Source organism: Streptomyces sp. NPDC096132 (genome assembly GCF_044763345.1).
Taxonomy (GTDB): domain Bacteria; phylum Actinomycetota; class Actinomycetes; order Streptomycetales; family Streptomycetaceae; genus Streptomyces.
Genome location: NZ_JBIWGA010000002.1, coordinates 336,364 through 393,539, shown reverse-complemented (window position 1 = coordinate 393,539; position 57,176 = coordinate 336,364). Strand labels below are relative to the sequence as shown.

Genomic DNA, 57,176 nt, shown 5'->3' with positions numbered 1-57,176 from the left:
TTCACGGCGTCCTGGAACTTGGTGTTGCCCTTCAGCGCCGAGACGGTGTCCGCCACCTTGATCAGGTAGGAGTCGTCCTTGAACTTGTCGTCGCTCTCCTCGGGGTGGTACTTCGCCGAGTACAGCGCCGTCTTGTACTCGAGGAACGCCTCGGGGCTGACGTTGAGCGCGGCGCCCAGGGCGCTGAGCGCGTTCTTGGAGCCCTCGCCGGTCAGGCTGCGGTCGAGGAAGGTGGCGCCGACGTACTGGAGCTTGAACTTGCCGTCGTCGTAGTCCTTCTTCACCGTCTCGCCGACGGTCTGCTCGAACTGGGCGCAGATCGGGCAGCGCGGGTCCTCGTACATCACGAGGGTCTTCTTGGCGCTCGCCTTGCCGATGACGACCGTCGTGCCGTTCTTGCCGCTGGTGTTGGCCGGCTTGACCAGCGTCGCGGTCTTGGCCTCCTCCCAGTAGGTCGGCTTGTTGGCCTGCACGACGGCGTAACCTATGCCGCCGGCCGCGGCCAGCACGCCGACCGCGGAGGCGGCGACGATGATCTGCCGCTTGGCCTTGGCCCGCTTGGCCTGCTTCTCGCGCTCGATGCGCAGCCGCTCCCGGGCCGCCGTCTTCGCCGCCTGGGTGTTCCGCTTGCTCATGTCGGTGTTCTCCATCGGGGACGCGCACGGTCGTGCGCGGATACGTGTGAGGGACTGCTCGTGCTCGGCGGGGGCGCCGGGCCGTGCCGCTCAGGCGGCGAGGGCGAGGGCGGCCGGGCGCGGTGGTCCGCGCCGGCCCAGGGAGTGCACGAGGATCCGGTCCCGGGCGGTGGCCGTACGGTGCGCGGGCCGCGGCAGGCGGCGGGCCGCCGGGGCGCGTCGTACGGTCACGGAGGCGACCGCCAGCAGCAGCGGCCGGAAGGTGGTCGCGCCGGCCGCCCGCAGCAGCTGGGCCAGCGCCCGCTCGCCCCGGCGCAGCCAGGCGGCCGCGATCAGACCGACGGTGAGGTGCGCGGCGAGCAGCAGCCAGGCGGTGACCGGGTCGGAGTGGGCCATCAGGCCGCCGAGCCGGTCGGGGTCGGCGCCCGTGACCTGGGCCAGCGGGCTGCCGACCCGGCTGCCATTGCCGCACAGCACGTCCCAGCCGACCGAGGCCAGCGGGCCGGCGACGGGGCCGCCGGCCCGGCCGTAGCAGACGTGCTGGCCGGTGGTGAAGATCGTGTCGGCCGCCAGCTCCAGCGGGATCAGCAGGGCGGCGATCCGCCCGAAGCCGCGCTCGCGGCCCGCGAGGGCGTACGCGAGGACGAACACGGCGGCCGCGACGACGGCCACCGTGTTGAACGGCAGCGGGGCCCGGGACAGCAGGACGTGCGACGCGGTGCTGAGCGTCACGACGACCGCCGTGAACAGCGCCGCGCGTACGGCTCTGAGTCGGGTCCCGGATATGTCCATTGCGCAGGAAGTGTGTCACGGGCGCCCGTAAGAGACCCCTAAAAGGTCCCTGTGAGAAGCCCGACTGTTAGAGACCTGTTGTCAAGTCCCGGTGTCGGAGGGGCCTGGTGTCAGAGACCGGGGATCCGGCCGTTGCGGAACAGGTCGACGAAGATCTGGTGGTCCGTGCGCGCGCGTGCGCCGTAGCTGTGTGCGAAGTCCACCAGGAGCGGCGCGAAGCCCTCCTCGTCGGCCGCGATGGCCGCGTCGATGGCCCGCTCCGTGGAGAACGGCACCAGGGACTCGCCGGAGGTGTCGTCCGCCGCCGCGTGCATCGTGGCCGTGGCGCGGCCCAGGTCGGCGACGACGCCCGCGATCTCCTCGAGGTCGTCGATGTCGCCCCAGTCCAGGTCGACCGCGTACGGCGAGACCTCGGCGACGAGCTGGCCCGCGCCGCCCAGCTCGGTCCAGCCCAGCCACGGGTCGGCGTGCGCCTGCAGGGCGCGCTGGGAGATGACCGTGCGGTGGCCCTCGTGCTGGAAGTAGCCGCGGATCGCCGGGTCGGTGATGTGCCGGGAGACGGCCGGGGTCTGGGCCTGCTTGATGTAGATCACGACGTCGTTCTCCAACGCGTCGCTGTGACCCTCCAGCAGGATGTTGTACGACGGCAGACCGGCCGAGCCGATCCCGATGCCGCGGCGGCCGACGACGTCCTTCACGCGGTAGGAGTCCGGGCGGGCCAGGGACGTCTCCGGCAGGGTCTCCAGATAGCCGTCGAAGGCCGCGAGGACCTTGTAGCGGGTGGCCGCGTCCAGCTCGATGGAGCCGCCGCCGGGCGCGAAGCGGCGCTCGAAGTCGCGGATCTCCGTCATTGAGTCCAGGAGGCCGAAGCGGGTGAGGGAGCGGGCGTCGCGCAGCGCGTCCAGGAGCGGGCCCTGGGCGGTGTCCAGGGTGAACGGCGGCACCTCGTCGCTCTTGGCGCCGGAGGCCAGCGCGTGGATGCGCTCGCGGTACGCGCCCGCGTACACCTGCACCAGCTCGGTGATCTGTTCGTCACTGAGCGCCTTCGCGTACCCGATGAGGGCGATCGAGGCGGAGAAGCGCTTGAGGTCCCAGGTGAAGGGGCCGACGTACGCCTCGTCGAAGTCGTTGACGTTGAAGATCAGCCGGCCGTTGGCGTCCATGTACGTGCCGAAGTTCTCCGCGTGAAGGTCGCCGTGGATCCACACGCGCGAGGTGCGCTCGTCCAGGAACGGCCCGCTGTATATCTTCCCGCCACCCCGCCCGGCGTTCTCCGCGTCCAGATCGTGGTAGAAGAGCGCCGCCGTGCCCCGGTAGAACGCGAACGCCGAGGCCGCCATCTTGCGGAACTTCACGCGGAACGCGGCCGGGTCGGCGGCCAGGAGCTCGCCGAACGCGGTGTCGAAGACGGCGAGGATCTCCTCGCCCCTGTGCTCCTCGTTGAGCTGCGGGACCGACATCGCGGGTGCCTCCTGGTGCATGACATGTACGACAGCGTTTCTGTCGTCTCCAACGGCGGGGGCCGCGCGAAAGTGCCCGCGGACCCCGGTGTGAAGGTACGCGGGGAAGCGGCCCGAGTGTCAGTGGCGAGGCATAGACTTCGACGCTGACCCCCGGACTGTCCGCCCGCCCGTCGTCGAGCGTTTCCCTTGGAGGCCACGCCGTGTCAAAGCCGCCGTTCACGCACCTGCACGTCCACACCCAGTACTCGCTGCTGGACGGTGCCGCGCGGCTGAAGGACATGTTCAACGCGTGCAACGAGATGGGCATGACCCACATCGCCATGTCCGACCACGGCAACCTCCACGGGGCGTACGACTTCTTCCACACCGCGAAGAAGGCCGGAATCACCCCGATCATCGGCATCGAGGCGTATGTCGCCCCCGAGTCGCGGCGCAACAAGCGCAAGATCCAGTGGGGCCAGCCGCACCAGAAGCGGGACGACGTCTCCGGTTCCGGTGGTTACACCCACAAGACGATCTGGGCGGCGAACGCGACGGGCCTGCACAACCTCTTCCGCCTCTCCTCCGACGCGTACGCCGAGGGCTGGCTCCAGAAGTGGCCGCGCATGGACAAGGAGACCATCGCCAAGTGGTCCGAGGGGCTCATCGCCTCCACCGGCTGCCCCTCCGGCGAGCTCCAGACCCGGCTGCGCCTCGGCCAGTACGACGAGGCACTGAAGGCGGCCGCCGACTACCAGGACATCTTCGGCAAGGACCGCTACTTCCTGGAGCTGATGGACCACGGCATCGACATCGAGCACCGGGTCCGCGACGGCCTCCTGGACATCGGCAAGAAGCTCGGCATCCCGCCCCTCGTGACGAACGACTCGCACTACACGTACGCGCACGAGGCGACCGCGCACGACGCGCTGCTGTGCATCCAGACCGGCAAGAACCTCTCCGACCCGGACCGCTTCAAGTTCGACGGCACCGGTTACTACCTGAAGTCCACGGACGAGATGTACGCCATCGACTCCTCGGACGCCTGGCAGGAGGGCTGCGCCAACACGCTCCTGGTGGCCGAGCAGGTCGACACGACCGGCATGTTCGAGGCCAGGAACCTCATGCCGAAGTTCGACATCCCCGACGGCTACACCGAGGTCACCTGGTTCCGCGAGGAGACCATGCGGGGCATGCACCGCCGCTTCCCCGAGGGCATCCCGGACGACCGCATGAAGCAGGTCGAGTACGAGATGGACACCATCATCTCGATGGGCTTCCCGGGGTACTTCCTCGTCGTCGCCGACTTCATCATGTGGGCCAAGAAGCAGGGCATCGCCGTCGGCCCCGGCCGAGGCTCCGCGGCCGGCTCGATCGTCGCGTACGCGATGGGTATCACCGACCTCGACCCGATCCCGCACGGTCTGATCTTCGAGCGGTTCCTCAACCCCGAGCGCATCTCGATGCCCGACGTCGACATCGACTTCGACGAGCGTCGGCGCGTCGAGGTGATCAGGTACGTGACCGAGAAATACGGCGCCGACAAGGTCGCCATGATCGGCACCTACGGCAAGATCAAGGCCAAGAACGCGATCAAGGACTCCGCGCGCGTGCTGGGCTACCCGTACGCGATGGGCGACCGCCTCACCAAGGCCATGCCCGCCGACGTCCTCGGCAAGGGCATCGACCTCAACGGCATCACCGACCCCTCACACCCCCGCTACAGCGAGGCGGGCGAGATCCGGGCGATGTACGAGAACGAGCCCGACGTGAAGAAGGTCATCGACACCGCCAAGGGCGTCGAGGGCCTGGTCCGGCAGATGGGTGTGCACGCCGCCGGCGTGATCATGTCCAGCGAGACCATCACCGAGCACGTCCCCGTCTGGGTGCGGCACACCGACGGCGTGACCATCACCCAGTGGGACTACCCGAGCTGTGAGTCGCTCGGCCTGCTGAAGATGGACTTCCTCGGCCTGCGCAACCTCACGATCATGGACGACGCCGTCAAGATGGTGAAGTCCAACAAGGACGTCGACATCGACCTCCTCGCCCTGCCGCTCGACGACCCGACGACCTTCGAACTGCTCCAGCGCGGCGACACCCTCGGCGTCTTCCAGTTCGACGGCGGCCCCATGCGCTCGCTGCTGCGCCTGATGAAGCCCGACAACTTCGAAGACATCTCCGCCGTCTCGGCGCTCTACCGTCCCGGCCCGATGGGCATGGACTCGCACACCAACTACGCGCTGCGCAAGAACAAGCTCCAGGAGATCACCCCGATCCACAAGGAGCTGGAGGAGCCCCTCGAGGAGGTCCTGGCCGTCACCTACGGCCTGATCGTCTACCAGGAGCAGGTGCAGAAGGCCGCCCAGATCATCGCCGGCTACTCGCTCGGCGAGGCCGACATCCTCCGCCGCGTGATGGGCAAGAAGAAGCCCGAGGAACTGGCGAAGAACTTCACCATCTTCCAGGCCGGCGCCCAGAAGAACGGCTACAGCGACGAGGCCATCCAGGCCCTGTGGGACGTCCTGGTGCCGTTCGCCGGCTACGCCTTCAACAAGGCCCACTCGGCCGCGTACGGACTGGTCTCCTACTGGACCGCCTACCTGAAGGCGAACTACCCGGCCGAGTACATGGCCGCGCTGCTCACCTCGGTCAAGGACGACAAGGATAAGTCCGCGATCTATCTGAACGAATGCCGGCGCATGGGCATCAAGGTGCTGCCGCCGAACGTCAACGAGTCGGTGCACAACTTCGCCGCCCAGGGTGACGACGTCATCCTCTTCGGCCTCGAAGCCGTCCGCAATGTCGGTACGAACGTCGTCGAGTCGATCATCAAGAGCCGCAAGGCCAAGGGGAAGTACGCCTCCTTCCCCGACTACCTCGACAAGGTCGAGGCGGTCGCCTGCAACAAGCGCACCACGGAGTCGCTGATCAAGGCGGGCGCGTTCGACACGATGGGGCACACCCGCAAGGGCCTCACCGCCCAGTTCGAGCCGATGATCGACAACGTGGTCGCGGTCAAGCGCAAGGAGGCCGAGGGCCAGTTCGACCTCTTCGGCGGCATGGGCGAGGAGGAGAGCAGCGAGCCCGGCTTCGGACTCGACGTGACCTTCACCGACGAGGAGTGGGACAAGACCTATCTGCTCGCCCAGGAGCGGGAGATGCTCGGTCTCTACGTCTCCGACCACCCGCTCTTCGGCCTGGAGCACGTGCTGTCCGACAAGGCGGACGCGGGCATCGCCCAGCTCACCGGAGGTGAGCACGCCGACGGCGCGGTGGTGACCATCGGCGGCATCATCTCGGGCCTGCAGCGCAAGATGACCAAGCAGGGCAACGCCTGGGCGATCGCCACCGTGGAGGACCTCGCCGGCTCCATCGAGTGCATGTTCTTCCCGGCGACCTACCAGTTGGTGTCGACCCAACTCGTCGAGGACGCCGTCGTCTTCGTCAAGGGCCGCCTCGACAAGCGCGAGGACGTGCCCCGCCTCGTCGCGATGGAGCTGATGATCCCCGACCTGTCGAACGCGGGCACCAACGCGCCGGTGATCCTCACCATCCCGGCCACGCGGGTCACCCCGCCGATGGTCAGCCGCCTCAACGAGATCCTCACCCACCACAAGGGTGACAGCGAGGTCCGGATCAAGCTCCAGGGCCCGACCAGGACGACCGTCCTGCGCCTGGACCGGCACCGGGTCAAGCCCGACCCGGCGCTGTTCGGCGATCTGAAGGTGCTGCTCGGCCCGTCCTGCCTGGCGGGCTGACCACAGGACCCAGGGCATCAAGCGCGAGGGGCGCGTCCGGTTCCGGACGCGCCCCTCGGTGTGCCTGGGCTGCAACAGCCCGCTGCGCGGATGTCAGTTGTGCCCGAACCGCTTCTGCCGGCCCTTGCGGGCGACGTCCGCCGGGGTCACCTGCGAGATCCGCTGCTCGGCCTGCTCCTGCATCGAGGACTGCTGGGCCTGCTGCTGACCACGCTCGGCCTGCGGCTGTTTACGGTCCTGCTTCTTGTTCTTGGCCATGGGGATCTGCCTCCTGCGGGGGATGTAGGGACCAGGGCCGCGACCAGATTCACATAGGCTGACTTAAGGCGCATTTCGGATAATTACCGTCCGTGACAGGGGTTCTCGGAGCGCATCGCCCCGAAACGCCACGCCGAAGATCGAGTTCGGGCCGTTAACCCCCGCATGGTCGGGCAGACTCGAAGGAAGCCCAAGCAAACCTCCCGGGAAGAGGGTGAGTCGTGTGGACCGCTGCATCGTCCTGGTGGACGCCGGGTATCTGCTGGGGGCCGCCGCGAGTCTCCTCGCCGGAGAACCCTCGCGGTCCCGGATCACCGTCGACCACTCCGCCCTCGTCCAGGGCCTGCGCGAACAGGCCGAGTCCGACACCGAACGGCCACTGCTGCGCATCTACTGGTTCGACGGCGCCCCCGACCGCGTCCCCCAGCCCGAGCACCGCAGGCTGCGGGTGATGCCCCGGGTCACCGTCCGGCTGGGCGCCCTGACCCGCAGCGACGGACGGTGGGCCCAGAAGGGCGTCGACGCCGCCATGCACGCCGAACTGACCGAGCTGGCCCGCAACCGCGCCTGCTCCGACGTCGTCCTCGTCACCGGCGACGGCGACCTGCTGCCCGGCATGATGGCCGCCAAGGAGCACGGCGTCGCCGTCCACCTGTGGGCCGTCCAGGCCGCCGACGGCGACTACAACCAGTCCGAGGACCTGGTCGCGGAAGCCGACGAACGGCGCGTCCTGGACCGTACGTGGATCACCAAGGCCGTCCGCGCCAAGGAACTCGGCGGGGTGTGCGCACCGCCGCCCGTACCCCGGCCCGAGATCGCCGCGATCCTCTCCGCGCCGCTGCCCGACGCCGGTCTCGCCCCCGCCGCCGAGCGCTCCTCCGAGGAGCCCGAGCACGCCACCGCGGCTGCCGCCGACCCCACCGGCGCGCAGGAGCGCGTGCCCGCGGCCAAGGGCGTCCCCACCCCCAAGGACCTGGCCGCGCTGCGCGCGCCCGGCACCCACCCCGCCCCGCACCCCGCCACCGCCACCCTGCGCTGGTCCTCCGACAAGGGCTGGGTCGACCGGCCCGGTGTCGTCGCCGAGCCCTCCGAGGTCGCCTCCATGCCGACGCTGGCCCAGCTGACCACGGCGGAGCAGCGGTGGGCGGACCGCGAGGAGGACATCACCACCGTCGGCGGCGACCCGTACGAGGTGGGGCAGGTCTTCGCCCGCCGGTGGATGGGGCGCCTCGGCGACCAGGGCCATCTGCAGAAGCTGTCCGGCATGTACCCGCGGATCCCGCACCGCATCGACGGCGAGCTCCTGCGCTACGCGGCACGCTTCGGACTGCTCGCGCACAAGGACGACCAGATCGACGAGCACGACCGCTACGCCATCCGGGCGGGCTTCTGGCGCGAGGTCGACGTCCGGACCGCCGCCGAGCACGCGCCCGCGGGGGACTGACGGGGACCGAACCGGGCACTCGGGGCGCCCCCAACGGCGAGCGGGCCGCCCCGACCCCGTAGTCTCGTCCCTTGTGAGTACGCGCGCGGCACCGGCCAACCGGCACAGGGACGAGGTCGTGTGCGCCGTGCGCGGACTGACCAAGACCTATCCGGCGGTACGGGGCCGGCGCGGCACCCCGGCAACCCCCGAGGTCCGGGCCACCGACGACGTGGAGCTGGACATCCGCCGCGGTGAGATCTTCGGGCTGCTCGGCCCGAACGGCGCCGGCAAGTCCACCCTCGTACGACAGATGACCGGGCTGATGCGGCCCGACACGGGCACCGTGGAGATCCTCGGGCACGACATCGTGCGCCACCCCGAACGGGCCGCGCGCATCCTCGCCTACCTCGGCCAGGAGTCCACGGCACTAGACGAGCTGACCGTGTCGCTGGCCGCCGAGACGACCGGACGGCTGCGCGGCCTCGACGTACGGCAGGCCCGGCAGGAGCGGGACTCCGTCCTCGACGAGCTGGGGCTCACGCCGATCGCCGGGCGGGCGCTGCGCAAGCTGTCCGGCGGACAGCGCAGGCTGGCGTGCTTCGCGGCCGCGCTCGTGGGGGAGCGGCCGCTGCTGGTGCTGGACGAGCCGACCACCGGGATGGATCCGGTGGCGCGCCGGGCGGTCTGGTCGGCCGTGGACCGGCGGCGCGCCGAACGGGGGACCACGGTGCTGCTGGTCACCCACAACGTCATCGAGGCCGAGACCGTCCTCGACCGCGTCGCCGTCCTCGACAAGGGCCGGGTCATCGCCTGCGACACGCCCGCCGGACTCAAGGAACAGGTCGCCGGCGAGGTGCGGGTCGAGCTGGTGTGGCGGGAACGGGCGCCGCTGGACGTGCCCGAGGTCGCCGCGCTGCGGGAGCGGGCCGTGGAGTCCGGGCGCCGCTGGACGATGCGGCTGGCGCCCGACGAGGCCCGTGCGATCGTCGCCACCGTCACCGGCGGGGCCGCCTTCGCCGCCCTGGACGACTTCACCCTCGCCACGCCCAGCCTGGAGGACGTGTACCTGGCGTTGGGCGGGGCCGCACGGCAGGGGCTGGTGCGGGCATGAGCGCGGGGGCCCTCGGGGCCGTATCAGACGCAGACGGTGTCTCCGGGGCCGTGGGGGACGGTGTGAGAGTCGTAGCGAAGAGGAGCAGCGCCACGTGAGTGTCGTACCCGCCGAGGTTCTGCCCGGCAGCGCCCGCGCCGTCACCGGGACGGTCCGCGTGGCCGCCGAGCTGGGGCCGCGCGCGCGGATGTGGCCGTCGCTCGTGGCCGTGTACCGGGCGCAGCTGTCCCGGGCGCGGGTGGCGCGGATTCCGCTGCTGTTCGTGGCGACCTTCCAGTCGGTCGGCATCCTGATCATGATGCGGGGTGTCGTGGACGGGGGCAGCGAGGCGGAGGCGGTCGTCGCCGGGTCGGCGGTGCTCGTCGTCGCGTTCGTGGCGCTCAACCTGCTGGCGCAGTACTTCGGGCAGCTGCGGGCCAGCGGGGGGCTCGACCACTACGCGACGCTGCCGGTGCCGCCCGCGGCGGTGGTGCTGGGGGCGGCCGGGGCGTACGCCTCGTTCACCGTGCCGGGGACTTTGGTGACCGCGGTGTTCGGGTGTGTGCTGTTCGGGCTGCCGCTGACGCATCTGTGGGTGCTCGCGGCCGTCATCCCGCTGGCGGGCGCCGCGCTGTCCGGGCTCGGCGCGGCCTTCGGGCTGCTCGCGCCGCGGCCGGAGCTGGCCACCGTGCTGGGGCAGCTCGGGATGTCGGCGGCGCTGCTGCTCGGGGTGCTGCCGCCGGACCGGATGCCGGAGGCGGTGCGGTTCGCCCGGGATCTGCTGCCGTCGACGTACGGGGTCGAGGCGTTCGCGCGGACGTTCGGGCCCGATCCCGACTGGGCGCTGGTGCTCGGGGACCTCGCCGTGTGCGCCGGAGTGGGCGTCGTCTCGCTCGCCGTCGCCACCTGGGCGTACCGTCGGGCCGCCGTCCGGTGACGCGCCGCACAGGCGGGCCTGGCACGATGTCAGGGTGACCGCACCGCTGACTCCGCCTCCGCCGCCGCACGAACCGTCTCCGCAGGGTGCCTGGCCGCCCTCGCCGAGTGGGTACCTGGGGGTGGCTCCGGCGCCGCACGATGCCGTGTACGGACAGGACGGGCCTGGCATGAAGACCGAGCTGCGGGAAGCCGCCGTGGTCACGGTGCTGGTCGCGGTGGCCGGGGTGCTGTTCGGGTTCCTGTGGGAGTGGCTCGCGCCTTCGGTGCCGCTGGTCGGTGATGTGGTGAACGGCGGGTGGGTCGTCTATCTCAAGGACACCGAGGGGGAGCAGGCGATCGGGGTGGACGGGACGTTCACGCTGCTGGCGCTGGCGTTCGGGGCCGTGAGTGCGGGGGTGGTGTTCGCCTGGCGGCGGCGTGGGGGTGTGCCTCTGGTGGTGGCGCTGGCGGTCGGGGGGCTGCTGGGGTCGGTGGTGGCGTGGCGGCTGGGGGTGTGGCTCGGGCCCGGGTCGGATGTGATCGCTCAGGCCAAGGCCGCGGGGAAGGGGGTGACGTTCTCGGCGCCCTTGGAGCTGGGGGCGAAGGGGGCGTTGCTGGCGTGGTCGTTGGCTGGGCTGCTGGTGCATCTGGGGCTTACGGCGTTGTTCGGGCCTCGGGATCCTGAGCCGTATGCGCAGGGGCCGGCGCCGAAGGATTCCTACGGGGCGCCGCTCGCGTAAGCCGGGTTTTCCGCCCCCGCCGCCCTTACCCGTTCCCATCCCCAGGGGCTCCGCCCCTTCGACCCCCTGGGGGCTGCGCCCCCAGACCCCCGCTTCGGCCCTGAACGGGCCTCGTCCTCAAACGCCGGACGGGCTGAAACACACCCCGGGCCGGGGCTGGGAGGCTGAGCCCGCTTGCGGGTGGGTGGGGGTTTGGGATGGTTTCGGGCTTGGCCTCGGATGTCGGGCGGGCTGAAATGCGCACCGGCCGGGGCTGAAGGGCTGGGCCCCGTGCGGGTGGGTGGGGGTTTGGGATGGTTTCGGGCTTGGCCTTGAATGTCGGGCGGGCTGAAATGCGCACCGGCCGGTGGCTTTGGCCTTGGTCTCGAACGTCGGGGGAGGTCAGGGGCGGGCGATGGGAGCCAGGGTTGCCTTGGTCAGGGTGGTGAGGTCGGTGGGGGAGAGTTCGACCTCGAGGCCTCGGCGGCCTGCCGAGACGCAGATGGTGGGGTGGGTGGTGGCGGAGTCGTCGAGGACCGTGGGGAGCTGCTTGCGCTGGCCCAGGGGGGAGATGCCGCCGCGGACGTAGCCGGTGGTGCGTTCGGCGAGGGTGGGGTCGGCCATGGCGGCTCGTTTGCCGCCCACGGCAGAGGCGAGGGCCTTGAGGTCCAGGGAGCCCGCCACGGGGACCACGGCGACGGTGAGGGTGCCGTCGACGTCCGCGACCAGGGTCTTGAAGACGCGGTCGGGGGAGACGCCCATCGCTTCGGCGGCCTCCTCGCCGTAGGACGGGTGGCTCGGGTCGTGGTCGTAGGAGTGGATCGTGAAGTCCACGCCGGCCGAGGTGAGGGCCACCGTGGCGGGGGTGCCGCCGGACTGCTGCTGCTTCTTCGACTTCTTGGCCATGGATGCGTGAGCGCCTTCAGTTGAGACTCGTCGGACCGCGCGTCAGGTCCGACGCGGGGAGCGAGGGCAGGCTACGGATGATCGCGGTCTCGGTGCGAAGGAGTTTCAGTTCGTCCCGGAGGCGGGAGGCCGTGTCGGGGGCCTGGAGGAGGCGTTGCTTGGTGGGGGTGTCCAGCATCATCGCGGCGGCCACCAGGTAGGACACCACCGACGGGTCGTCGGGGAGGTCCGCGCCCGTGGCCAGGGAGCGCTCGCGGGCGCCCGCCAGGCGTTTCTGGTACTGGCGGAAGGCCCGCAGGACGCCCTCGGCCAGGGCGCCCGCCTCGTCGCCCGGCTGCTCGGGGAGTTCTTCCAGCTCCGCCGTGAGGAACGGGCCCGACGCGTCCACGGAGACGAGGCGTACGCGGGTCGTGCCCGTCGCCAGGACCTCGAAGGTGCCGTCGGCGCGTTCGCGGATGGTGGCCGCGTCGGCGATGCAGCCGGTGCCGTGGAACGCCTTGAGTGGGTCGTCGCCGAAGCCGGCCGCCGGGCCGCGCTCGGGCACGGCCGTCTGGTCGGGCAGGCCGGGCGCGCTGGGCGCGACCTCGTGGCCGTCGCGGATGGCGACGACGGCGAACCGGCGCGGTTCGTCCTCGGGGGTCTTGAGCAGATCGCGCATCATGGCGCGATAGCGCTCCTCGAAGATGTTCAGCGGAAGCACCAGCCCCGGGAACAGCACCGAGTTCAGGGGGAAGAGCGGCAGACGGACGGTGGTCACGGCGCAGAAGCCTAGTGGTCGTCCGGGTGCGCTCGGTCGTCGTGCCCATTTCGTGGATGCCCGGGGCCCGGCGCGGGCCGTCCCGTGTAGACGCCCTCGCGGACCGCCAGGAAGTGGCCGAGCGGGTCGTCCGACAGCCGGCCCCAGGGGAAGGACGTGGCGTAAGGGCCGATCAGGCGCAGCTGGACGAGGGCGTCGTCGAGCCGGTCGAGGCGGACGAGGACGTACGTCAGCAGGTTGCGGATCTCGGCCGGCCAGGGGTCCAGGGACGGGAAGCGGGCGGAGAGCTCGATCGCGCGGTCGGCCGCCGCGTCCAGCCGTTCGCGCGGTACCTCGGGGCCGCAGCCGTCGGTGAGGTAGGCGAACGCCGCCCGTACCGGCAGTGCCTGGACCAGCGAGCCGGCCGGTGCGTCCTGGGCGGCGCGGTCGGCGAAGTCGAAGCACTCTCGGTGCGAGCCGTGCCAGGACTCGGCGAGATAGCGCTTGGCGGCGACATGGCAGCCGTAGTGGTGCGGGGCGCGCCGGACCGCCGCCTCCCACAGTTCGCCGAAGTACTTGTGGCCCGCCCGGGCGCCGCGCGCGTGGTCCAGGGCGATCCGCCAGGGCACCGGGTCGCGGTGGTCGGCCTGTGCGGCGGCCGTGATCAGCGGGCTCACCTCGCGCAGCAGTTCGGCCCGGGCCGGTGACTGCCAGGCGCGGTCCACCGCGAGCTGGGCGGAGAGCAGCAGGAGGTCCGGGTCCCGCGGCGCCGCGGCACGCCACTCCTCGAACCACTCGTCACGCGAGCGGGCGAAGGAGGCGAGGCGGGTCACATAGCGGTCGCGGTACTCCCACTCGGCCCGCTCCCGGGTGCGGGACAGCAACTCGGCGGCCGTCTCGTAGGAGCCACGGCCGGCCGCGACCAGTGCCGGACCGAGCCGGTCGTCGGGCACGTCGAGGAGCACCTCGTCGTCGGCGGGGAGCCCGGCGCCGGGGTGGGGGGCGGCGGTCGTCCGTGCCGTCCGGGAGATCCGGGAGGCACGGATGAAGGGGGGCAGCAGAGCCATGGTGCCGCCCATTGAAAAGCCGCAGGTCGGGTTGCGCCAGAGGGTGCGGGCAACCCCAGGAAAGTTGTACGCCGCCAGGTCAAGGAACCGTAAAAGGTGAGCGCTGTTCAGGGATTGTTCGTGGACCGACAAGGAGGTTTCGTGGAGACGGGTTTCAGCGCGTGAGTGCCGACTGTGTCACCCGCGCCGCAGCAGCCGCGTCGCCCCCGCCGCCACCGTCGTCGCCAGGATCCAGCCGAGCAGGATCAGTGCCGTCGACAGCCACTGCCAGCCGCCGGTGAGCTGCCACTGCCCGACCTGGCCCAGGTCGATCACCGGCAGCAGCAGATCGAGGGTGAACAGGGCCGGGTTCCAGGGCGGATGCCCGTTGCGGTCGACCGGGGGATGCGGGGCGTTCGCGAAGGCCAGGGAGCTCGCCGCCCACAGCACCGCCATCCACACCGCGGCCCGGCCCGGCCGGTACCCGTAGGCGACCGTCCAGTCCTGTATGAAGCCCCAGAGCTTCGCGGCGGGCGGCAGGGTCTCCCGGCGGCGGCGCTGCTTGGCGAGCAGCACCTCGCGGGCGTCCTCGTCCTCGCCGCCCGCCCGCAGCACCGTCGCCAGCCGCTCGTACGGCTCCGGGGCGTACTCGGCGGTCGCGGCGGCCACCCACTCCAGCCGCGCGGCCAGCGGGAACGGGCCCTGCGGCACCAGGTTCTCGTAGGCGAAGCCGCCCATGTGCAGACTGCCGGGGCCCGGCCAGGCGCTCGCCCGGTCCACCAGGTTGATCACCCGGGCGCCGGACAGCACCACCTTGCCGCGCGGTGGCCGCTCCCCGAGGAAGCGCAGCTCCGGCGTCTGCACCCGGCGCAGCGACAACTCCTGCTCCTCGGTGAAGGAGAACCGCGCCCGATCGAGGTCCACGGCGTCCCCGAACCGCCCGTCGTCCAGGCGCAGCCCGCCGCGGCACTCGAACCGCTGGATGCGTGTCCCGCGGGCCGGCGTCGCCCCGCTCAGCGCCTGTACGCCGACGCCGGCCGGGGTCAGGTACAGGGAGCGCTCCACCGTCAGCTGGGGCGCGTTCAGCGCGAGCCGGGTGTACGGATTGGACAGCCGGGCCCCGCGCAGGCTCAGCGACACGCCGATCTTGGCGCTGCGCAGGCTCAGCTCGCCGTGCGACTCCAGGAGCTCGGCCTGGAGGTCCTGCCCGACCGTCATGCCGTCCGCGGCGATGGAGCGGCCGGTGCGGTCGCGGTGCACGACCGCCTGGTTGAGCATCAGGTCCGTGCCGATGTGCGCGTCGGTGAGCCGGACGCCGTTGTGGAAGCGGCAGCGGGGGAGATGCAGATCGCCCTCGGTGTGCAGCCGGGCCGCCTCCAGACGGGGCACCGAGCAGTCCACCATCCGAAGCGTCGCGAACCGCGCCTCCGGCACCAGCACGTCCCGCTCGAACCGGCAGCGTCTCAGCTCCACGTACGGCACCACCGTGCCGCCCGCCAGGTCCAGACTGCCGCTGATCTGCACGCCGGCCAGCTTGAGCGAGGACACCCGGCCGGCCAGCGCGGGCGGGCCGTCCAGCAGCAGCCAGGCGACGATCCGGGCCCGCACGGTCCGCCCCGCGCCCCACGGATGTCCGCCGTGCGGGTCGTCGACGACCGTGTCCCCGCTGCTCAGGTCGTACACGCTGCCGTTGCGGAAGGCCTGCCACATGCCGGCCTCGGTGGCGGTCAGATCATCCGGAATGTCACCTGTGTCGATCCCGTCCCCTTCGGTCACCCTCTGTCACCCCCTCTGGTCACTCACAGCCGTTGATGCCCTTCGGTAACCCCCTGAATGCCAGACGTGAAGGTGATCTTCCGGGTTCCGGCCACGTTCTGTATCAGCCACTGATACGCGCGGACGGCGCCGGATCCCGGTCTGAGAGAATTGGACCGTGATCTCTCGAATCGATCTGCGCGGCGACGCCCTTCCCGAGGGCCCCGCCCTGCGTGACCTGCTGCCCCGAGCCGACTTCGACGTTCAGGCCGCCCTGGAGAAGGTGCGTCCGATCTGCGAGGCCGTGCATCATCGGGGCGACGCGGCGCTGATCGACTTCGCCGAGAAGTTCGACGGAGTACGGCTGGAATCCGTACGCGTCCCCGCGCAGGCCCTCACCGACGCGCTGGAGCAGCTCGACCCGGCCGTGCGCGCGGCCCTGGAGGAGTCCATCCGCCGCGCCCGTCTCGTCCACCGCGAGCAGCGCCGTACGACCCACACGACCCAGGTCGTGCCGGGCGGCTCGGTGACCGAGAAGTGGGTGCCCGTGGAGCGCGTCGGGCTGTACGCGCCCGGCGGGCGGTCGGTCTACCCGTCCTCCGTGGTGATGAACGTCGTACCGGCCCAGGAGGCCGGCGTCGAGTCCATCGCGCTCGCCTCGCCCGCTCAGGCCGAGTTCGGTGGTCTGCCGCACCCGACGATCCTCGCCGCGTGCGCGCTGCTCGGCGTCGACGAGGTGTACGCGGCCGGTGGCGCCACCGCCGTCGCGATGTTCGCGTACGGCACCGAGTCCTGCGCGCCCGCCAACATGGTCACCGGCCCCGGCAACATCTGGGTCGCCGCCGCCAAGCGCTACTTCACCGGCAAGATCGGCATCGACGCCGAGGCCGGTCCGACCGAGATCGCGGTCCTCGCCGACGACACGGCCGACCCGGTGCACGTCGCCTCCGACCTGATCAGCCAGGCCGAGCACGACCCGCTGGCCGCCGCCGTGCTGGTCACCGACTCCGTCGAGCTGGCGGACGCGGTCGAGAAGGAGCTGGAGCCGCAGATCGCGGCGACCAAGCACATCGACGACCGGATCGTCCCGGCCCTCAAGGGCAGGCAGTCCGCGATCGTGCTCGTCGACGGCGTCGACGAGGGCCTCAGGGTCGTCGACGCGTACGGCGCCGAGCACCTGGAGATCCAGACGGCGGACGCGGCGGCCGTGGCCGACCGGGTGAAGAACGCCGGCGCGATCTTCATCGGGCCCTGGGCGCCGGTCTCGCTCGGCGACTACGCGGCCGGGTCCAACCACGTGCTGCCCACCGGCGGCTGCGCCTGCCACTCCTCGGGTCTGTCGGTCCAGTCCTTCCTGCGCGGCATCCACATCGTCGACTACACGAAGGACGCGCTGGCCGAGGTCGCGCACCACGTGGTGACGCTGGCGGAGGCGGAGGACCTGCCCGCGCACGGCGCGGCGATCAAGGCAAGGTTCGGGTGGAAGGTACCGACGAGCAAGTGAACCTCGGAATCGACGATCTCCCCGTACGGGACGAGCTGCGCGGCAAGTCCCCCTACGGCGCGCCCCAGTTGGACGTCCCCGTACGGCTGAACACCAACGAGAACCCCTACCCGCTGCCCGAGCCGCTGGTCGAGCGGATCGCGGAGCGGGTGCGCGAGGCGGCCCGCGACCTCAACCGCTACCCCGACCGGGACGCGGTCGAGCTGCGCACCCGGCTCGCGAAGTACCTGACGGACACCTCCGGGTACGAGGTCGGCCTGGCCAACGTGTGGGCCGCCAACGGCTCCAACGAGGTCCTCCAGCAGCTGCTGCAGACCTTCGGCGGACCGGGCCGCACGGCGATCGGCTTCGAGCCGTCGTACTCGATGCACGGGCTCATCGCGCGCGGCACCGGCACCGGCTGGATCTCCGGTCCCCGCAACGAGGACTTCACCATCGACCTCGCCGCGGCCGAGAAGGCCCTCGCCGAGCACCGCCCGGACGTCGTCTTCATCACCACCCCCAACAACCCCACCGGCACCGCGGTCCCGGCCGAGACGGTCCTCGCGCTGTACGAGGCCGCGCAGGCCGCGAAGCCGTCGATCGTGGTCGTCGACGAGGCGTACATCGAGTTCAGCCACGGCGACTCGCTGCTGCCCCTGCTCGAGGGCCGCCCGCATCTCGTCGTCTCCCGGACGATGTCGAAGGCCTTCGGCGCGGCCGGCCTGCGCCTCGGCTACCTCGCCGCCCACCCGGCCGTCGTGGACGCCGTCCAGCTCGTCCGGCTGCCCTACCACCTGTCCGCCGTCACCCAGGCGACCGCGCTGGCCGCCCTGGAACACACCGACACGCTGCTGAAGTACGTCGAGCAGCTGAAGTCGGAGCGCGACCGGCTGGTGAGCGAGCTGCTGGCGATCGGCTACGAGGTCACGGCGTCCGACGCCAACTTCGTGCAGTTCGGCCGGTTCGCGGACGCCCACGAGATCTGGCAGAAGATCCTCGACCGGGGCGTCCTGGTCCGGGACAACGGCGTGCCGGGCTGGCTGCGGGTCACCGCCGGAACCCCCGAAGAGAACGACGCGTTCCTCGACGCGGTCCGTGAAGTCAAGAAGGAGCAGAGCGCATGAGCCGCGTAGGACGTATAGAGCGGACGACGAAGGAGACCTCGGTCCTCGTCGAGATCAACCTCGACGGCACCGGCAAGGTCGACGTGTCGACCGGCGTCGGCTTCTACGACCACATGCTCGACCAGCTCGGCCGGCACGGTCTGTTCGACCTGACCGTGAAGACCGACGGCGACCTGCACATCGACTCGCACCACACCATCGAGGACACCGCCCTCGCCCTCGGCGCCGCCTTCAAGCAGGCCCTCGGCGACAAGGTGGGCATCTACCGCTTCGGCAACTGCACCGTCCCGCTGGACGAGTCCCTCGCCCAGGTGACCGTCGACCTCTCCGGCCGCCCGTACCTCGTGCACACGGAGCCCGAGAACATGGCGCCGATGATCGGCGAGTACGACACCACGATGACCCGGCACATCCTGGAGTCGTTCGTCGCCCAGGCCCAGATCGCGCTGCACGTGCACGTGCCCTACGGGCGCAACGCGCACCACATCGTGGAGTGCCAGTTCAAGGCACTGGCCCGGGCGCTCAGGTACGCGAGCGAGCGCGACCCGCGCGCGGCCGGCATCCTCCCCTCCACGAAGGGCGCGCTGTGAACGGGCTCTCCACCCTGCTGATCGTCGTCGGCCTCTTCCTGGCCGGCGGCATCTACTCCTTCGTCAAGCAGGACATGCCGAGGAGCCTGATCGTGCTGCTGTCGATCGGCGCCGGGATGTGTCTCGTTGCCGGCGTCCTGAGGCTGGAGGTGTGGAGTTGAGCGCGGTGAGCAAGAAGGTCGTCGTCTTCGACTACGGCTTCGGCAACGTCCGCTCCGCCGAGCGCGCCCTCGCGCGCACCGGGGCCGACGTCGAGATAACGCGTGACTTCGACAAGGCCATGAACGCCGACGGGCTGCTGGTGCCCGGCGTCGGCGCCTTCGCCGCCTGTATGACGGGGCTGCGGGAGGCGCGCGGCGACTGGATCATCGACCGCAGGCTGTCCGGCGGCCGCCCGGTGATGGGCATCTGCGTCGGCATGCAGATCCTGTTCGCGCGCGGCATCGAGCACGGCGTCGAGACCGAGGGCCTCGACGAGTGGCCCGGCGCGGTCGAGCCGCTGCAGGCCGAGATCGTGCCCCACATGGGCTGGAACACCGTGGAGGCCCCGGCCGACTCCGAGCTGTTCGCCGGCCTGGACGCGGACGCCCGCTTCTACTTCGTGCACTCCTACGCCGTCCACGACTGGTCCCTGGAGACGCACAACGAGGCCATGCGCGCGCCCAGGGTGACCTGGTCGACGCACGGCAAGCCGTTCGTGGCGGCCGTGGAGAACGGCGCCCTGTGGGCCACGCAGTTCCACCCCGAGAAGTCCGGCGACGCCGGAGCCCAGCTCCTCACCAACTGGATCGGAACCCTGTGAGCAAGCTCGAACTCCTCCCCGCCGTCGATGTCCGGGACGGCCAGGCGGTCCGTCTGGTGCACGGCGAGTCCGGCACGGAGACCTCGTACGGCTCTCCGCTCGAGGCGGCCCTGGCCTGGCAGCGGGCGGGCGCCGAGTGGCTGCACCTGGTGGACCTGGACGCCGCGTTCGGCACCGGCGACAACCGGGCCCTGGTCCGCGAGGTCACGCAGGCGATGGACATCAAGGTGGAGCTGTCCGGCGGCATCCGTGACGACGCCACGCTCGCCGCCGCGCTGGCCACCGGCTGCACCCGCGTCAACCTCGGCACCGCCGCCCTGGAGACCCCGGAGTGGGTCGCCAAGGTCATCGCCGAGCACGGTGACCGGATCGCGGTCGGCCTCGACGTCAAGGGCACCACCCTGCGCGGGCGCGGCTGGACCCGTGACGGGGGCGACCTCTACGAGACGCTGGAGCGGCTCAACGAGGAGGGCTGCGCCCGGTACGTCGTCACCGACATCGCCAAGGACGGCACGCTGCAGGGTCCCAACCTGGAGCTGCTGAAGAACGTGTGCGCGGCGACGGACCGCCCGGTCGTGGCGTCCGGCGGCGTGTCGTCCCTCGACGACCTGCGGGCCATCGCCGAGCTGGTGCCGCTCGGTGTCGAGGGCTCCATCGTCGGGAAGGCGCTCTACGCGAAGGCGTTCACCTTGGAAGAGGCCTTGGAGGCTGTGTCGTCATGACGTCCGAAGCCGTGCGGCGTGTGCAGAGCGGAAGTCCCTGGGAAGAGAGTTTCGGTTTCGCACGTGCCGTCGCGGCGGGAGACCGTGTGCTGGTGGCGGGCACCACGTCCTTCAAGGGACGCGTGCTCTACGGGGAGGGCGACCCCTACGAGCAGGCCAAGGTGGCCTTCACCAGCGCGGTCGAGGCGATCGGTGAGTTCGGGCTCGGTGTGGAGTCCGTGATCCGTACCCGGATGTACCTGACGCATTCGCGGGACGTCGACGAGGTGGGCCGGGCCCACAAGGAGTTCTTCGACGCGGTGCGTCCGGTGTCCACCCTGCTGGTGGTGGAGGGCTTCGTCGACCCGCGCATCCTGGTCGAAGTGGAACTAGAGGCATACAGAGGAGCCGTGGATTCATGACCCTGGCGGTCCGAGTCATCCCCTGCCTGGACGTGGACAACGGCCGGGTCGTCAAGGGCGTCAACTTCCAGAACCTGCGCGACGCGGGCGACCCCGTCGAGATGGCCAAGGTGTACGACGCCGAGGGCGCCGACGAGCTGACGTTCCTGGACATCACCGCCTCGTCGGGCAACCGCGAGACCACCTACGACGTGGTGCGCCGCACCGCCGAGCAGGTGTTCATCCCGCTGACCGTCGGCGGCGGGGTGCGCACGCCCGAGGACGTCGACAAGCTGCTGCGGGCCGGCGCCGACAAGGTGGGCGTCAACACGGCGGCCATCGCCCGCCCGGAGCTGATCAAGGAGATCGCCGAGCGGTTCGGCAGCCAGGTGCTGGTGCTCTCGGTGGACGCCCGGCGCACCCCGTCGGGGACCTTCGAGGTGACGACCCACGGCGGTCGCAAGGGCACCGGCATCGACGCGATCGAGTGGGCGCACCGGGCGGCCGAGCTGGGCGCCGGTGAGATCCTGCTGAACTCGATGGACGCGGACGGCACCAAGGACGGCTACGACCTGGAGATGATCACCGCTGTCCGCAAGCACGTGACGGTCCCCGTCATCGCCTCCGGCGGCGCCGGACGGCTCGCCGACTTCGCGCCGGCCGTCGGGGCGGGCGCGGACGCGGTGCTGGCCGCGTCGGTGTTCCACTTCGGCGACCTGCGGATCGGGGAAGTGAAGCAGGCGCTGCGGGAGGCGGGACACCCCGTGCGGTGACGCCCACAGGCGCGAGGTAAGCCCCGGCCACCTGGTGGCCGGGGCTTACTCATGGAGAGATGAGAAAGAGAAGTTGCGCAAAATAGATTGCGCAATATTTCTTTCGTATCTAGCGTGGGGGCATGACAGGCAAGGAGAGAGACCGCCGCATCACAGACCTGGGCACGCTCAAGGCGCTCGCCCACCCCTTGCGGATGAAGCTGTACCGAGGACTGTCCATCGCCCGCGTGGCGACCGCCTCCCAGCTCGCCGAACAGGTCGACGAGGCCGTCTCCCTGGTCAGCTACCACCTGCGCAAACTCGCCGAGCTCGGCCTCATCGAGGAGGCCGAGCCGCAGAGCGCCGACGGCCGCGAGCGCTGGTGGCAGCCCGCCTCCGACGGCCTGAGCATCCGCGACGAGGACTTCCGCGACGCCCCCGAGAAGGCCGCCGCGCACACCGCCGCCAGCCGGCTCTTCTTCGAGCAGCGCGCCGACATGTACCGCCGCTTCCTCGACGAACGCACCCACTGGGGCGAGGCGTGGAACACCGCCGCCGAGTCCTCCGAGTCGAACCTGCGCCTCACCCCGGCCGAACTCACCGACCTCAACCGCGAACTGCTCGCCCTGATCCGCCGCTACGAGGAGCGGGGCCGGGCCGCCGACGCCACCGGGGACACCGAGGGCCGGGAGAACGTCTCACTGCACACGTACGCGTTCCCGTTCCGGATCTGAGAAGGAGCCCCGCCATGAGCACGGCCCTCGTCCGCACGGCCCCCGGCGTGGAGCGCGCCGCCCACCGGGACCCCAACGTCCTGCGCTGGCTCGGCGGCTTCACCTCGTCCGCGATCGGCGACAACGTCTACTACCTCGCCCTGTCCTGGGCCGCCGTCCAGTCCGGCACACCCGCCCAGGCCGGCCTCGTGACCGCCGTCAGCGCCGTGCCGCGTGCCCTGCTGATGCTCGGCGGGGGAGTGGTCGCCGACCGGTACGGGCCGCGCCGGGTCGTCCTCGGCAGCACCGGGGTGCGCTGCGCGCTCGTCCTCACCGCGGCCGTACTGCTCCTCGCGACCAGCCCGGGCCTGTGGGCGCTCGGCGCGGTGGCGGTGCTCTTCGGGATCGTCGACGCCGTCTTCCTGCCCGCGGCCGGGGCCCTGCCCGCCCGGATCGCCGACCGCGGCCAGCTCACCAGGGTGCAGGGGCTGCGCGGACTGGCCACCCGGCTCGCCACCGTCCTCGGCGGGCCCCTGGGCGGCCTGGGAGTGGTCCTCGGCGGCACCGCCGGCGCGTTCGGCCTGGCCGCGCTGCTGATCGGCGTGTCGCTGCCCCTGCTGCAGACCGTCCGCATGGGCGAACTGCCGCCCGACGACGCGGTGACCGCCCGGCCCGGAGTCCTGGCCGAACTGCGCGACGGCCTGCGCCACATCCGTCACGACCGTGTGCTCCTGCCGCTGGTGGCGGCCATCGCCCTGAGCGACCTCGGCTTCGTCGGCCCCATGAACCTCGGGCTGACCCTGCTCTCCGAGGAACGCGGCTGGGGCTCCTCCGGCATGGGGCTGGTCCTCGCCGGGTTCGGCGTCGGCGCCGGAGCCGCCTCCCTGCTGCTCGCCTGGCGCGGGCGGGTCCCGCACGCGGGACGCGTGCTCGCGGTGGCGACGATCGGCGGGGCCGTCGCGATCGCCGCCCTCGCGCGCGTGCCGTCCGTCGCGGCGGCCGCCGGCGTCGCCCTGTGCATCGGGCTGCTGGGCGGGCTCGGCGGCGCGCTGTCCGGGGCACTGGTGCAGGCACGCGCGGGTGCCGCCTACCTCGGCCGGGTCACCGCCGTCTCCACCCTGGTCAGCTTCGGCGTCGCCCCGCTCACCTTCCCGCTGGTCGGCTGGTCGGTCGAGCTGTGGGGCACCGGCCCCGTCTTCGCCGCCTGCGCGGCCCTGTGCGGCCTGAGCGGCCTCCTCGCGCTCACCGCGAAGCCCCTGCGCCGAGCCGAACTGCCCCGCTGACGTTCACTCCTTCGGCTGAGCCAGCTGCACCAGATTGCCCACCGTGTCGTCGAGTACGGCCGTGACGACCGGGCCCTGCTCCTGCGGACCCTGGGTGAAGTGGACGCCGAGGCCGCGCAGCCGCTCGTACTCCGCCTCGATGTCGTCGACGGAGAACACGATGCACGGCAGCCCCGCCCCCTTCACGGCCGTGCGGTACGGCTCCGCGATCGGGCCCTGCCCGGGCTCCAGCAGGAGCTGCAGGTCCCGCTGGGCGCCCTCGGGCGCGCCGACGGTGACGAACAGGGTGCCGCCGCCCAGATCCATGTGCATACGGGTCTCGAAGCCCAGGACGTCCGTGTAGAACGCGTGGGCCTTCGCGACGTCGTCGACGTACACGCTGGTCATGGCTACTTTGATCACGGGGGTGTGCCCTTCGAGGGGTGGGCTCTTCAGATGCCCAGTTGCTTGCCGCTGTGCAGCTTCTCGATCGCGTCCTCGTCGCCGTCCAGCTCCACCTTCGCGGCGCTCTGGCGGCCGTACAGGAACAGCAGCAGCTCCGACGGCTCCCCGGTGACCGTCACGACCGGGGTGCCGCGCTGGGCGACCACCGTACGGCCGTCCGCGCGGCGCAGCACCAGGCCGGTCGGGGAACCGCGGCCCATCAGACGGGCGGTGCGCTCCAGCCGGGACCACAGGGCGTCCTGGAAGACCGGGTCGAGCTCCCGGGGCGTCCAGTCGGGCTGGGCACGCCGGACGTCCTCGGTGTGCACGTAGAACTCGATCGTGTTGGAGGCCTCGTCGATCTGCTTCAGCTGGAAGGGCGAGAACCTCGGCGGGCCGGTGCGGATGAGCGTGATCAGCTCGTCGTACGGCTTCGCGGCGAACTCCGCCATCACCTTGTCCAGGCGGGAGGCCAGCTGCTTGATCAGGATGCCCCCGGCGGCGTCCGGGCGGCGCTCGCGCACCACCGCGTGCGCGGCCAGATCCTGCGTCTCCCAGCCCTCGCACAGGGTCGGGGCGCCCGGACCGGCGGTCTCCAAGAGGTCGGCGAAAAGGAGCCGTTCACGCTTGGCGAAAGTCGACATGCAGTCAGCCTACGACTACGTAGGAGGTCCGCCCAGTGGACATACTCCCGTCACTGTCAGTTGCGCGCGGCACAATGGCACCCATGACCAGCACGCCCCCGCCCGCCCGTCACCCGACCACCGCCCCTCATCGAGGCGCTTCGCGCCACAGCTCTCCATCCAGTCGCCTGGATCCCGAGATCGCCGCGCGGCTCAAGCGCAGCGCCGACGGGCTCGTCCCCGCCATCGCCCAGCAGTACGACACCGGTGAGGTGCTCATGCTGGGCTGGATGGACGACGAGGCGCTGCACCGCACGCTCACCACCGGCCGCTGCACCTACTGGTCGCGCAGCCGCCAGGAGTACTGGGTCAAGGGCGACACCTCCGGTCACTTCCAGTGGGTCAGGTCCGTCGCCCTCGACTGCGACGCCGACACCCTGCTGGTCAAGGTCGACCAGGTCGGCGCCGCCTGTCACACCGGCGCGCGCACCTGCTTCGACGCCGACGTCCTGCTGAAGGACGGCGCCGATTCCGGCACCTCCGCCTCGGATCAGTAAGGTCTGCCGCCATGGACCTCGAGACGTTCCGCAAGCTGGCCACCGACCGCCGTGTCATCCCGGTCACCCGCAAGCTCCTCGCCGACGGCGACACCCCGGTCGCGCTCTACCGCAAGCTCGCCGCCGAGCGCCCCGGCACCTTCCTGCTGGAGTCCGCGGAGAACGGCCGCTCGTGGTCCCGGTACTCCTTCGTGGGCGTCCGGTCGGCCGCCACGCTGACGGCCCGCGACGGCCAGGCCCACTGGCTCGGCGCCCCGCCGGTCGGCGTCCCCGTCGACGGCGACCCGCTCCAGGCCCTGCGCGCCACCATCGAGGCCCTGCACACCCCGCACCAGGAGGGCCTGCCGCCCTTCACCGGCGGCATGGTCGGCTACCTCGGCTACGACATCGTGCGCCGCCTGGAGAAGATCGGCCCCGGCGAACGCGACGACCTGAAGCTGCCCGAGCTGACCATGCTGCTCACCAGTGACCTCGCCGTCATGGACCACTGGGAGGGCTCGGTCCTGCTGATCGCCAACGCGATCAACCACAACGACCTCGACACCGGCGTCGACGAGGCGCACGCGGACGCGGTGGCCCGTCTCGACGCCATGGAGGCCGACCTCACGCGCGCGGTGGCCCAGCCCCCGGCCGTGCTGCCGCCCTCCGAGCTGCCCGAGTACACCGCGCTGTGGGGCGGCCCCGACTTCCAGGAGGCCGTCGAGGACATCAAGGAGCGCATCCGCGCGGGCGAGGCCTTCCAGGTCGTCCCCTCGCAGCGCTTCGAGACGCCGTGCACGGCGAGCGCGCTGGACGTCTACCGGGTCCTGCGGGCGACGAACCCCTCCCCGTACATGTACCTGTTCCGCTTCGACGGCTTCGACGTCGTGGGCTCGTCCCCCGAGGCCCTGGTCAAGGTCGAGGACGGACAGGCCATGGTCCACCCCATCGCCGGCACCCGGCACCGCGGCGCCACCCCGCAGGAGGACCAGGCCCTCGCCGACGAACTGCTCGCCGACCCCAAGGAGCGTGCCGAGCACCTCATGCTCGTCGACCTGGGCCGCAACGACCTGGGGCGGGTCTGCGAGCCCGGCTCGGTCGAAGTCGTCGACTTCATGTCCATCGAGCGGTACTCGCACGTGATGCACATCGTTTCGACGGTCACCGGCAAGGTCGCGAGCGGTCGCACCGCCTTCGACGTCCTCACCGCCTGCTTCCCCGCGGGCACCCTCTCCGGCGCCCCCAAGCCCCGCGCCATGCAGATCATCGACGAGCTCGAGCCGTCCCGGCGCGGCCTGTACGGCGGCTGCGTGGGCTACCTGGACTTCGCGGGCGACTCCGACACCGCCATCGCCATCCGCACCGCCCTGCTGCGCGACGGCACCGCCTACGTCCAGGCCGGCGCGGGCATCGTCGCCGACTCCGATCCCGTCGCCGAGGACCAGGAGTGCCGCAACAAGGCAGCGGCGGTCCTGCGCGCGGTCCACACGGCCAACCGCCTCGGGAAGTAGGGCCTGGCCGGCCGCATGGTCCGGCGAGCACGGGTGTCGCGGTGCCGCGAGCACCCGTCTTGCGGGACTGTGGGGCGTGGATCTCGCGGGGCATGGGGCGCCGGTCTCGGCGGACATGGGGCGTGAATCACTGAGCCCCGGGTGACGGTTCGCGTGGGGTTCAAGCGATAGTGGACTCCGTGACTGCTGTACCTCACCCCCGTTCCGTATCCGCCGCCTCCGCCCGGGCCGGCCGGCTGAGCCTCGGCATCGCCCTGCTGTTCGGCGCGCTGGGCGCGGCCGTGGCCCTGCTGGCCACCCGGCAGCGCTGGTCGCAGGGCACGGCGACGGTGGCCGGCGGCGCCTTCCCCCTCACCGCCAGGGGCAGCGACGTCACGGGCGTGCCCGCGGCGCTCGCCATAGTGGGCCTCGCCGCGCTCGTCGCCGTCTTCGCCGTCCGCAGGGCCGGCCGCCTCGCGGTCTCCGCCCTCCTCGCGCTCTCCGGCGTCGGCATCGCCGTGGCCGCCCTGACCGGCGCCTCCGACGACTCCGCCCTCGACGAGCAGGCCGCGAAGGCCTCCGGCGACACCTCCGCCACCGTCGCCTCCTTCACCCACACCGCCTGGCCCTACGTCGCGGTCGTCGGCGGAGTCCTGATCCTCCTGGCGGGTCTGCTGGCCCTGCGCTACGGCCGCCAGTGGCCCGCGATGTCCGGCCGCTACGAGCGCGGCGGCGCCCCCGGCCAGCGGCGCGCGGCGCGGCCCGTCGACCCCGAGCGGCCCGAGGAGATCTGGAAGGCCCTGGACCGCGGCGAGGACCCGACGGGCACCGACCCCTCCTGACCTGGATCCGCGTCCGGTTCCCGATGTGGTGAATCAGACGCCGACGGAAGCCACCCCCGCGTCCCGTACGCGTGCGCGTACGGGACAATGGACGACGAGCGTCCGGCTCGGACACACACATAGACAGCAATGAGGAGCAAGTCATGGCGGGCAGCAGCCACGGACACACCCCGGCCGCCTGGACCGGTGTCACCATCGCCTTCATCGGTTTCTGCGTCGCGGGCGCGTTCATGGTGATGGCCCAGCCGCTGGGCTTCTGGGCCGGCATGGTGATCGTGGCCCTCGGCGGTGTCGTCGGCGGTCTGATGCGCGCCGCGGGTCTGGGCCAGCCGAAGGAGGCCCACCCGGTGCACAAGGTGGCCCCGAAGGCGACGGCCGAGCCCGCGAGCGTCGAGGGCTGATCCTCGCCCAGGACTGCGCGTGAGGGGCGGCCGGTGAGCACACCGGCCGCCCCTCACGCGCGTGTGCGGCCCGCGCCGGGCACAATGCGAGGCGTGAACGCCGACACCCGGACCACGACGTCCACGGCCCTGGGACGACTGGCCGTGCCCGCCGGGATCCTCGCCGCCGTCGCCGGGGCCTTCGCCTACGTCGGGACCGTCGACCCCAACGAGCCCGGCCACTACCCGGTCTGCCCCCTGCTGCGCCACACGGGCCTGTACTGCCCCGGCTGCGGCGGCCTGCGCAGCGCGCACGCCTTCGTCCACGGGGATCTCGGGACCGCCCTGCACGACAACGCCCTGGCTGTCGTCGCCTACTTCGGCTTCGCCCTCGTATGGACCGTCTGGGTGATCCGAGCGGCGCGCGGACGCCCCCTGCGGATCGACCTGGGCACGGCCCCCATGTGGACGCTGGGCACGGTGGTGCTGGTCTTCACGGTTGTCCGGAACCTGCCGTTCGGTGGCTGGCTGCACCCTTGATCAACCGTCGAACGTCCAGGTAGTGGGACCGCCGTCCGCTGGATGTGAGGGCTACCCCCTGCTGCGGATACCATCGCAGTGACCATCGTTTTCCACTGGTTGTCCGGAAGGGGGCCGCTCGCGTGAGTGTGCTCGACGAGATCATCGACGGAGTCCGTGCCGACCTCGCGGAGCGGCAGGCGCGCGTCAGCCTCGACGAGCTCAAGGAGCGCGCGGCGAAGGCGCCCGCCGCCAAGGACGGGGTCGCCGCGCTCCGGGGCGACGGCGTCAAGGTGATCTGCGAGGTCAAGCGCTCCAGCCCGTCCAAGGGCGCGCTGGCCGCGATCGCCGATCCGGCCGGCCTGGCCGCCGACTACGAGGCGGGCGGCGCGGCCGTCATCTCCGTCCTCACCGAACAGCGCCGCTTCGGCGGCTCGCTCGCCGACCTGGAGGCCGTCCGCGCCCGGGTCGACATCCCGGTCCTGCGCAAGGACTTCATCGTCACGTCGTACCAGCTGTGGGAGGCCCGCGCGTACGGCGCCGACCTCGCGCTGCTGATCGTGGCCGCCCTCGACCAGCCGGCCCTGGAGTCGCTGATCGAGCGCGCCGTCTCCATCGGCCTCACCCCGCTCGTCGAGGTGCACGACGAGGAGGAGGTCGACCGGGCCGTGGACGCGGGCGCCAAGATCATCGGCGTCAACGCGCGCAACCTGAAGACCCTCGAGGTCGACCGCTCCACCTTCGAGCGGGTCGCCCCCGAGATCCCCGACCACATCGTCAAGGTCGCCGAGTCCGGCGTCCGCGGCCCCCACGACCTCATCGCCTACGCCAACGCCGGCGCCGACGCGGTCCTGGTCGGCGAGTCCCTGGTCACCGGCCGCGACCCCAAGACGGCGGTGGCGGATCTGGTGGCGGCGGGCGAGCATCCCGCACTGCGGCACGGCCGGGGATGATCTCCCGGTAGGCTGACCGACGATGACTCTCACCGTGACGACCGTGGACCGGTACGCCCGCCTCGCGCGCGGCTGCCGCCCGAGGGGCTGCCGAGCCCCGGCGAGGCGTGTCCACGGCCGCCGGGTGCGGTACGTCATCGGAGACGAGCCGGGACAGGTCAACGGACGTCGATGGCAGCGCGCCCCAGAGGGGCGCGGGGCGTCATGTGATGTGCGGCTACCGCCGCGCGTGCGCGACCAGCCACACACGGCCTGAGGTCGTACGACAGGCTCCGCCCCCACGGCGAATCGTGTTCTTCCATCGGCACTCACCGTGAGGTATCCGCATGCCCAGCGATTTCTTCATTCCCGACCCCGAGGGTCAAGTCCCCACCGCCGAAGGCTACTTCGGCGCCTTCGGCGGCAAGTTCATCCCGGAGGCCCTCGTCGCCGCCGTGGACGAGGTCGCCGTCGAGTACGACAAGGCCAAGCACGACCCGGAGTTCGCCCGCGAACTCGACGACCTGCTCGTCCACTACACGGGACGCCCGAGTTCCCTCACCGAGGTCCCCCGCTTCGCCGAACACGCGGGCGGCGCCCGCGTGTTCCTCAAGCGCGAGGACCTCAACCACACCGGCTCCCACAAGATCAACAACGTGCTCGGCCAGGCCCTGCTCACCAGGCGCATGGGCAAGACCCGCGTCATCGCCGAGACCGGCGCGGGCCAGCACGGCGTGGCCACGGCCACCGCCTGCGCCCTGTTCGGGCTCGAGTGCACGATCTACATGGGCGAGATCGACACCCAGCGCCAGGCCCTCAACGTGGCCCGTATGCGCATGCTGGGCGCCGAGGTCGTCGCCGTGAAGTCCGGCAGCCGCACCCTGAAGGACGCCATCAACGAGGCGTTCCGCGACTGGGTCGCCAACGTCGACCACACCCACTACCTGTTCGGCACGGTCGCCGGCCCGCACCCCTTCCCGGCGATGGTCCGCGACTTCCACCGCGTCATCGGCGTCGAGGCCCGCCGCCAGCTCCTGGAGCGCGCCGGACGGCTGCCCGACGCGGCGGTCGCCTGCGTCGGCGGCGGCTCCAACGCCATCGGCCTGTTCCACGCCTTCATCCCGGACGCCTCCGTCCGGCTGATCGGCTGCGAACCGGCCGGACACGGTGTGGAGACCGGCGAGCACGCGGCCACCCTCACCGCCGGCGAGCCCGGCATCCTGCACGGCTCCCGCTCCTACGTCCTCCAGGACGACGAGGGCCAGATCACCGAGCCGTACTCCATCTCGGCGGGTCTGGACTACCCGGGCATCGGCCCCGAGCACTCCTACCTCAAGGACAGTGGCCGCGGCGAGTACCGCGCGGTCACCGATGACGCGGCCATGCAGGCGCTGCGCCTACTGTCGCGCACCGAGGGCATCATCCCGGCCATCGAGTCGGCGCACGCCCTCGCCGGTGCCCTGGAGGTCGGCAGGGAACTGGGCAAGGACGGCCTGATCGTCGTCAACCTGTCCGGCCGCGGCGACAAGGACATGGACACGGCGGCCCGCTACTTCGGGCTGTACGACACCGACGCCGAGGTCGCGGCCAACGCGGCCGACACCGCCGAGATCGAGGGGGACGCCAAGTGAGCGGGAACATTCAGCTGCTGTCGGACACCCTCGCCGCCGCCAAGGCCGAGGGCCGTTCCGCCCTCATCGCCTACCTCCCGGCCGGGTTCCCGACCGTGGACGGCGGCATCGAGGCGATCAAGGCCGTCTTCGACGGCGGCGCGGACGTCGTCGAGGTCGGTCTGCCGCACAGCGACCCCGTCCTCGACGGCCCGGTCATCCAGACCGCCGACGACATCGCCCTGCGCGGCGGGGTGCGGATCGCGGACGTCATGCGCACGGTCCGCGAGGCCTTCGAGGCCACCGGGAAGCCGGTGCTCGTCATGACGTACTGGAACCCCATCGACCGCTACGGCGTCGAGCGCTTCACCGCCGAGCTGGCCGAGGCGGGCGGCGCCGGCTGCATCCTGCCCGACCTGCCGGTGCAGGAGTCGGCGCTGTGGAGGGAGCACGCCGAGAAGCACGGCCTCGCGACGATCTTCGTCGTGGCGCCCAGCAGCAAGGACGAGCGGCTCGCGCAGATCACCGCGGCGGGCAGCGGCTTCGTCTACGCCGCCTCGCTCATGGGGGTCACCGGCACCCGTGAGTCGGTCGGCGCGCAGGCCCAGGACCTGGTCGAGCGCACCCGTGCCACCGGCACCGAGCTGCCCGTCTGCGTCGGCCTCGGCGTCTCCGACGCCCAGCAGGCCGCCGAGGTGGCCGGCTTCGCCGACGGCGTGATCGTCGGCTCGGCCTTCGTCAAGCGGATGCTGGACGCCCCGGACGACGCCGCCGGTGTCGAGGCGGTCCGCGTCCTCGCGGGCGAGCTGGCGAAGGGCGTGCGCCGAACGGCGTAACGGATTACGCGGTCTCACTCGAAGGGGTGGACCTGGGACCGGGGAGGCGCAATGCGCCTCCCCGGTTCGTTCTGGGGGTGTGAGCGAGAAGAATCGTGAGGGAAAGCGCACCGCCCGGGAGCGGCTGGCGGTGGAGCGCGAGAAGCAGAAGGCCGCCGATCGGCGGCGGCGCACACTGATCGTCGGCGCGAGCGTCGTCTGCGTGCTGGGTCTGGCCGCGGTGATCGGCGTCCTCGCCGCGAACTCCGGCAAGGACGAGGACAGCGCCAAGTCCGGCCCGGTCGTGGCGCCCTCGGGGGCCCAGGGCAAGGACGCCCTGGCGATCCCGGTCGGCAAGGACGACGCCAAGTCCACGCTCACGGTGTGGGAGGACTTCCGCTGCCCGGCCTGCAAGGCCTTCGAGACGGCGTACCGGCCGACGATCCACGAGCTGACGGACGCCGGGAAGCTGAGGGTCGAATACCACCTGGCCACCCTCATCGACGGCAACATGGGCGGCAGCGGCTCCCGCAACGCGGCCAACGCGGCGGCCTGCGCCCAGGACGTCGGAAAGTTCACCGCGTACCACGACGTGCTGTACGACAACCAGCCGGAGGAGAGGGACGACGCCTTCAGCGAGAACAGCAAGCTGATCGAACTGGCGGGCAAGGTCGACGGCCTCGACACGCCGGCGTTCCGCGCCTGTGTCGAGAAGGGCACGCACAACAGCTGGGTGGTGAAGTCCAACCAGGCCTTCCAGAGCGGCGGCTTCGGCGGCACACCGACCGTGCTGCTCAACGGCAAGAACATCTACCAGGACCGGACGATGACGCCGGCGAAGCTCAAGCAGATGGTCGAGGAGGCCAACCAAGGGTGAGCCTTTCTCACCGGCCCGTTATGGAGCCGTAGCCGGGCTGCCTGCCGTGGGCCCGGTGCGGCAGGGTAGCGTCGGACCTGCCATGGAACTTGCCTACATTCCCAGCCCGTCGCGCGGGGTGCTGTACCTCGGCCCCATTCCGCTGCGCGGCTACGCGTTCTGCATCATCATCGGCGTCTTCGTCGCGGTCTGGCTCGGCAACAAGCGCTGGCTCGCCCGGGGCGGGCGTGCCGGCACGGTGGCCGACATCGCGGTCTGGGCGGTGCCGTTCGGACTGGTCGGCGGCCGGCTCTACCACGTCATCACGGACTACGAGCTGTACTTCACCGAGGGCCGTGACTGGGTCGACGCCTTCAAGGTGTGGGAGGGCGGCCTCGGGATCTGGGGCGCGATCTCCCTCGGTGCGGTCGGTGCGTGGATCGGCTGTCGCCGCCGAGGTATCGCACTGCCCGCGTACGCCGACGCCATCGCTCCCGGTATCGCCCTCGCGCAGGCCATCGGCCGCTGGGGCAACTGGTTCAACCAGGAGTTGTACGGCAAGCCGACCGACCTGCCCTGGGCCCTGCACGTCACCTCCTCGGCGGACGGCCGGGTGCCGGGCTACTACCACCCGACGTTCCTGTACGAGTCGTTGTGGTGCATCGGCGTCGCCCTCCTCGTGATCTGGGCGGACCGCCGCTTCAAGCTGGGGCACGGCCGGGCGTTCGCGCTGTATGTCGCCGCGTACTGCGCGGGGCGCGGCTGGATCGAGTACATGCGCATCGACGACGCCCACCACATCCTCGGCGTCCGGCTCAACGTCTGGACCGCGATCATCGTGGGTCTGCTCGCCGTGACCTACATCGTGGTGTCGGCGAAGAAGCGGCCGGGCCGGGAAGAGGTCGTGGAGCCTCTTGCCTCCGGCGGTGAGGCCGAGGCCGACGGTGAGGGCAAGTCGGAGGACGAGCCCGAGGCTGAGGCGAAGGACGAGGCGAAGGACGAGGCCGCGGCTGACGCCGAGACCTCGGAGACCGAGGCTGAGACCAAGGCCGAGGCTGAGACCAAGGCCGAGGACGAGACCAAGGCCGAGGACGAGACCAAGGCCGAGGACGAGACCGAGGCCGAGGACGACACGGACGACACGGACAAGGTCAAGGACGAGGCCGAGTCGGCGGGGAAGAAGAGCTGACGGCCGGTTCCACCGGTTCTACGACGACGAGGGCGCCCGGACAACCCGGGCGCCCTCGTCGTCGGACAGGAGCTAGGTGCGGCGGGCCAGGGACAGGGTGCGTTGGGCCGCTGCCACCACCGCCGCGTCGATGAAGCGGCCGTCCGGGAGTGCCTGGGCGCCCTGTTCCGTCACCGCTGCCTTGACGATCGTCTCGGCCTCGTCCAGTTCCTGCTCGGTGGGCAGGTAGGCGCGTTCGATGATGGGGAGCTGACGGGGGTGGATGGCGGCGCGGCCCAGGAAGCCGAGGGCGCGGCCGTGGGCGCAGGAGGCCGCGAGGCCGTTCAGGTCCCGGGTGTCGGGGTGGACGGACTGCGACGGCGGCGCGAGACCCGCGGCCCGGGCGGCGACGACCACCCGGGAGCGGGACCAGTCGAGGCCCGCGTCGTTGCGGATGCCCAGGTCGGCGCGGAGGTCGGCCTCACCGAGGGTGATGCCCCGCAGGGCCGGGTGCGCCGAGGCGATGGCGTAGGCGTGTTCGATGCCGAGGGCGGTCTCCAGCAGGGCGTAGAGCGGGGGCGCGCCGCCTTCGGCCGGGGCGGTGGCCTCGGCGATACGGGTGATCTGGTGCGGGGCCGTCACCTTCGGCAGCCGCAGTCCCCTGACGCCGGGCAGGGCGGCCACCGCCTGGAGGTCGGCGGCGGCGAGCGGGCCGTCGAGGGCGTTCACCCGGACGTGGACCGGAACCGGCTGGGATTCGGAGAGACGCTCGGCGGTGGCCTTGCGGGCGTAGGCCTTGCGGTCCGGGGCGACCGCGTCCTCCAGGTCGATGATGACGACGTCGGCGCCCGACGCGAGGGCCTTGGTGACGGTGTGGGGGCGGTCACCGGGGGCGTACAGCCAGGTGAGGGGCGTCGGCGGGGTCACAGGGCTCCCTCCTCGCGGAGGGCGGACAGGTCGGCCGCGGTCAGGCCCAGTTCCGTCAGGACCTCGTCCGTGTCGGCGCCGTGCGGGCGGCCGGTCCAGCGGATCGCGCCGGGGGTGGCGGAGAGGCGGAAGAGGACGTTCTGCATGCGGATGCGGCCCAGTTCGGGGTCGTCGACGGCGGTGACCGTGCCGAGGGCCTGGTACTGGGGGTCGGCCAGCACGTCCCGTACGTCCTGGATGGGGGCGACCGCGGCCTCCGCCTTCTCGAACGCGGCGAGCACCTCGGTGCGGGTGCGGGCGGCGATCCAGGTGCCGACCGCCGCGTCGAGGACGTCGGCGTGGGCGGCCCGCTCGGCGCCCGTCGCGAACCACGGTTCCTCGATCAGGTCCGGGCGGCCGACCAGGCACATCACGCGTTCCGCGATCGACTGGGCCGAGGTGGAGACCGCGACCCAGGTGCCGTCGGCGGTGCGGTAGGTGTTGCGCGGGGCGTTGTTGGCGGAGCGGTTGCCGGTGCGCTCCTGGACGTATCCCAGCTGGTCGTACCAGAGGGGCTGCGGGCCGAGGACCGCCAGCATCGGCTCGATGATCGCCATGTCGACGACCTGGCCCTCGCCGGTGCGCTCGCGGGCGGCGAGGGCGGTCATGACGGCGTAGGCCGTGGTCAGGCCCGTGATGGAGTCGGCGAGCCCGAACGGCGGGAGCGTCGGGGGCGCGTCCGGCTCACCGGTGATCGCGGCGAAGCCGCTCATCGCCTCGGCGAGGGTGCCGAAGCCGGGGCGGTGCGCGTACGGGCCGAACTGGCCGAAGGCGGTGACCCGGGTGAGGATCAGCCGGGGATTGACGGCGGAGAGCTCCTCCCACCCGAGGTCCCATTTCTCCAGGGTGCCCGGGCGGAAGTTCTCGATGATCACGTCTGCGGTGGCGGCGAGGCGCAGGAGGGTGGCGCGGCCGCCGGGGGTGGAGAGGTTCAGGGTGATCGTGCGCTTGTTGCGGCCGAGGAGCTTCCACCACAGGCCGATGCCGTCCTTGGCCGGGCCGTGGCCCCGGGAGGGGTCGGGTTTCGTGGGGTGCTCGACCTTGACGACCTCCGCGCCGAAGTCGCCGAGCAGGGTGGCGGCGAGAGGGCCGGCGAAGAGGGTCGCGAGGTCGAGGACGCGCAGACCGTCGAGGGGGGTGGTCGCCGTCATGACGTGTACTGCTTCTCGATCTCGGAGCGGTACGGCATCGACGCCGACGCGCCGGGGCGCTGGACGGAGAGCGCGGCCGCCGCGGCCGCCCAGGCCAGGGCCTCCCGTACGGGGCGTTCCTCGCCGAGGGCCACCGCCAGGGCGCCGACGAAGGTGTCGCCCGCGCCGGTGGAGTCGACGGCGGTGACCTGCGGGGCCGGGACGGTGAGGGGTGCGGTGCCGCGTGCCGCGTGGAGGCTGCCGGCCGCGCCGAGTGTGATGACGACCTCCGGGACGCTGTCCAGGAGCGCGGCGGCCGCCTCGTGGGGGTCCGTGCGCCCGGTGAGGGTGGCGGCCTCGTGCTCGTTGGGCACCAACAGGTCGGTGGCGGCGAGGAGTTCGGGTGGGAGGGGTTGGGCGGGGGCCGGCGTGAGGATCGTACGGACGCCGTGGGCGCGGGCCGCCCGGGCGCCCGCCACGACGGCGGGCAGGGGGATCTCCAGCTGGAGGAGGAGGGCGTCCGCGGAGGCGATGAGGCCCTCGTCGCCGGGGGCGAGATGGTCGACGGTGCCGTTCGCGCCGGGGACGACGACGATCGCGTTGCCGCCCTCGGCGTCCACGACGATGTGCGCGGTGCCGGAGGGGGCCTCGACCGTGCGGAGGTGGTCGGTGTTCACCCCGGAGTGTTCGAGTGAGGAGCGCAGACGGGCGCCGAAGGAGTCGTTGCCGACCGCGCCGATCATCGAGACGGTGCCTCCGGCGTGGGCGGCGGCGATCGCCTGGTTGGCGCCCTTGCCGCCGGGGATCGTACGGAACTGCCGTCCCGTCACGGTCTCCCCGCGCTGTGGGGCCTTCTCGACATAGGCGACGAGGTCCATGTTCGTGCTGCCGAGCACGACGATGTCGGTCATGGGCGGGATGCCTCCCGGTGGGTGAGGGACCAGGTGAGGTGGGCGAGGGTGTCGAAGCCGGTGCCGTCGAAACCGGCGACGGAGGTGGCGAGGCGGTTGTGGAGGGGGGCCGTCCAGCGGGTGGGCAGGGCGGTGGAAGTGCCGGCCGCGGCCCCGGCGAGGAGGCCGGCGATGCTGCCCGCCGTCGCGCCGTTGGAGTCGGTGTCCCAGCCGCCGGACACCGCACGGCAGATGGAGGCGGTGAAGTCGCCGTTCGCGTGGGTGAGGGCGGCGGCGATCAGGGCGGTGTTGGGGATCGCGTGGACCCAGTGCAGGTCCTTGTGGGTGGTGTGGAGTTCGTCGACGACCGTGTCGAAGTCCTCGTGGGTCTCGGCCAGTTCGACGGCGTGGGTGATGGCCCGGGCGAGGCGCGAGCGGGGTGGGACCACTGTCAGGCCGGTGCTCAGGCACGCGTGGATGTCGTGGGTGCCGGTCGTGGCCGTGGCGATGGTGGCGGCCGTGAACATCGCCGCGTAGACGCCGTTGGCGGTGTGGGTGAGGGTGGCGTCGCGGTGGGCCTGTTCGGCCGCGGCGGCCGGGTCGCCGGGGTTGGTCCAGCCGTGGACGTCGGCGCGGATGAGGGCGCCGATCCACTCGCGGAAGGGGTTGCGGTGGCGGGCGGTGTGTGGGGGTTCGATGCCGGAGAGGAGGTTTCTGTAGGCGACGCGTTCGGCGGTGAAGGTGCGGCCGGCCGGGAGTTCGTCGAGCCAGAGTTTCGCCACGTCGGTGGTGGTGAAGGCGCGGCCGTGGCGCCTGAGCAGGAGGAGGTTGAGGAGGGGGTAGTTGAGGTCGTCGTCCTCGGGCATGCCGTTGATGTTCTCGGCGAGGGAGGTTTTCGCCGAGCGGCGGTTCCAGGGGTGCTCCTCGAGGAGGTCGGGGGGGACTCCTTGCGCTGTGAAGTAGGTGTCCAGGGGCCAGTTGCCGGTGGACTTGGCGAGGTTGCGGATGGCGTCGAGGGGGAGCTTCTCCACGGGTTTGCCCAGGAGGCAGCCGACTGCTCGGCCGAGCCAGGCTGTTTCGAGGGCGGCCTGGGCGGGGGCTGGGCGGGGGTGGGTTTCGCTTGCCCGCGCTTGCGGGGTGCCGCCTGCGCCCACCCTCCCCCACTCTCGGCTTCGCTCGAGCGGGGGGACCCCCATCGCCCCAGCGGCACGATTGCCCGCAGGGATACCGGGCGAAGTGCAGCTGCGGCGGATGCCGGCCAGGTCTGTCGGCTCGTCTTCCGCCAACCTGCTCGGCAAGTCGGCCAGTTCGTCCAGCAGGTCTTCTGCCAGCTGGCGCAGGTAGCGGGAGGGGCGGTCGGGGGAGGCTCCTGCTCGGTCCGGGGCCTCTGAGCCGCCTGCCGCTTTCCAGCGGGTTGCGATGGCCCAGGGTTCTCGGCCGTCCTCGATGGCCTGGCGGAGTTCGTGGCCGATGAGGTCTTCCGGCTGGACCCAGGTCAGGCGGAGCATCCTGGACCTCCGAGCAAGGTGGTGAAGGCCGTTTCGTGGGAGCGGTGTCTGCGGACGTCCTTCTCGAAGATCTCGCGGGTGACCTCCGCCAGGGTGCGGGCCGGTTCCCAGAGGTCGAGGCGGCTGGCCTCCGCGACCTGTTTCGACCAGTCGTCGGGGATCGGAGAGCCCAGGGCACCGGCGATCGCGCCCGCCATCGTCGCGATCGAGTCGCAGTCCCGGCCGTAGTTCACCGCGCCGAGGACCGCGTGCCGGTAGTCGCCGTTCGCCACCAGCAACATGCCCAGGGCGACGGGGAGTTCCTCGATCGCGTGCAGACGGGACGGGCGGCGGGCGCCGAGGGAGGGCTGCCGGTAGTCGGGGCCCACCGTGTCGTACGGGGCGACCGCCTCGCGGAGGGGGAGCAGCGCCGACTCGAAGTCCCGGTGGCGGGAGGCCTCTTCGCAGACCTTCTCGATCGCCTCGCGGGTGCCGTCCTTGGCCAGGGACAGGCAGGTCGTCACGACCGAGTCCGGTGTCGCGGCCGGAGCGCAGGCCGCTGCCACCGCCGCCGCGAAGACGCCCGCCGCCTCACGGCCGTACGAGGACTGGTGGGCGCCCGCGATGTCCAGAGCCTCGGCGTACGCGCCCTCCGGGTGGGCCGCGTTGACCAGGCCGACCGGGGCCATGTACATCGCCGCGCCGCAGTTGACGATGTTGCCGACGCCGGCTTCCCGGGGGTCGGCATGGCCGTAGTGGAGGCGGGTGACCAGCCATTTCTCCGCGAGGAAGAGGCGGTGGAGGGGGAGGGCCTCGGCTTCCAGTTCCGGGATCCAGCGGGGGGTCGTCATCAGGTCCGGCACCAGGTGGTCCGTGATCGCGTAGGCGTCCAGGTGGTCGCGGACCTCGGCGTAGACCCTGATCAGCGCGTGCGTCATCAAGGTGTCGTCGGTGACGTGGCCGTCGCCCTTGTGGTACGGGGCGATCGGGCGGGCGGTGCGCCAGGCGTCGCCGTTCCAGGGGCCGACGATGCCGTGGACGCGGCCGCCGTGGCGCTCGACGATCCGGTCCGGGGAGTAGCCCTCGACGGGGCCGCCGAGGGCGTCGCCGACCGCCGCGCCCACGAGGGCTCCGGTGATCCGGTCTTCGAGACTGCTTTCTGATCCTTTGGAATCTTTGGGCGTCATGCCCCGAATCATCCTCCTGGTGGCGCCGGTTGTGTGGCTTCCAGGAGTTCGGCGAGTTCCACGAGGTCGGTGCCGGTGAGGCGGGGGAGGACACAGCCGGAGAGGACACGGCAGGTGTCCCGCCAGGCGGCGGGGATGCCGGCTCCGCCGCCCAGGGCGCCGGTCAGTGCCCCGGCCAGCGCGGGGGCCGAGTCCGCGACGCGGGACAGGCAGGCCGCCGCCGGCACCGCTTCGGAGATACGGCCGTGCGAGGCCCTGACCAGGGCCAGGGCCACCGGGACGGTTTCCGCGGCCGCGATGCCGTAGCTGTAGACGTGGTCGACGATCTGGTGTTCCAGGAGGGGGATGAGAGCGAAGGCGCTCTCTGCTTCCTGGGCGAGTTCGAGCGCGTGGCGGGCGTTGCGGCCGATCTCGGTGTGCTCGGGGAGTTCGGCGAGGGCCGCGGTCACACAGGCCTCGGGGGTCGCGCCGGCCAGGGCCAGGGCGAGGGCCGCGGCCATCGCGCGGGCGCCGTGCACGCCGTCGCCGTCCTGGGTGTAGCGGGCGTCGAACTCGGCCAGTTCGGCGGCGAGTCGGGGGTTGCCGGGGTGGGCGACGGCGAGTACGCAGGCGCGTACGCAGGCGGCGTCGTCGAAGTAGTGCGGGTTGTCGTGGCCGGTGGCGGGGGGCCGTAGACCTGTGGCGAGGTTGCCCAGGCCGGCCCGGACGGAGATGCGGGCGCGCAGGGGCAGGACGGCGGACTCGATCTCGGGGGCGCGGTCCGCTGCGGCGGCGACCTCGCTGGCGATCGCGTTCCAGGTGAGGTCGATGGCTGCGCGCATACGGCGCTCTCGGCTGAGGTCGCCGAGGGCGGTGTCGTCGCCGGCCCGCAGGACCGCCTCCGCCGCGAACGCCGCCCACTCGGCGTCGTCGGAGGGGCCGAGGCGCAGGGGTTCGGGGGGTTGGTTGAGGGCGATGGGGACGGGGAGGGTGGTGGTGGCGTTCTGCTCGGCGAAGGTGTCCAGTTCGCGGGTGAGGCGGCGGGTCCACTCGGGCATGCGGGCGGCGCGGTGCCGCGCGGCGGGCCAGCCTGCGGCGTCGCCTGCGGCGAGGCCGAGGAGGAGACCGTGGACTCGGGCCTCGGCCCGTCGTCTCCCACCCGCACCACCCGTGCCGGGTTCGTCGTCGGGTGCGGGTGCGGGTGCGGGTGCGGGTGCGAGGGGAGGCGGGGTGGTGGTGCGGGTTTCGTCGTGGGGCGCGGGGGGTTCCAGTGTGGTGTTTTCGCTGTTGTCGGGTGCGGGGGTGCGTGGTCCCGGTGAGGGGTTCTTGTCGTGCTCGGGATTGGGTGCTGAGGTGTACGGCTCCGTTGTGGCCGTTCCGGTTGGTGTTCCCTCGTCCCACGGGCCGGGCGGTCTCATGCGGGTACCTCCGTCTCGTCGTTGTGGTGACCGCGGTGCAGGAGGTCCGCGACTGATTCCGGTACGACCAGGCCCTCGCCCCACTTGCCGCAGTCGTCGGGGACCAGGAGTTCCGCCACGTCGAGGATGTGGTGGCCGGCCATGGAGGGCAGGCAGGTGCCCCGGGCCGGCCCGATCGCCGCGGCCCAGGCCGTCGGGACGGCCGAGGCGCCCTGGGTGGCGCCGGCCAGCGCGCCCGCCACCGCCGCTGTGGTGTCGGCGTCGCGGCCCATGTTCACGGCGGTGAGGACGGCTTCCGGGAAGTCGCCGTCCGCCGCCGCGTAGGCGCCGAAGGCGAGGGCCACGGCCTCGGGGGCGAGGTCGGTCCAGGGGTAGCCGCCGATGACGACGGCGGAGCGGACCGCGCGTTCGCCCCGGTGGGCGACGGCCACCGCCCGGCGCAGGGAGCGTGCCGTCCAGGAGTCCTCCGGGACCACGGCGAGGGCGGAGGCGACCACGGCGATCGGGGGCGCGCCCGCCATCGCCGCCGCCACGCCCGCCGCGACCGCCTGGCCGCCGTAGATGCCCTCGCCGTCGTGGCTGACCGAGCCGTCGATGGCGACCAGGCGGGCCGCCTCGGCGGGGCGGCCCGCCGCGAAGACGCCGAAGGGGGCCGCCCGCATGGCCAGTCCGTCGCTCCAGGCGTGGCGGTGCTGGGCCGAGATGGGGGCGGCCAGGCCCCGGCGGAGGTTCTCCAGCGTGCCGCGTTCGCTGAAGCCGGCGCCTCGGAAGGGACCCTCGTCGCGGTCGGCGATCCACTCGTGCCAGGCCGCCTCGACGTGGGCCTGGGTGAGGGCCGAGCCGTGCCGGGCCAGCAGCAGGCCCGAGAAGATCGTGTACTCGGTGTCGTCCGTGCCGGCCGGCTTGTCGGTGACGTAGCCCGTGATGCGGCCCCAACGGGCGCGGATCTCGGACGGCTTCATGTTCTCGGCCGGTGCGCCCAGGGCGTCTCCGACGGCGAGGCCGAGCAGGGCGCCGCGGGCTCTTTCACGGATCGTTGCCATGGGCGGCCTCTCCTCCGGGGGCTCCGCGACGGCGCGGAACCGTTTGCGGATGTGTCCCACCATCGGCGGTTGACCCGAGCCTCAAACCCCCTCATGTCACCCGGTCGACATTTGTGCACTCTCTCGATCGAATGAGCGCTCGAAGGCAAAACTGCAGGTTAGCCCAGCCTTTCCTTCCTGGCGGAGGGGAATGGAGGGGCGTACTTTGGTGTTGTCGGAAATTAGATCCTGTCCAAAGTTTGCTTTGCCTTACCTGCTCTGGGGGACTCCATGGCCATCATCGACGTCGAGGCGCCGCTCCATGAGGCGCACCGCGACAACCACACGCACCGCGATGTGAACGGCGGCTGGCTGCGCCCCGCCGTCTTCGGTGCGATGGACGGCCTCGTCTCCAACCTCGCTCTGATGACCGGTGTCGCCGGTGGATCCGTGGGTCAGCAGACCATCGTGCTGACCGGCCTCGCGGGGCTGGCCGCCGGTGCCTTCTCCATGGCCGCCGGTGAGTACACCTCCGTCGCCTCGCAGCGCGAGCTCGTCGAGGCTGAGCTGGACGTCGAGCGGCGGGAGCTCAGGAAGCACCCGAAGGACGAGGAGGCCGAGCTCGCCGCGCTGTACATGGCGCGGGGCGTCGACGCCGGGCTCGCCCGGCAGGTCGCCAAGCAGCTCTCCCGTGATCCCGAGCAGGCCCTGGAGATCCACGCCCGTGAGGAACTGGGCATCGACCCCACCGACCTGCCCTCGCCGCTGGTCGCCGCGGTGTCGAGCTTCGGTTCGTTCGCGCTGGGCGCGCTGCTGCCCGTACTGCCGTATCTGCTCGGGGCGAGCGCGCTGTGGCCGGCCGTGCTGCTGGCGCTGTTCGGGCTGTTCGCGTGCGGGGCCGTCGTGGCCCGGGTGACCGCGCGGACCTGGTGGTACAGCGGGCTGCGGCAGCTCGCGCTCGGAGGGGCCGCGGCCGGTGTGACGTACGCCCTGGGTACTTTGTTCGGAACGGCCGTAGGATAGTAGGACTGCTACTTATGCGTTGGGCCGCATAAGTAGCCGTTACTGACTGGTTTCGAGTGCTTAACCAGTGGGCATGAGCCGTAAGCGCTGTGGGCAATGACGCCTGCGGTTCACTCGCGGGGTGGGCGACGACGCCTGCTCCGCCGTCCGGACCGGCGGACACCGATCTGATCGATCTCGTCCCGTTCGGTCCCCCCATACTTTTCAGCCACGCGCGCGGTACCCCTTTCGCCTGCCCGTGGCGTCCGCATGTTGGAACGGAGTATCCGGTTCCCGAGAACCGCTCCATCATGTAACCTGCACGAAATTTTGCGCACACGCAGAGGGCCAACGTCGTCCCTCGGCACGCCAGATATGCCACTTGAGACGACGACGGGAGAGCCGATGCGTACGCCGCGCCAGCCGTCCCAGCATTCCGCGAATGGCCAGAACTGGTCCTTCATGGATGCTCGCCCTGCTGCGCAGGGTATGTACGACCCCCGCAACGAGCGCGACGCCTGCGGCGTCGGCTTCGTGGCCACCCTCACCGGTGAGGCGAGCCACACGCTGGTCGAGCAGGCGCTGACCGTTCTGCGCAACCTCGAGCACCGCGGCGCCACCGGCTCCGAGCCGGACTCCGGCGACGGCGCGGGCATCCTCACCCAGGTCCCCGACGCGTTCTTCCGCGAGGTGGCCGGATTCGAGCTGCCCGAGGCCGGCTCCTACGCCGTCGGTATCGCCTTCCTCCCCGAGGACGGCATCCAGGACGCCGTCTCGCAGATCGAGACGATCGCCGCCGACGAGGGCCTCACCGTCCTCGGCTGGCGCGAGGTTCCCGTCGCCCCCGAGCTGCTCGGCGCCACCGCCCGCTCCACGATGCCCGCCTTCCGCCAGGTCTTCGTGGCGGACGGTTCCAGCCAGGGCATCGCCCTCGACCGCAAGGCGTTCGTGCTGCGCAAGCGCGCCGAGCGCGAGGCCGGCGTGTACTTCCCGTCGCTCTCCGCCCGCACGATCGTCTACAAGGGCATGCTGACCACCGGCCAGCTCGAGCCCTTCTTCCCGGACCTGTCCGACCGCCGCTTCGCCTCGGCCGTGTCGCTCGTCCACTCGCGCTTCTCCACGAACACCTTCCCGTCGTGGCCGCTCGCGCACCCGTACCGCTTCGTCGCGCACAACGGTGAGATCAACACCGTCAAGGGCAACCGCAACTGGATGCGCGCCCGCGAGTCCCAGCTGGTCTCCGACCTGTTCGGTCCCCAGGAGAAGCTGGAGCGGATCTTCCCGATCGCCACGCCGGACGCCTCCGACTCGGCGTCCTTCGACGAGGTCCTGGAGCTGCTCCACCTCGGTGGCCGCTCCCTGCCGCACTCCGTGCTGATGATGATCCCGGAGGCGTGGGAGAACCACGACTCCATGGAGCCGGCCCGGCGTGCCTTCTACCAGTTCCACTCCACGATGATGGAGCCCTGGGACGGTCCGGCCTGTGTCACCTTCACCGACGGCACCCAGGTCGGCGCGGTCCTCGACCGCAACGGTCTGCGCCCCGGCCGCTACTGGGTCACCGACGACGGCCTCGTCGTCCTCGGCTCCGAGGTCGGCGTCCTCGACATCGACCCCGCCAAGGTCGTCCGCAAGGGCCGCCTGCAGCCCGGCAAGATGTTCCTCGTCGACACCGCCGAGCACCGCATCATCGAGGACGACGAGATCAAGGCGCAGCTCGCCGCCGCGGCCCCGTACGCCGAGTGGCTGGAGGCCGGCGAGATCGAGCTGGGCGACCTGCCCGAGCGCGAGCACATCGTGCACACCCACGCCTCGGTCACCCGCCGCCAGCAGACCTTCGGCTACACCGAGGAGGAGCTGCGCGTCATCCTCGCGCCGATGGCCAAGGCCGGCGCCGAGCCGATCGGCTCGATGGGCACCGACTCGCCGATCGCCGCGCTGTCCTCGCGCCCGCGTCTGCTCTTCGACTACTTCACCCAGCTGTTCGCGCAGGTCACCAACCCGCCGCTGGACGCGATCCGCGAGGAGCTGGTCACCTCCCTGCGCTCGTCGCTGGGCCCCGAGGGCAACCTGCTGGAGCCCACGGCCGCCTCCTGTCGCACGGTCACCCTGCCCTTCCCGGTGATCGACAACGACGAGCTGGCCAAGCTCATCCACATCAACGCCGACGGCGACATGCCCGGCTTCAAGGCCGCGACCCTCTCCGGTCTGTACCGGGTGCACGGCGGCGGTGACGCCCTCGCCGCGCGCATCGAGGAGATCTGCGCCGAGGCCGACGCCGCCATCGACAACGGCGCCCGGCTGATCGTCCTGTCGGACCGTCACTCGGACGCCGAGCACGCGCCGATCCCGTCGCTGCTGCTCACCGCGGCCGTCCACCACCACCTCATCCGCACCAAGCAGCGCACCGAGGTGGGCCTGCTGGTCGAGGCCGGGGACGTGCGCGAGGTCCACCACGTCGCCCTGCTGATCGGCTTCGGCGCCGCCGCCGTCAACCCGTACCTGGCGATGGAGTCCGTCGAGGACCTGGTCCGCGCCGGCACGTTCCTGTCGGACATCGAGCCCGAGAAGGCCATCCGCAACCTGATCTACGCGCTCGGCAAGGGCGTCCTGAAGGTCATGTCCAAGATGGGCATCTCGACCGTCGCCTCCTACCGCGGCGCCCAGGTCTTCGAGGCCGTCGGTCTCGACGACGCGTTCGTCGAGAAGTACTTCAACGGCACGGCCACCAAGATCGGCGGTGTCGGCATCGACGTCGTCGCCAAGGAGGTCGCCGCCCGCCACGCCAAGGCGTACCCGGCGTCCGGCATCGCGCCGGCCCACCGCGCGCTGGAGATCGGCGGCGAGTACCAGTGGCGCCGCGAGGGCGAGCCGCACCTGTTCGACCCGGAGACGGTCTTCCGCCTCCAGCACTCGACGCGTGCCAACCGCTTCGACATCTTCAAGAAGTACACGGACCGGGTGAACGAGCAGTCCGAGCGGCTGATGACCCTCCGCGGGCTCTTCGGCTTCAAGTCGGACCGCCCGTCGATCTCCGTCGACGAGGTCGAGCCGGTCTCCGAGATCGTCAAGCGCTTCTCCACCGGCGCCATGTCGTACGGCTCCATCTCCAAGGAGGCGCACGAAACCCTCGCCATCGCCATGAACCAGCTGGGCGGCAAGTCCAACACCGGTGAGGGCGGCGAGGACCCGGAGCGCCTGTACGACCCGGCGCGCCGCTCCGCGATCAAGCAGGTCGCCTCCGGCCGCTTCGGCGTGACGAGCGAGTACCTGGTCAACGCGGACGACATCCAGATCAAGATGGCCCAGGGCGCCAAGCCCGGCGAGGGCGGCCAGCTGCCCGGCCACAAGGTCTACCCGTGGGTCGCCAAGACCCGGCACTCCACCCCGGGTGTCGGCCTGATCTCCCCGCCGCCGCACCACGACATCTACTCCATCGAGGACCTGGCCCAGCTGATCCACGACCTGAAGAACGCGAACCCGCAGGCGCGGATTCACGTCAAGCTGGTCTCCGAGGTCGGCGTGGGCACGGTCGCGGCGGGTGTGTCGAAGGCACACGCGGACGTCGTCCTGATCTCCGGCCACGACGGCGGCACGGGTGCCTCGCCGCTGACCTCGCTGAAGCACGCGGGCGGCCCCTGGGAGCTCGGTCTCGCCGAGACCCAGCAGACCCTGCTGCTCAACGGTCTGCGCGACCGGATCGTGGTCCAGACGGACGGCCAGCTGAAGACCGGCCGTGACGTGATCATCGCCGCGCTGCTCGGCGCCGAGGAGTTCGGTTTCGCGACCGCGCCGCTCGTCGTCTCCGGCTGCGTCATGATGCGCGTCTGCCACCTGGACACCTGCCCGGTCGGCATCGCCACCCAGAACCCGGTCCTGCGCGACCGGTTCTCCGGCAAGGCCGAGTACGTGGTGAACTTCTTCCAGTTCATCGCGCAGGAGGTCCGCGAACTGCTGGCCGAACTGGGCTTCCGCTCGATCGAGGAGGCCGTCGGCCACGCCGAGGTCCTCGACGTCGAGCGCGCCGTCGACCACTGGAAGGCGCAGGGCCTGGACCTCGCCCCGCTGTTCTACGTGCCCGAGCTGCCCGAGGGCGCGGCCCTGCACCAGGTCATCGCGCAGGACCACGGTCTGGAGAAGGCGCTCGACAACGAGCTCATCAAGCTCGCCGCCGACGCCCTTGCCGCGGACTCCGCGACCGACGCCCAGCCGGTGCGCGCCCAGGTCTCGATCCGCAACATCAACCGCACGGTCGGCACCATGCTCGGCCACGAGGTGACGAAGAAGTTCGGTGGCGCGGGCCTGCCCGAGGACACCGTCGACATCACCTTCACCGGTTCCGCGGGCCAGTCCTTCGGCGCCTTCCTGCCGCGCGGTGTCACGCTGCGCCTGGAGGGCGACGCCAACGACTACGTCGGCAAGGGCCTCTCCGGCGGCCGGGTGATCGTCCGTCCCGACCGGGGCGCCGACCACCTCGCCGAGTACTCCACGATCGCGGGCAACACCATCGCGTACGGCGCGACCGGCGGTGAGCTGTTCCTGCGCGGCCGTACCGGTGAGCGGTTCTGCGTCCGCAACTCCGGCGCGCTGGTCGTCTCCGAGGGCGTGGGCGACCACGGCTGCGAGTACATGACCGGCGGTCACGCGGTGGTCCTCGGTGAGACGGGCCGCAACTTCGCGGCCGGCATGTCCGGCGGTGTCGCCTACGTGATCGACCTCGACCGCGACAACGTCAACGTCGGCAACCTGGACGCCGTGGAGGCGCTCGACGACACCGACAAGCAGTGGCTGCACGACGTGGTGCGCCGCCATGCCGAGGAGACCGGTTCCACGGTCGCCGAGAAGCTGCTCGCCGACTGGGACGCGTCGGTGGACCGCTTCAGCAAGATCATCCCCAGCACGTACAAGGCAGTGCTCGCCGCCAAGGACGCTGCCGAGCAGGCGGGACTCTCCGAGTCCGAGATCACCGAGAAGATGATGGAGGCGGCGATCAATGGCTGACCCGAAGGGCTTCCTGAACCACGGCCGTGAGGTCGCCAAGTCCCGTCCCGTCGACGTGCGGCTGAAGGACTGGAACGAGGTCTACGTCCCCGGCTCCCTGCTGCCGATCATCAGCAAGCAGGCCAGCCGGTGCATGGACTGCGGCATCCCCTTCTGTCACAACGGCTGTCCGCTGGGGAACCTGATCCCCGAGTGGAACGACTACGCCTACCGCGAGGACTGGTCGGCCGCGTCGGAGCGCCTGCACGCCACGAACAACTTCCCGGAGTTCACGGGCCGGCTCTGCCCGGCCCCGTGCGAGTCGGCGTGCGTGCTCGGCATCAACCAGCCGGCCGTGACCATCAAGAACGTCGAGGTCTCGATCATCGACAAGGCGTGGGACGCGGGCACCGTCGCCCCGCAGGCCCCGGAGCGCCTGTCGGGCAAGACCGTCGCCGTCATCGGCTCGGGCCCCGCGGGCCTGGCCGCCGCCCAGCAGCTGACGCGGGCGGGCCACACCGTCGCCGTCTACGAGCGCGCGGACCGCGTCGGAGGCCTCCTCCGGTACGGCATCCCCGAGTTCAAGATGGAGAAGCGGCACATCAACCGCCGTATCGAGCAGATGCGCGCGGAGGGCACCCGCTTCCGCACCGGCATCGAGATCGGCGTCGACCTCAAGGCGACCGACCTCAAGAAGCGGTACGACGCGGTCGTCATCGCCGCCGGCGCCACGACCGCCCGTGACCTCCCGGTCCCCGGCCGTGAGCTCAAGGGCGTCCACCAGGCGATGGAGTACCTGCCGCTGGCCAACAAGGTCCAGGAGGGCGACTACGTCACCTCCCCGATCTCGGCCGAGGGCAAGCACGTCGTGGTCATCGGCGGTGGCGACACCGGCGCCGACTGCGTGGGCACCGCCCACCGCCAGGGCGCGGCCTCCGTCACCCAGCTGGAGATCATGCCCCGGCCGGGCGAGGACCGGGCGCCGCACCAGCCGTGGCCGACCTTCCCGATGCTCTACAAGGTCACCTCCGCGCACGAGGAGGGCGGCGAGCGGGTCTACTCCGTCTCCACCACCCACTTCGAGGGCGACGAGGACGGCAACGTCCAGTGGCTGCACCTCGTCGAGGTCGAGTTCGTCGACGGCAAGCTGACCCAGAAGCCGGGCACGGAGCGCAAGATCCCCGCCCAGCTGGTCACCCTCGCCATGGGCTTCACCGGCACCGACCGCGAGAACGGTCTTGTGGAGCAGTTCGGTCTTGAGCTCGACGAGCGCGGCAACGTCGCCCGCGACGCCGACTTCCAGACCAACGTGCCGGGCGTCTTCGTCGCCGGTGACGCGGGCCGCGGCCAGTCGCTCATCGTGTGGGCGATCGCCGAGGGCCGCTCGGCCGCCCGCGGCTGCGACCGGTTCCTGACCGGCGCGAGCGACCTGCCGGCGCCGATCCGGCCGACGGACCGCTCGCTGATGGTCTGAGGCACCTCATAGAACGTCCCGTACAACGGCGTACGGAACACTGGCAGCGTCTGCCCCACAGTCCCCGACCGGACGACTGGGCAGGCGCTGTCGCACGTCATCGTCCGATCTCGTCCGGCCACACCTGGATGTGGTCCTCCTCCAGCTCCAGCAGCACCCGGTCCTCCATGTCCAGCGCCGTCGTGTACTCGGCCGGCAGCTGAAGCCGGCCCGCGCGGTCGAGCATCGCGTACTCCCGGGCCACCAGGGACTCCTGGCCCGCCTCGTCGACCTCCGTGCGGCGCAGCACCTCCGTCGAGGTGCGGCCGTCACGGATCGCGACCGTGCGGCGGACCTCACCGGCCACCGCCTGGTCGTGGGTGACGACGACGATCGTCGTGCCCAGCTCCTCGTTGACCCGCCGGAACGCCGCGAACACCTCCGCACCCGTGGCCGAGTCCAGTTCGCCGGTCGGCTCGTCGGCGAGCAGGACGGCGGGGGAGTTGGCGAGGGCGACGGCGATCGCGACCCGCTGCTGCTGACCGCCGGACAGCTGCGGCGGACGCCGGTCACGGCAGTCGGCCACCCCGAGCAGGGCCAGCAACTCCTCCGCCCGCCCGGCCCGCCTCCTGCGCGGGCCGCCCGCCAGTTGCAGGGGCAACGCCACGTTCTGCGCGGCCGTCAGATACGGCAGCAGATTGCGTGCCGTCTGCTGCCAGACGAAGCCGACCACCTCACGCCGGTACCGCAACCGCGCCTTCGCGTCCATCGCCAGCAGATCGCGGCCCGCGACCTTCGCGGCACCGGCCGTCGGGACGTCCAGCCCCGCGAGGATGTTCATCAGCGTCGACTTGCCGCTGCCGGACGCCCCGACCAGCGCCATCAACTCGCCCTCGCGGACCAGCAGATCGAGTCCCTGGAGCGCCTGCACCTCCACGGCGTCCCCGCCGCCGCGCTTGGCGAAGATCCGCACCAGCCGGTCGCAGGCGATCAGGGCGTCGTGCCCGTAGGCGGGCCGGTCGCGCTGTGCCGCCGCCCGCCGCTCCAGCTCCGCGAGCGACTCCGTCGTACCGCTCATCGCATGTCTCCTGCCCTGAGGTGGGTGATCGGTGTCCGGCGTCCCGCCCACCAGGCCTGCGCGACGGCCACCGCGCCCGCCAGCAGCACCGCGCCCACCGCGGGCAGGGCCAGCGACCACACGTCGGCCCGCAGCGCGGCGCCCTCCGGCACCCTGCCGCCGGGTGCGCCGGCCAGGGCGAGCCGGTCCAGGTCGACACCGGGGGCGAGCAACAGGACCGTGGCCCAGCCGGTGGCCATGCCCCCGACCGCCGCGAGCAGCGCCTGGGGCAGCGCCTCCAGCCCGAGCAGCCGCCGGCCCTGGCGGGCCGTCAGGCCCAGGGTGCGCAGCCGGGCCAGCAGCGCGGCCCGCTCCGGCGCGGACCGCAGCAGCGCGAGGACCAGGGCGACGACGGCGTACCCCGCGCCCGCGACGACGGCCCAGACGTAGATCCGTCCGGCGCCCGACTGCACCGGCGAGTCGGACAGCGTCGCCCGTACCTCGCCGCGCAGGGTCACGGACAGGTTCGCCCCGGCGCCCCGCACGGCCGTCCGCAGCGCCTTCGCGTCCAGTCCGGCACCGGCCGCCAGCAGGGTCGTGGGACCACCGGAGCCCTTCAGGCCCGCCGCGTCGACCAGCAGGAACTCGGCGTCGGGCACGGCGGGAGTGCGGGGGCGCACGGCCGTGATCCGCACCGTGACGGCCCCGCCCGGCGTCACGATCCGGCGCGGCGCCCGCCCGAGCCGCTCGGCGACCCCGGGGGAGGCGACGGCATCCAGCACCCCGCCCCCGTGCTTCAGCCGGTCGGCCGTGAAACCCCCGAGCCCCACCTGCCGGGCCAGCCCGCCGTACGTGTCCGGCTCGACCCCGACCACGGTCAGCGGGTGCTTCTCGCCGGCCTCGCCCTCCGAGGCGCGTGCGATCCCCACGGCCGTGACCTCCCGGACGCCCGCCACACCCCGTACCGCCCGCGCCAGCCCCGCCGGGAGCGGAGTGCCGTCGGTCGTGGAGATCCGCGCGTCCGCGCCCGTCTCCAGCAGCGCGGCCCGGTCCCTGGCGTCCGCCACACCCGCCAGCACCGAACCGCCGAACGCGGCCGTCGTCAGGGCCGTCAGCAGGGCGAGCAGCGGCAGCGCGGCGACCGCCGCGGGCGAGCGGCCCGCGCGGGCCAGCGACAGGAAACCGACCAGCCCGCGCAGCCGCCCGGCCGGGCCGGCGGCCCACCGCAGGGGCAGCGGGTACAGCCGTACGAGGACCAGCGCCGCGACCAGCCCGACCAGCACCGGGGCGGCGCTCACCAGCACATCACCCGACCCGCCCGTGCCGCGGCGGCGCAGCGCCAGCACCGAGCCGACGGCCAGCACCAGCAGGGTCAGCTCGGCGACCGTGCGGCGCCCGCCGGGCCGGGCGTGGGCGAGGTCGTCGCGTTCCCGGTGCGCCCGCGGACTGCGATGGGCGACGACCGCGCGCACCGGCAGCGCGGCACAGGCGAGCAGCGCCACGGCGGCCGCGCCGAGCACGGCCGGCCGGAGCCGGGCCCCGTCCACGGCGAGCACGGCGAGCAGCAGACCGCCGGCCGCCGCGGGCGCCGCCACCACTGCGGTCTCGGCCAGCAGCCGCCCGGCGATGCCGCGCAGGGAGCCGCCCCGGGCCCGCAGCAGGGCGAGTTCGGTGTCGCGGCGGGCGGCGGCCAGACCCCCGCTCATGACCAGGACGACGACGGCGATCGCGCCGATCCCGAAGGCCGCCACGGCGACCACGGGCGTGATCGCGTCACGGGTCGCCGTGTAGGAGCCGACGACCTGCTCCAGGCCGGTGGACAGCCGCGCCGTCGGACCGGCGGCCTCGCGCATCCGCAGCAGCGCGGGCCCGCCCTCGAGGGACGCGACGGCGTCGACGAGCGCGGCGGCGTCCCGCGCGCCGAGCCCGTCGGTCGCGGGCGCGATCCGCCAGTACTTCTCCGGCTCGCCCTGGCCGCCGAGCAGCGCCGGGGCGGCCTCGGGCGCCAGCAGGACGCCCGCCTCCCAGTAGAACTGCGGTGGGGGAGGGCTGTTGACATAGGCCAGGGCGGGGCTGCGCAGCACCCGCTCCACGGACCACCAGCTCCGCTCCGGATGCCGGGGTTCGAGGATCCCGGTGATCCTCACGGTCAGCGGTCCGTCCGGGAAGCCGGCCAGGGTGAGCGTGGAGCCCGCCCGCAGCCGCAGCGTCCGGGCGGTCTCGGTGGTCACGGCGCCTTCCAGCACCCGGGTGTCCGCCGTCACCGGCGCGCCGGCGGTGGGCAGCCTGCCCTCCCGTACGGTGGCGTGCTCGGCGACTCCCGACTGCGCCAGCAGGGTGAACCGGGGCGGCAGCCCGTCGGGCCGGGGCAGCGACGCGTCCTGCGCCTCCAGGCTCGTCGCGGTCCGCACCCCGTACGCCGACTCGGCGGGGTCCGCCCGCAGCGGCTCGGGCAGCAGCGCCGACGCCTTGACGTCGACCGCCGCGAGCGCGTCCGGCCGCACCGCGTCCTCGCGGGTCTCCTGCGGCAGTTCGAGCCCCGGCTGCGGTGCCTTCAGCTCCAGCACGGTGGACTCGGGGGACGCGGCGGCGAGAGCCCCCCGCAGCCCGTCCGTCTCGTACGCCTCGACGGCCCGGGGCAGCAGCGCCGCCAGGAACGCCGTGACCAGCACCAGCGCACCGAAGGCGACGGCGGTCACGGGCGCGGTCCGCAGCCGGGTGCGCACCCAGGGTGCGCCGTGATCGTGCGGGGGCATCTCAGTCCTCCCCCTGGTGGCGGAGCGTGACCGCCGGCTCGGCGCGGCGCAGCGCCGACGCGGCCGTGATCAGCAGGAGCGGGGCGGCCGTCCCGGCGAGGAGCAGGGCCACCCGGGACACCGGGAGGTCGACGAGGACGGACGGGACCGGCCGTGCGGCGTCGGAGGTCAGCACGATCAGCGGGACGACGGCCCGGGTCAGGACCGTCCCGAGACCGAGCCCGGCGAGCAGCCCGACGCCGATGAGCAGGCCCTGCTCCGTGGCCACCAGCCGGGCGAGGTCCCGGCGCGGCGCGCCGAGGGCGCGCAGCACCGCGAACTCCGCGGACCGCTCCCGCCGCGCACCGGCGGCGCTCACCGCGAAGCCCCCGGCGGCGAGGGCCGCGGCGACCACCGCCACCGCCGACAGTGCCGAGCGCGGGCCGGCACCGAGCGGATCCCGCAGCAGTTCGGCCGCGGTCTCGTCCCGCACCAGCACCTGCTCCGGTGCGAGGTCGGGGTGCGTGCGCAGCGCGGCGGCGACCGCGGCGGCCCGGCCGGGGGCGGCGCTCACCCACCACTCGGTGGGCGTGAGCGGCGCGCTCGCCCGCTGGGCCAGCACGGCGTCGACGGCACGCAGGTCGAGCAGCAGGGCGCCGCCGTCGACGGGCTGTCCGTCCAGGTCCGTGGCGGTCGTCGGCAGCTCCTCGACCGACCGTACGATCCGCACCCGCAGCCGTTCCCCGGACAGCGGTACGTCGATGTCGTCGCCGACGCCCGCGCCCGCCGCGCGCAGAAAGTCCCGGGTGGCCACGGCGGGGACGCTCGCCGCCGCCTCGGCCCCGGTGGTGTCGACGCGGACGGTGAAGGCCGGGATGGAGAAGGCACGCTCCTCGGGGGCGACCCCGGTGCCGTACGACACGGTCAGCGGCGCGGTGCCCGACACGGCCGGTTCCGCGTCCGTCTCCGCGACGGGGTCGCCGTTCTCCGTCACGGTCCAGTCGCCCTTCCAGCGCAGCCCGGCGGGCGCCGGGACGGTTCGCGGGGTGCCGTCGCGGCCGGTGGCGAGCAGGCGTTCGAGCGTGAACCGGTGTCCTTCGGGGCGGCCGACGGGCGAGGTGTCGTCGAGCTGCAGTCCGGTCAGCCGGAGCGGTCCGGCCGGGGCGGCGCGGCGGCCCGTCGCCGTCACGTCCAGGTCGAGCGTGATCCGGTGGGCCCGGGCGTCCACCGGGAGCTTCCCGGCACCCAGCCGGTACGCGATGCCGTACCGGTCCTCGACGACCACCGTGAGCCGCGGCGCGCGGCCGGAGGGGGAGCGTCCCGACCCCGCCTGTACGTCGGTGACGCGCACGTCGAGGGTGAGCCGGCGGGTGCCGTCGGGCAGCCGTATCGCGCGGTCGGTGTCCTGCTCGGGCGGGGCCAGCGCCCGCAGCAGCTTCCGCGCGGGCTCCTCGGCGAGGTCTCCGCGCAGCAGCATCCCGTCCCGCGCGTGGGCGGTGTCCAGGGCGAGGACCGTCGCCTCACGGCCGCCGGAGAGGTCCAGGGTGGTGCGGTGCGCGGGAGCGGCGTCGCGGGCTCCGGGCAGTGCCGCGTAGAGACCGGTCTGCCCGGGGCTGCCCGGCCTGTTGTCGAGGACCCGTACGGCGGCTCCCGTCGCGAAGTCGGCCTGGTCGTCCTGCGAACGGTCCCAGGACGCGCCGTGTCCGATCGCCAGCATCCCGGTCGACACGGCGACGACCAGCAGCAGCACCGGACCCGCCCCGCGCAGCGGGCGCCGGCTGAACTGCCAGCCCGCCAGCGCCGCCGGCAGTCCGCGCCCGCTCGCGGAGCGTCGCTCGGCGAGCCGCGCCGCGAACGGCAGCAGACGCAGCGTCAGCACCGTGCCCGCCAGCAGCGCCAGCGCGGGCGCCGCGACCAGCAGCGGGTCGATGCCCAGCTCCCCGGCCCGGTCCCGGCTGAGCGCGCCGCCGCCGGCCGTGTCGGTCTGCCGGTCGAGCTGCCAGTACGCGGCCCCCGCGATCAGCAGCAGCCCGACATCGGCTCCGGCGCGCACGGGTGCGGCCGTCGTGGCGGCCCGGACGCGCCGCAGCCGTACGGGCGCACCCGCCGTCGCCGCCAGCGCGGGCGCGACGACCGCCACCGCGCACGCCACCGCCACCGCGCCGGCCACCAGCCAGACCCGGCCCGCCGGGGCGGCGTCGAGCCGCAGCCCGATCCGGTCGAGCGAGGACCACCGGGCGAGCAGCCGGGCCAGCGGGCCGGACAGCAGCGCCGCACACACCGCGGCCGGTACCGCCAGCAGCAGCGCCTCCAGCGCGGCGAGTCCCGCGATCCGGCCGCGCGATCCTCCCCTGGCCCGCAGCAGTTCGGTCTCGCCCGCCCGCTCGGCGTCCAGCAGCCGGGCCACCAGCAGCAGCGCGTACCCGGCGAGCAGCACCAGCTGCACGGAGACGATCATCAGCGTGGACCGGGACACCAGCAGGGCCCGCCCGGTCCGGTCGAGCACCTCGGGCAGCGCGGTGTTCACCGTCGCGTCGCCACCGAGCGCCGGGTCCTCGCGCAGGGCCCCGGCCGCGCGCACGGCCGCCGCGCGGAGCGCGCCGATGCCGTCGGTGGTGAGGGTCCGGTAGTCGGCCGTTGCCACCCAGCCGGTGTCGTCGTCGGAGGTGCGGCCGGAGGCGAGCACCGACGCGTCGGCCAGCAGCGGCCCGTACGTGGTGAAGACGACGGTGCGCACGCCCAGGCCGCCGAGGGCGTCCGCCTGCCAGTACGGATCGGAGCGGTCCGCCGCCCGGTACACGCCCGTCACCCGGACCTGGAGGGGCTCGCCGCTCAGCCGGTCGGTGAGCGCGATGCGCGCTCCGGGCCGCAGCCCCAGCCGGTCGGCGGCCGCCTCGGGCAGGGCCACGGGCACCGGAGTGTCCGCGTCCGTGGCCGGGCCGGGCAGCGTCCCCGAGACCAGCCGGAGCCGGGACCGGTCGAGGGCGGCGAAATGCGTGAGGTCCGGCTGCCCGGCCCGGGCTTCGGCGTCCTGGAGGGACCGGGGCAGCGCGTACGGCCCGGACCGCTCCAGCTTCCGCACGGTCACCGGCAGCCCGCCGAACGCCTCACGCGCCGCGCGCACCACGGCCCGCTGTGCCGCGTCCCGCCGCTCCTCGGGTACGTCCGCCTCGACGACGAGGGCGGCGGAGGCCGCGGCCCGGCCGCCCAGGGTGCCGCGCAGCGCCGCGTCCCCGACGGAGCCGGAGAAGGCGGTGAGGGTGGCGAGCACCGAGGTGGTCAGCAGGACGTTGAGCAGGGCGGCCGCGAGCAGCAGCCGATGCGCGCGCACGCGCAGCAGCAAGAAGCCCGTCACTCTTCCCCCACCCGATTGCCGAGCCACTGTTCCCCCAACCCGGCATGCATATCACGGAGTTACCTGTCAGGCACAAGCGTTCGAGTGCGGATCGTTCGGCTCTTGACCGTCCGGCCGGTTGCGTATGGGATGCGGTGATGACGGAGAACACCAGTGCGCGGTCCGGTGCCGCCCTCGCCGACGACGCGTCCGGCGAACCCATGCTGCGCGTGGAGGATCTGCACCACTCCTACGGCACGGGCGCCGCGGTCGTGCACGCGCTGCGCGGGGCCTCCTTCACCGTGGGGCGCGGTGAACTGGTCGCACTCAAGGGCCGTTCGGGCTCCGGCAAGACGACGCTGCTCCATCTCATCGGCGGCCTCGACTCCCCGCAGAGCGGCCGTGTCGTCCTCGACGGCACCGAGCTGTCGGCGCTGAGCGAGGGCGAGCTGCTGGAACTGCGCCGCGACCGGATCGGGTTCGTCTTCCAGTCCTTCGGGCTCATTCCCATCCTCACCGCCGCCGAGAACGTGGGCGTGCCGCTGCGGCTGCGCCGGGCCGAGCCGCGCGAACGCGAGGAGCGGGTCGCCCTGCTGCTGGCCCTGGTGGGCCTCGCCGACCACGCGACGCAGCGTCCGGCCGAGCTCTCCGGCGGACAGCAGCAGCGCGTCGCCATCGCCCGGGCCCTCGCCAACCGCCCGGCCCTGCTGCTCGCCGACGAGCCGACCGGCCAGCTGGACGCCGCCACCGGTCTGGCCGTGATGGAACTACTGAGGGCCGTCGTCCGCAGCGAGGGCGTTACGGCCCTCGTCGCCACCCACGACCCCCAACTCCTCGGCCTGGCCGACCGGGTACTGGAACTCGGCGACGGGGAGGTCGTCGAGGGCGGGTGACGGGGCGGCACCACTCGCCGCTCGGGCGCCTGTCCACCGGCGGGCCGGGCGCCGCCCGCCGCCGGGGCGCGGTTGAGCGGGCGGCGTCGCTGATCAGGCGGGCGGCCCGGTCG

Annotated in this window: 50 protein-coding genes (1 of these 50 running past the window's edge); 30 read left to right on the top strand and 20 right to left on the bottom strand. The window is 72.3% G+C overall.

The features are described 5' to 3' along the window. The 3 genes from ACIRF9_RS06165 to ACIRF9_RS06155 form a co-directional block, all read right to left on the bottom strand. On the bottom strand, window positions 1-635 hold the 5' portion of the coding sequence (locus ACIRF9_RS06165; protein ID WP_403817073.1) for a DsbA family protein. The gene continues 178 nt to the left of window position 1, outside the view; only the first 635 of its 813 coding nucleotides appear in the window; its start codon is at window positions 633-635; the stop codon falls past the left edge of the window. Between the two features lie 90 nt (window positions 636-725). After that, window positions 726-1,427 carry a hypothetical protein gene (locus ACIRF9_RS06160; RefSeq protein ID WP_403817070.1) on the bottom strand — a complete coding sequence of 234 codons (702 nt, stop codon included), beginning with the start codon at window positions 1,425-1,427 and terminating at the stop codon, window positions 726-728. Between the two features lie 110 nt (window positions 1,428-1,537). Next, entirely contained in the window at window positions 1,538-2,887 is a 1,350-nt protein-coding gene (locus ACIRF9_RS06155; protein ID WP_403817947.1) for a DUF2252 domain-containing protein, read from the bottom strand. 203 nt (window positions 2,888-3,090) lie between these two features. Between ACIRF9_RS06155 and dnaE the strand changes: the two genes are divergently transcribed. Next, a complete protein-coding gene (gene dnaE, locus ACIRF9_RS06150; protein WP_403817068.1) occupies window positions 3,091-6,630 on the top strand; it encodes a DNA polymerase III subunit alpha in 3,540 nt (1,179 codons plus the stop codon). 93 nt (window positions 6,631-6,723) lie between these two features. Here the strand turns inward: dnaE and ACIRF9_RS06145 are convergent, their stop codons facing one another. Continuing rightward, window positions 6,724-6,888 carry a hypothetical protein gene (locus tag ACIRF9_RS06145; RefSeq protein ID WP_403817065.1) on the bottom strand — a complete coding sequence of 55 codons (165 nt, stop codon included), beginning with the start codon at window positions 6,886-6,888 and terminating at the stop codon, window positions 6,724-6,726. 223 nt (window positions 6,889-7,111) lie between these two features. Here ACIRF9_RS06145 and ACIRF9_RS06140 point away from each other — a divergent pair, with 223 nt between their 5' ends. The 4 genes from ACIRF9_RS06140 to ACIRF9_RS06125 all read left to right on the top strand — a co-directional run bounded on the left by ACIRF9_RS06140 (window position 7,112) and on the right by ACIRF9_RS06125 (window position 11,062). Then, window positions 7,112-8,332 (top strand): NYN domain-containing protein, encoded by a 1,221-nt coding sequence (locus tag ACIRF9_RS06140; protein ID WP_403817063.1) that lies wholly within the window; start codon window positions 7,112-7,114, stop codon window positions 8,330-8,332. 118 nt (window positions 8,333-8,450) lie between these two features. Next, window positions 8,451-9,425, top strand: a complete 975-nt coding sequence (locus tag ACIRF9_RS06135) for an ABC transporter ATP-binding protein (protein ID WP_403817944.1) — start codon at window positions 8,451-8,453, stop codon at window positions 9,423-9,425. A gap of 94 nt (window positions 9,426-9,519) precedes the next feature. Then, window positions 9,520-10,341 (top strand): ABC transporter permease, encoded by an 822-nt coding sequence (locus ACIRF9_RS06130; protein WP_403817060.1) that lies wholly within the window; start codon window positions 9,520-9,522, stop codon window positions 10,339-10,341. A gap of 34 nt (window positions 10,342-10,375) precedes the next feature. Next, window positions 10,376-11,062: a hypothetical protein gene (locus ACIRF9_RS06125; protein ID WP_403817058.1), complete on the top strand. Its 687-nt coding sequence runs from the start codon at window positions 10,376-10,378 to the stop codon at window positions 11,060-11,062. A gap of 381 nt (window positions 11,063-11,443) precedes the next feature. On the opposite strand, the gene ybaK is transcribed toward ACIRF9_RS06125, so the two are convergent. The 4 genes from ybaK to ACIRF9_RS06105 form a co-directional block, all read right to left on the bottom strand. Then, on the bottom strand, window positions 11,444-11,947 hold the full coding sequence (ybaK, locus tag ACIRF9_RS06120; RefSeq protein ID WP_403817055.1) for a Cys-tRNA(Pro) deacylase: 504 nt from the start codon (window positions 11,945-11,947) through the stop codon (window positions 11,444-11,446). A gap of 16 nt (window positions 11,948-11,963) precedes the next feature. Then, window positions 11,964-12,704: an LON peptidase substrate-binding domain-containing protein gene (locus tag ACIRF9_RS06115; protein ID WP_403817052.1), complete on the bottom strand. Its 741-nt coding sequence runs from the start codon at window positions 12,702-12,704 to the stop codon at window positions 11,964-11,966. An 11-nt stretch (window positions 12,705-12,715) separates the two neighbouring features. Then, the gene (locus tag ACIRF9_RS06110) at window positions 12,716-13,750 is read right to left on the bottom strand and encodes a hypothetical protein (protein WP_403817049.1); all 1,035 of its coding nucleotides are present in this window, start codon (window positions 13,748-13,750) and stop codon (window positions 12,716-12,718) included. Window positions 13,751-13,927: 177 nt separating this feature from the next. Beyond that, entirely contained in the window at window positions 13,928-15,505 is a 1,578-nt protein-coding gene (locus ACIRF9_RS06105; RefSeq protein ID WP_403817047.1) for an oxidoreductase, read from the bottom strand. 157 nt (window positions 15,506-15,662) lie between these two features. Here ACIRF9_RS06105 and hisD point away from each other — a divergent pair, with 157 nt between their 5' ends. The 10 genes from hisD (at window position 15,663) to ACIRF9_RS06055 (ending at window position 23,336) form a co-directional block, all read left to right on the top strand. Then, window positions 15,663-16,988, top strand: a complete 1,326-nt coding sequence (gene hisD, locus ACIRF9_RS06100; RefSeq protein WP_403817044.1) for a histidinol dehydrogenase — start codon at window positions 15,663-15,665, stop codon at window positions 16,986-16,988. Beyond that, a complete protein-coding gene (locus ACIRF9_RS06095) occupies window positions 16,985-18,094 on the top strand; it encodes a histidinol-phosphate transaminase (protein ID WP_403817041.1) in 1,110 nt (369 codons plus the stop codon). Before hisD ends, ACIRF9_RS06095 begins: the two co-directional genes overlap by 4 nt. After that, a complete protein-coding gene (gene hisB, locus ACIRF9_RS06090; RefSeq protein ID WP_133910108.1) occupies window positions 18,091-18,684 on the top strand; it encodes an imidazoleglycerol-phosphate dehydratase HisB in 594 nt (197 codons plus the stop codon). The genes ACIRF9_RS06095 and hisB overlap by 4 nt, the downstream gene beginning before the upstream one ends. Continuing rightward, entirely contained in the window at window positions 18,681-18,845 is a 165-nt protein-coding gene (locus ACIRF9_RS06085) for a hypothetical protein (protein WP_403817038.1), read from the top strand. The genes hisB and ACIRF9_RS06085 overlap by 4 nt, the downstream gene beginning before the upstream one ends. Further along, window positions 18,842-19,486: an imidazole glycerol phosphate synthase subunit HisH gene (hisH, locus tag ACIRF9_RS06080; protein WP_403817035.1), complete on the top strand. Its 645-nt coding sequence runs from the start codon at window positions 18,842-18,844 to the stop codon at window positions 19,484-19,486. Before ACIRF9_RS06085 ends, hisH begins: the two co-directional genes overlap by 4 nt. Then, a complete protein-coding gene (gene priA / locus ACIRF9_RS06075; RefSeq protein ID WP_403817032.1) occupies window positions 19,483-20,208 on the top strand; it encodes a bifunctional 1-(5-phosphoribosyl)-5-((5-phosphoribosylamino)methylideneamino)imidazole-4-carboxamide isomerase/phosphoribosylanthranilate isomerase PriA in 726 nt (241 codons plus the stop codon). Before hisH ends, priA begins: the two co-directional genes overlap by 4 nt. Then, on the top strand, window positions 20,205-20,609 hold the full coding sequence (locus tag ACIRF9_RS06070) for a RidA family protein (protein ID WP_403817029.1): 405 nt from the start codon (window positions 20,205-20,207) through the stop codon (window positions 20,607-20,609). Before priA ends, ACIRF9_RS06070 begins: the two co-directional genes overlap by 4 nt. After that, window positions 20,606-21,361 carry an imidazole glycerol phosphate synthase subunit HisF gene (hisF, locus tag ACIRF9_RS06065; RefSeq protein WP_403817026.1) on the top strand — a complete coding sequence of 252 codons (756 nt, stop codon included), beginning with the start codon at window positions 20,606-20,608 and terminating at the stop codon, window positions 21,359-21,361. Before ACIRF9_RS06070 ends, hisF begins: the two co-directional genes overlap by 4 nt. Window positions 21,362-21,483: 122 nt before the next feature. Continuing rightward, window positions 21,484-22,074, top strand: coding sequence for an ArsR/SmtB family transcription factor (locus ACIRF9_RS06060; RefSeq protein ID WP_403817024.1), 591 nt, complete (start codon window positions 21,484-21,486; stop codon window positions 22,072-22,074). Between the two features lie 14 nt (window positions 22,075-22,088). Further along, window positions 22,089-23,336: an MFS transporter gene (locus tag ACIRF9_RS06055; RefSeq protein WP_403817021.1), complete on the top strand. Its 1,248-nt coding sequence runs from the start codon at window positions 22,089-22,091 to the stop codon at window positions 23,334-23,336. Window positions 23,337-23,339: 3 nt separating this feature from the next. Here ACIRF9_RS06055 and ACIRF9_RS06050 read toward each other — a convergent pair whose 3' ends face one another. Continuing rightward, complete coding sequence (locus ACIRF9_RS06050; RefSeq protein ID WP_403817018.1) at window positions 23,340-23,738, bottom strand: VOC family protein; 399 nt, start codon at window positions 23,736-23,738, stop codon at window positions 23,340-23,342. Between the two features lie 29 nt (window positions 23,739-23,767). Continuing rightward, complete coding sequence (locus tag ACIRF9_RS06045) at window positions 23,768-24,403, bottom strand: TIGR03085 family metal-binding protein (RefSeq protein ID WP_403817015.1); 636 nt, start codon at window positions 24,401-24,403, stop codon at window positions 23,768-23,770. Between the two features lie 83 nt (window positions 24,404-24,486). On the opposite strand from ACIRF9_RS06045, the gene hisI reads away from it, so the two are divergent. From hisI to lgt, 11 genes are all read left to right on the top strand, one after another. Beyond that, window positions 24,487-24,939, top strand: coding sequence for a phosphoribosyl-AMP cyclohydrolase (gene hisI, locus ACIRF9_RS06040; RefSeq protein WP_403817011.1), 453 nt, complete (start codon window positions 24,487-24,489; stop codon window positions 24,937-24,939). An 11-nt stretch (window positions 24,940-24,950) separates the two neighbouring features. Beyond that, entirely contained in the window at window positions 24,951-26,429 is a 1,479-nt protein-coding gene (locus tag ACIRF9_RS06035; RefSeq protein WP_403817008.1) for an anthranilate synthase component I, read from the top strand. A gap of 170 nt (window positions 26,430-26,599) precedes the next feature. Continuing rightward, the gene (locus tag ACIRF9_RS06030) at window positions 26,600-27,250 is read left to right on the top strand and encodes a TIGR02234 family membrane protein (RefSeq protein WP_403817005.1); all 651 of its coding nucleotides are present in this window, start codon (window positions 26,600-26,602) and stop codon (window positions 27,248-27,250) included. Window positions 27,251-27,393: 143 nt separating this feature from the next. Beyond that, complete coding sequence (locus tag ACIRF9_RS06025) at window positions 27,394-27,651, top strand: HGxxPAAW family protein (RefSeq protein ID WP_403817002.1); 258 nt, start codon at window positions 27,394-27,396, stop codon at window positions 27,649-27,651. An 84-nt stretch (window positions 27,652-27,735) separates the two neighbouring features. Continuing rightward, the gene (locus ACIRF9_RS06020; protein ID WP_403817000.1) at window positions 27,736-28,170 is read left to right on the top strand and encodes a DUF2752 domain-containing protein; all 435 of its coding nucleotides are present in this window, start codon (window positions 27,736-27,738) and stop codon (window positions 28,168-28,170) included. A gap of 122 nt (window positions 28,171-28,292) precedes the next feature. Beyond that, the gene (gene trpC / locus ACIRF9_RS06015; RefSeq protein ID WP_403816997.1) at window positions 28,293-29,102 is read left to right on the top strand and encodes an indole-3-glycerol phosphate synthase TrpC; all 810 of its coding nucleotides are present in this window, start codon (window positions 28,293-28,295) and stop codon (window positions 29,100-29,102) included. 22 nt (window positions 29,103-29,124) lie between these two features. After that, on the top strand, window positions 29,125-29,358 hold the full coding sequence (trpM, locus tag ACIRF9_RS06010; RefSeq protein WP_403816995.1) for a tryptophan biosynthesis modulator TrpM: 234 nt from the start codon (window positions 29,125-29,127) through the stop codon (window positions 29,356-29,358). 70 nt (window positions 29,359-29,428) lie between these two features. Next, window positions 29,429-30,712, top strand: coding sequence for a tryptophan synthase subunit beta (gene trpB, locus ACIRF9_RS06005; RefSeq protein ID WP_403816992.1), 1,284 nt, complete (start codon window positions 29,429-29,431; stop codon window positions 30,710-30,712). Further along, window positions 30,709-31,527 (top strand): tryptophan synthase subunit alpha, encoded by an 819-nt coding sequence (gene trpA, locus ACIRF9_RS06000; protein ID WP_403816989.1) that lies wholly within the window; start codon window positions 30,709-30,711, stop codon window positions 31,525-31,527. Before trpB ends, trpA begins: the two co-directional genes overlap by 4 nt. Before the next feature lie 79 nt (window positions 31,528-31,606). Beyond that, window positions 31,607-32,383 carry a DsbA family protein gene (locus tag ACIRF9_RS05995; RefSeq protein ID WP_403816986.1) on the top strand — a complete coding sequence of 259 codons (777 nt, stop codon included), beginning with the start codon at window positions 31,607-31,609 and terminating at the stop codon, window positions 32,381-32,383. 82 nt (window positions 32,384-32,465) lie between these two features. After that, entirely contained in the window at window positions 32,466-33,551 is a 1,086-nt protein-coding gene (lgt, locus tag ACIRF9_RS05990; protein ID WP_403816983.1) for a prolipoprotein diacylglyceryl transferase, read from the top strand. A 72-nt stretch (window positions 33,552-33,623) separates the two neighbouring features. Here lgt and ACIRF9_RS05985 read toward each other — a convergent pair whose 3' ends face one another. The 7 genes from ACIRF9_RS05985 to ACIRF9_RS05955 are packed head-to-tail and all read right to left on the bottom strand — an operon-like array spanning window position 33,624 to window position 41,630. Next, entirely contained in the window at window positions 33,624-34,457 is an 834-nt protein-coding gene (locus tag ACIRF9_RS05985) for an HpcH/HpaI aldolase/citrate lyase family protein (protein WP_403816980.1), read from the bottom strand. Continuing rightward, window positions 34,454-35,647: a CaiB/BaiF CoA transferase family protein gene (locus ACIRF9_RS05980; protein WP_403816978.1), complete on the bottom strand. Its 1,194-nt coding sequence runs from the start codon at window positions 35,645-35,647 to the stop codon at window positions 34,454-34,456. Before ACIRF9_RS05980 ends, ACIRF9_RS05985 begins: the two co-directional genes overlap by 4 nt. Beyond that, on the bottom strand, window positions 35,644-36,537 hold the full coding sequence (gene rbsK / locus ACIRF9_RS05975) for a ribokinase (RefSeq protein ID WP_403816975.1): 894 nt from the start codon (window positions 36,535-36,537) through the stop codon (window positions 35,644-35,646). The genes ACIRF9_RS05980 and rbsK overlap by 4 nt, the downstream gene beginning before the upstream one ends. Beyond that, window positions 36,534-38,024 carry an ADP-ribosylglycohydrolase family protein gene (locus ACIRF9_RS05970; RefSeq protein ID WP_403816972.1) on the bottom strand — a complete coding sequence of 497 codons (1,491 nt, stop codon included), beginning with the start codon at window positions 38,022-38,024 and terminating at the stop codon, window positions 36,534-36,536. The genes rbsK and ACIRF9_RS05970 overlap by 4 nt, the downstream gene beginning before the upstream one ends. Then, window positions 38,012-39,190: an ADP-ribosylglycohydrolase family protein gene (locus ACIRF9_RS05965; protein WP_403816969.1), complete on the bottom strand. Its 1,179-nt coding sequence runs from the start codon at window positions 39,188-39,190 to the stop codon at window positions 38,012-38,014. Before ACIRF9_RS05965 ends, ACIRF9_RS05970 begins: the two co-directional genes overlap by 13 nt. Window positions 39,191-39,198: 8 nt before the next feature. Next, entirely contained in the window at window positions 39,199-40,587 is a 1,389-nt protein-coding gene (locus tag ACIRF9_RS05960; RefSeq protein WP_403816967.1) for an ADP-ribosylglycohydrolase family protein, read from the bottom strand. After that, window positions 40,584-41,630, bottom strand: a complete 1,047-nt coding sequence (locus ACIRF9_RS05955; protein ID WP_403816964.1) for an ADP-ribosylglycohydrolase family protein — start codon at window positions 41,628-41,630, stop codon at window positions 40,584-40,586. Before ACIRF9_RS05955 ends, ACIRF9_RS05960 begins: the two co-directional genes overlap by 4 nt. A 270-nt stretch (window positions 41,631-41,900) precedes the next feature. Here ACIRF9_RS05955 and ACIRF9_RS05950 point away from each other — a divergent pair, with 270 nt between their 5' ends. From ACIRF9_RS05950 to ACIRF9_RS05940, 3 genes are all read left to right on the top strand, one after another. Next, window positions 41,901-42,632, top strand: a complete 732-nt coding sequence (locus tag ACIRF9_RS05950) for a VIT1/CCC1 transporter family protein (protein WP_403816961.1) — start codon at window positions 41,901-41,903, stop codon at window positions 42,630-42,632. Window positions 42,633-43,016: 384 nt separating this feature from the next. Beyond that, a complete protein-coding gene (gene gltB / locus ACIRF9_RS05945; protein ID WP_403816958.1) occupies window positions 43,017-47,612 on the top strand; it encodes a glutamate synthase large subunit in 4,596 nt (1,531 codons plus the stop codon). After that, complete coding sequence (locus ACIRF9_RS05940) at window positions 47,605-49,065, top strand: glutamate synthase subunit beta (RefSeq protein ID WP_403816955.1); 1,461 nt, start codon at window positions 47,605-47,607, stop codon at window positions 49,063-49,065. The genes gltB and ACIRF9_RS05940 overlap by 8 nt, the downstream gene beginning before the upstream one ends. Window positions 49,066-49,162: 97 nt before the next feature. Here the strand turns inward: ACIRF9_RS05940 and ACIRF9_RS05935 are convergent, their stop codons facing one another. Genes ACIRF9_RS05935 through ACIRF9_RS05925 form a run of 3 tightly spaced genes read right to left on the bottom strand, consistent with a single transcriptional unit; the run spans window position 49,163 to window position 56,191 of the window. Further along, complete coding sequence (locus ACIRF9_RS05935; protein WP_403816952.1) at window positions 49,163-50,122, bottom strand: ABC transporter ATP-binding protein; 960 nt, start codon at window positions 50,120-50,122, stop codon at window positions 49,163-49,165. Continuing rightward, window positions 50,119-52,857, bottom strand: a complete 2,739-nt coding sequence (locus tag ACIRF9_RS05930) for an ABC transporter permease (protein WP_403816950.1) — start codon at window positions 52,855-52,857, stop codon at window positions 50,119-50,121. The genes ACIRF9_RS05935 and ACIRF9_RS05930 overlap by 4 nt, the downstream gene beginning before the upstream one ends. A 1-nt stretch (window position 52,858) precedes the next feature. Continuing rightward, window positions 52,859-56,191 carry an FtsX-like permease family protein gene (locus ACIRF9_RS05925; RefSeq protein ID WP_403816947.1) on the bottom strand — a complete coding sequence of 1,111 codons (3,333 nt, stop codon included), beginning with the start codon at window positions 56,189-56,191 and terminating at the stop codon, window positions 52,859-52,861. A 137-nt stretch (window positions 56,192-56,328) separates the two neighbouring features. Between ACIRF9_RS05925 and ACIRF9_RS05920 the strand changes: the two genes are divergently transcribed. Further along, a complete protein-coding gene (locus ACIRF9_RS05920; protein ID WP_403816945.1) occupies window positions 56,329-57,063 on the top strand; it encodes an ABC transporter ATP-binding protein in 735 nt (244 codons plus the stop codon). Window positions 57,064-57,176: the final 113 nt, after the last annotated feature.

Bases quoted from the DNA above. Each gene is read 5' to 3' on its own strand.
- ACIRF9_RS06145 (WP_403817065.1), bottom strand. From the start codon at position 6,888: ATGGCCAAGAACAAGAAGCAGGACCGTAAACAGCCGCAGGCCGAGCGT.
- ACIRF9_RS05935 (WP_403816952.1), bottom strand. From the start codon at position 50,122: ATGAGCGGTACGACGGAGTCGCTCGCGGAGCTGGAGCGGCGGGCGGCG.
- hisI (WP_403817011.1), top strand. From the start codon at position 24,487: ATGACCAGCACGCCCCCGCCCGCCCGTCACCCGACCACCGCCCCTCAT.
- ACIRF9_RS05940 (WP_403816955.1), top strand. From the start codon at position 47,605: ATGGCTGACCCGAAGGGCTTCCTGAACCACGGCCGTGAGGTCGCCAAG.
- hisB (WP_133910108.1), top strand. From the start codon at position 18,091: ATGAGCCGCGTAGGACGTATAGAGCGGACGACGAAGGAGACCTCGGTC.
- ACIRF9_RS06035 (WP_403817008.1), top strand. From the start codon at position 24,951: ATGGACCTCGAGACGTTCCGCAAGCTGGCCACCGACCGCCGTGTCATC.
- hisF (WP_403817026.1), top strand. From the start codon at position 20,606: ATGACCCTGGCGGTCCGAGTCATCCCCTGCCTGGACGTGGACAACGGC.
- lgt (WP_403816983.1), top strand. From the start codon at position 32,466: ATGGAACTTGCCTACATTCCCAGCCCGTCGCGCGGGGTGCTGTACCTC.
- trpB (WP_403816992.1), top strand. From the start codon at position 29,429: ATGCCCAGCGATTTCTTCATTCCCGACCCCGAGGGTCAAGTCCCCACC.
- ACIRF9_RS05965 (WP_403816969.1), bottom strand. From the start codon at position 39,190: ATGACGCCCAAAGATTCCAAAGGATCAGAAAGCAGTCTCGAAGACCGG.
- ACIRF9_RS05955 (WP_403816964.1), bottom strand. From the start codon at position 41,630: ATGGCAACGATCCGTGAAAGAGCCCGCGGCGCCCTGCTCGGCCTCGCC.
- ACIRF9_RS05960 (WP_403816967.1), bottom strand. From the start codon at position 40,587: ATGAGACCGCCCGGCCCGTGGGACGAGGGAACACCAACCGGAACGGCC.
- ACIRF9_RS06025 (WP_403817002.1), top strand. From the start codon at position 27,394: ATGGCGGGCAGCAGCCACGGACACACCCCGGCCGCCTGGACCGGTGTC.
- ACIRF9_RS06155 (WP_403817947.1), bottom strand. From the start codon at position 2,887: ATGTCGGTCCCGCAGCTCAACGAGGAGCACAGGGGCGAGGAGATCCTC.
- rbsK (WP_403816975.1), bottom strand. From the start codon at position 36,537: ATGACCGACATCGTCGTGCTCGGCAGCACGAACATGGACCTCGTCGCC.
- gltB (WP_403816958.1), top strand. From the start codon at position 43,017: ATGCGTACGCCGCGCCAGCCGTCCCAGCATTCCGCGAATGGCCAGAAC.
- ACIRF9_RS06160 (WP_403817070.1), bottom strand. From the start codon at position 1,427: ATGGACATATCCGGGACCCGACTCAGAGCCGTACGCGCGGCGCTGTTC.
- ACIRF9_RS06110 (WP_403817049.1), bottom strand. From the start codon at position 13,750: ATGGCTCTGCTGCCCCCCTTCATCCGTGCCTCCCGGATCTCCCGGACG.
- ybaK (WP_403817055.1), bottom strand. From the start codon at position 11,947: ATGGCCAAGAAGTCGAAGAAGCAGCAGCAGTCCGGCGGCACCCCCGCC.
- trpM (WP_403816995.1), top strand. From the start codon at position 29,125: ATGACTCTCACCGTGACGACCGTGGACCGGTACGCCCGCCTCGCGCGC.
- ACIRF9_RS05970 (WP_403816972.1), bottom strand. From the start codon at position 38,024: ATGCTCCGCCTGACCTGGGTCCAGCCGGAAGACCTCATCGGCCACGAA.
- ACIRF9_RS06070 (WP_403817029.1), top strand. From the start codon at position 20,205: ATGACGTCCGAAGCCGTGCGGCGTGTGCAGAGCGGAAGTCCCTGGGAA.
- ACIRF9_RS05980 (WP_403816978.1), bottom strand. From the start codon at position 35,647: ATGACGGCGACCACCCCCCTCGACGGTCTGCGCGTCCTCGACCTCGCG.
- ACIRF9_RS05930 (WP_403816950.1), bottom strand. From the start codon at position 52,857: ATGCCCCCGCACGATCACGGCGCACCCTGGGTGCGCACCCGGCTGCGG.
- ACIRF9_RS06055 (WP_403817021.1), top strand. From the start codon at position 22,089: ATGAGCACGGCCCTCGTCCGCACGGCCCCCGGCGTGGAGCGCGCCGCC.
- ACIRF9_RS06060 (WP_403817024.1), top strand. From the start codon at position 21,484: ATGACAGGCAAGGAGAGAGACCGCCGCATCACAGACCTGGGCACGCTC.
- ACIRF9_RS06020 (WP_403817000.1), top strand. From the start codon at position 27,736: ATGCGAGGCGTGAACGCCGACACCCGGACCACGACGTCCACGGCCCTG.
- ACIRF9_RS05950 (WP_403816961.1), top strand. From the start codon at position 41,901: ATGGCCATCATCGACGTCGAGGCGCCGCTCCATGAGGCGCACCGCGAC.
- ACIRF9_RS05920 (WP_403816945.1), top strand. From the start codon at position 56,329: ATGACGGAGAACACCAGTGCGCGGTCCGGTGCCGCCCTCGCCGACGAC.
- ACIRF9_RS06045 (WP_403817015.1), bottom strand. From the start codon at position 24,403: ATGTCGACTTTCGCCAAGCGTGAACGGCTCCTTTTCGCCGACCTCTTG.